Source organism: Ruegeria sp. N8 (assembly GCF_056531325.1).
This window is the reverse complement of record NZ_JBQFLQ010000008.1, coordinates 1-55,641: the sequence shown is the minus strand read 5'-3', so window position 1 is coordinate 55,641 and position 55,641 is coordinate 1. Positions and strand designations below refer to the sequence as shown.

General features: G+C 60.0%; 57 protein-coding genes (1 of these 57 only partly in view). 30 read left to right on the top strand and 27 right to left on the bottom strand.

Annotation, left to right across the window (positions count from 1 at the left end; all coding sequences use genetic code 11):
- The 4 genes in view from fabA to ACR0C5_RS15180 are tightly spaced (at most 59 nt apart) and all read left to right on the top strand, a layout consistent with a single transcriptional unit that may run on beyond the window.
- On the top strand, nt 1-489 hold the 3' portion of the coding sequence (gene fabA, locus ACR0C5_RS15195) for a bifunctional 3-hydroxydecanoyl-ACP dehydratase/trans-2-decenoyl-ACP isomerase (RefSeq protein WP_170326986.1). It extends 21 nt beyond the left edge of the window; the window shows 489 of its 510 coding nt (coding positions 22-510); the start codon falls outside the window, past its left edge; its stop codon occupies nt 487-489.
- Between the two features lie 31 nt (nt 490-520).
- Nucleotides 521-1,750 carry a beta-ketoacyl-ACP synthase I gene (fabB, locus tag ACR0C5_RS15190; RefSeq protein WP_480877670.1) on the top strand — a complete coding sequence of 410 codons (1,230 nt, stop codon included), beginning with the start codon at nt 521-523 and terminating at the stop codon, nt 1,748-1,750.
- A 5-nt stretch (nt 1,751-1,755) separates the two neighbouring features.
- A complete protein-coding gene (locus ACR0C5_RS15185) occupies nt 1,756-2,547 on the top strand; it encodes an enoyl-ACP reductase FabI (protein WP_170782930.1) in 792 nt (263 codons plus the stop codon).
- A gap of 59 nt (nt 2,548-2,606) precedes the next feature.
- Nucleotides 2,607-2,798 carry a hypothetical protein gene (locus ACR0C5_RS15180; RefSeq protein ID WP_170769900.1) on the top strand — a complete coding sequence of 64 codons (192 nt, stop codon included), beginning with the start codon at nt 2,607-2,609 and terminating at the stop codon, nt 2,796-2,798.
- 17 nt (nt 2,799-2,815) lie between these two features.
- Here ACR0C5_RS15180 and ACR0C5_RS15175 read toward each other — a convergent pair whose 3' ends face one another.
- A complete protein-coding gene (locus ACR0C5_RS15175; protein WP_170769899.1) occupies nt 2,816-3,244 on the bottom strand; it encodes an FKBP-type peptidyl-prolyl cis-trans isomerase in 429 nt (142 codons plus the stop codon).
- Nucleotides 3,245-3,352: 108 nt separating this feature from the next.
- Between ACR0C5_RS15175 and ACR0C5_RS15170 the strand changes: the two genes are divergently transcribed.
- From ACR0C5_RS15170 to ACR0C5_RS15130, 9 genes are all read left to right on the top strand, one after another.
- Complete coding sequence (locus ACR0C5_RS15170) at nt 3,353-4,042, top strand: haloacid dehalogenase type II (protein WP_480877667.1); 690 nt, start codon at nt 3,353-3,355, stop codon at nt 4,040-4,042.
- Nucleotides 4,039-4,866: an alpha/beta fold hydrolase gene (locus ACR0C5_RS15165; protein WP_480877665.1), complete on the top strand. Its 828-nt coding sequence runs from the start codon at nt 4,039-4,041 to the stop codon at nt 4,864-4,866. Before ACR0C5_RS15170 ends, ACR0C5_RS15165 begins: the two co-directional genes overlap by 4 nt.
- Nucleotides 4,863-5,837 (top strand): threonine ammonia-lyase, encoded by a 975-nt coding sequence (locus ACR0C5_RS15160; RefSeq protein WP_480877663.1) that lies wholly within the window; start codon nt 4,863-4,865, stop codon nt 5,835-5,837. The genes ACR0C5_RS15165 and ACR0C5_RS15160 overlap by 4 nt, the downstream gene beginning before the upstream one ends.
- 59 nt (nt 5,838-5,896) lie before the next feature.
- The gene (gene pcaD / locus ACR0C5_RS15155; protein ID WP_170782936.1) at nt 5,897-6,685 is read left to right on the top strand and encodes a 3-oxoadipate enol-lactonase; all 789 of its coding nucleotides are present in this window, start codon (nt 5,897-5,899) and stop codon (nt 6,683-6,685) included.
- Between the two features lie 11 nt (nt 6,686-6,696).
- Entirely contained in the window at nt 6,697-7,431 is a 735-nt protein-coding gene (locus ACR0C5_RS15150; RefSeq protein WP_480877661.1) for an alpha/beta fold hydrolase, read from the top strand.
- A gap of 61 nt (nt 7,432-7,492) precedes the next feature.
- Entirely contained in the window at nt 7,493-8,692 is a 1,200-nt protein-coding gene (locus ACR0C5_RS15145) for a TCR/Tet family MFS transporter (RefSeq protein ID WP_480877659.1), read from the top strand.
- Between the two features lie 82 nt (nt 8,693-8,774).
- Nucleotides 8,775-9,869: a Zn-dependent alcohol dehydrogenase gene (locus ACR0C5_RS15140; RefSeq protein ID WP_480877657.1), complete on the top strand. Its 1,095-nt coding sequence runs from the start codon at nt 8,775-8,777 to the stop codon at nt 9,867-9,869.
- A 6-nt stretch (nt 9,870-9,875) separates the two neighbouring features.
- Nucleotides 9,876-11,108 (top strand): mandelate racemase/muconate lactonizing enzyme family protein, encoded by a 1,233-nt coding sequence (locus ACR0C5_RS15135; RefSeq protein WP_480877655.1) that lies wholly within the window; start codon nt 9,876-9,878, stop codon nt 11,106-11,108.
- A 109-nt stretch (nt 11,109-11,217) separates the two neighbouring features.
- Nucleotides 11,218-11,505, top strand: coding sequence for an ArsR/SmtB family transcription factor (locus ACR0C5_RS15130; protein ID WP_170770588.1), 288 nt, complete (start codon nt 11,218-11,220; stop codon nt 11,503-11,505).
- Here the strand turns inward: ACR0C5_RS15130 and ACR0C5_RS15125 are convergent.
- Nucleotides 11,502-14,498, bottom strand: coding sequence for a cyclic nucleotide-binding domain-containing protein (locus ACR0C5_RS15125; RefSeq protein WP_170770586.1), 2,997 nt, complete (start codon nt 14,496-14,498; stop codon nt 11,502-11,504). The two genes, ACR0C5_RS15130 and ACR0C5_RS15125, sit on opposite strands and share 4 nt — an antisense overlap.
- A 244-nt stretch (nt 14,499-14,742) precedes the next feature.
- Here ACR0C5_RS15125 and ACR0C5_RS15120 point away from each other — a divergent pair, with 244 nt between their 5' ends.
- On the top strand, nt 14,743-15,102 hold the full coding sequence (locus tag ACR0C5_RS15120; protein WP_480877814.1) for a DUF3307 domain-containing protein: 360 nt from the start codon (nt 14,743-14,745) through the stop codon (nt 15,100-15,102).
- Here the strand turns inward: ACR0C5_RS15120 and ACR0C5_RS15115 are convergent.
- The 7 genes from ACR0C5_RS15115 to ACR0C5_RS15085 form a co-directional block, all read right to left on the bottom strand.
- Nucleotides 15,099-15,830, bottom strand: coding sequence for a hypothetical protein (locus ACR0C5_RS15115; protein ID WP_480877653.1), 732 nt, complete (start codon nt 15,828-15,830; stop codon nt 15,099-15,101). The two genes, ACR0C5_RS15120 and ACR0C5_RS15115, sit on opposite strands and share 4 nt — an antisense overlap.
- A 54-nt stretch (nt 15,831-15,884) precedes the next feature.
- Nucleotides 15,885-17,189, bottom strand: a complete 1,305-nt coding sequence (locus ACR0C5_RS15110) for an NAD(P)/FAD-dependent oxidoreductase (protein WP_480877651.1) — start codon at nt 17,187-17,189, stop codon at nt 15,885-15,887.
- A complete protein-coding gene (locus ACR0C5_RS15105) occupies nt 17,186-17,860 on the bottom strand; it encodes a TetR/AcrR family transcriptional regulator (protein WP_170782943.1) in 675 nt (224 codons plus the stop codon). Before ACR0C5_RS15105 ends, ACR0C5_RS15110 begins: the two co-directional genes overlap by 4 nt.
- Nucleotides 17,861-19,411 (bottom strand): trimethylamine methyltransferase family protein, encoded by a 1,551-nt coding sequence (locus ACR0C5_RS15100; protein ID WP_480877649.1) that lies wholly within the window; start codon nt 19,409-19,411, stop codon nt 17,861-17,863.
- Between the two features lie 2 nt (nt 19,412-19,413).
- Nucleotides 19,414-21,816 (bottom strand): GcvT family protein, encoded by a 2,403-nt coding sequence (locus tag ACR0C5_RS15095; protein ID WP_480877647.1) that lies wholly within the window; start codon nt 21,814-21,816, stop codon nt 19,414-19,416.
- Between the two features lie 111 nt (nt 21,817-21,927).
- Nucleotides 21,928-22,557, bottom strand: a complete 630-nt coding sequence (locus ACR0C5_RS15090; protein ID WP_170769885.1) for a glutathione S-transferase family protein — start codon at nt 22,555-22,557, stop codon at nt 21,928-21,930.
- Nucleotides 22,558-22,568: 11 nt separating this feature from the next.
- Nucleotides 22,569-23,066: a class I SAM-dependent methyltransferase gene (locus ACR0C5_RS15085; protein ID WP_331252079.1), complete on the bottom strand. Its 498-nt coding sequence runs from the start codon at nt 23,064-23,066 to the stop codon at nt 22,569-22,571.
- Nucleotides 23,067-23,299: 233 nt separating this feature from the next.
- On the opposite strand from ACR0C5_RS15085, the gene ACR0C5_RS15080 reads away from it, so the two are divergent.
- Genes ACR0C5_RS15080 through ACR0C5_RS15060 form a run of 5 tightly spaced genes read left to right on the top strand, consistent with a single transcriptional unit; the run spans nt 23,300 to nt 30,520 of the window.
- Complete coding sequence (locus ACR0C5_RS15080) at nt 23,300-25,072, top strand: ABC transporter ATP-binding protein (protein WP_170769883.1); 1,773 nt, start codon at nt 23,300-23,302, stop codon at nt 25,070-25,072.
- The gene (locus ACR0C5_RS15075; RefSeq protein ID WP_170769882.1) at nt 25,065-26,975 is read left to right on the top strand and encodes an ABC transporter substrate-binding protein; all 1,911 of its coding nucleotides are present in this window, start codon (nt 25,065-25,067) and stop codon (nt 26,973-26,975) included. The genes ACR0C5_RS15080 and ACR0C5_RS15075 overlap by 8 nt, the downstream gene beginning before the upstream one ends.
- 13 nt (nt 26,976-26,988) lie before the next feature.
- Entirely contained in the window at nt 26,989-28,017 is a 1,029-nt protein-coding gene (locus ACR0C5_RS15070; protein ID WP_170769881.1) for an ABC transporter permease, read from the top strand.
- A complete protein-coding gene (locus tag ACR0C5_RS15065; RefSeq protein ID WP_170769880.1) occupies nt 28,014-29,168 on the top strand; it encodes an ABC transporter permease in 1,155 nt (384 codons plus the stop codon). Before ACR0C5_RS15070 ends, ACR0C5_RS15065 begins: the two co-directional genes overlap by 4 nt.
- Nucleotides 29,165-30,520, top strand: a complete 1,356-nt coding sequence (locus ACR0C5_RS15060; protein WP_480877644.1) for a CoA transferase — start codon at nt 29,165-29,167, stop codon at nt 30,518-30,520. Before ACR0C5_RS15065 ends, ACR0C5_RS15060 begins: the two co-directional genes overlap by 4 nt.
- A gap of 88 nt (nt 30,521-30,608) precedes the next feature.
- On the opposite strand, the gene ACR0C5_RS15055 is transcribed toward ACR0C5_RS15060, so the two are convergent.
- Nucleotides 30,609-32,981 (bottom strand): mechanosensitive ion channel domain-containing protein, encoded by a 2,373-nt coding sequence (locus ACR0C5_RS15055; RefSeq protein WP_480877642.1) that lies wholly within the window; start codon nt 32,979-32,981, stop codon nt 30,609-30,611.
- 367 nt (nt 32,982-33,348) lie between these two features.
- On the opposite strand from ACR0C5_RS15055, the gene ACR0C5_RS15050 reads away from it, so the two are divergent.
- Genes ACR0C5_RS15050 through ACR0C5_RS15020 form a run of 7 tightly spaced genes read left to right on the top strand, consistent with a single transcriptional unit; the run spans nt 33,349 to nt 39,840 of the window.
- On the top strand, nt 33,349-34,563 hold the full coding sequence (locus ACR0C5_RS15050; RefSeq protein WP_480877640.1) for a glycosyltransferase family protein: 1,215 nt from the start codon (nt 33,349-33,351) through the stop codon (nt 34,561-34,563).
- Nucleotides 34,560-35,807, top strand: a complete 1,248-nt coding sequence (locus ACR0C5_RS15045) for a glycosyltransferase (RefSeq protein ID WP_480877638.1) — start codon at nt 34,560-34,562, stop codon at nt 35,805-35,807. Before ACR0C5_RS15050 ends, ACR0C5_RS15045 begins: the two co-directional genes overlap by 4 nt.
- On the top strand, nt 35,807-36,883 hold the full coding sequence (locus tag ACR0C5_RS15040) for a glycosyltransferase family 4 protein (RefSeq protein WP_480877636.1): 1,077 nt from the start codon (nt 35,807-35,809) through the stop codon (nt 36,881-36,883). The genes ACR0C5_RS15045 and ACR0C5_RS15040 overlap by 1 nt, the downstream gene beginning before the upstream one ends.
- On the top strand, nt 36,880-37,464 hold the full coding sequence (locus tag ACR0C5_RS15035) for a histidine phosphatase family protein (protein ID WP_480877634.1): 585 nt from the start codon (nt 36,880-36,882) through the stop codon (nt 37,462-37,464). Before ACR0C5_RS15040 ends, ACR0C5_RS15035 begins: the two co-directional genes overlap by 4 nt.
- Nucleotides 37,461-38,603, top strand: a complete 1,143-nt coding sequence (locus ACR0C5_RS15030) for a glycosyltransferase family protein (RefSeq protein WP_480877632.1) — start codon at nt 37,461-37,463, stop codon at nt 38,601-38,603. The genes ACR0C5_RS15035 and ACR0C5_RS15030 overlap by 4 nt, the downstream gene beginning before the upstream one ends.
- Nucleotides 38,600-39,367: a polysaccharide deacetylase family protein gene (locus ACR0C5_RS15025; RefSeq protein WP_480877630.1), complete on the top strand. Its 768-nt coding sequence runs from the start codon at nt 38,600-38,602 to the stop codon at nt 39,365-39,367. Before ACR0C5_RS15030 ends, ACR0C5_RS15025 begins: the two co-directional genes overlap by 4 nt.
- The gene (locus tag ACR0C5_RS15020) at nt 39,364-39,840 is read left to right on the top strand and encodes a class I SAM-dependent methyltransferase (protein ID WP_170782954.1); all 477 of its coding nucleotides are present in this window, start codon (nt 39,364-39,366) and stop codon (nt 39,838-39,840) included. The genes ACR0C5_RS15025 and ACR0C5_RS15020 overlap by 4 nt, the downstream gene beginning before the upstream one ends.
- A gap of 22 nt (nt 39,841-39,862) precedes the next feature.
- Here ACR0C5_RS15020 and ACR0C5_RS15015 read toward each other — a convergent pair whose 3' ends face one another.
- Entirely contained in the window at nt 39,863-41,002 is a 1,140-nt protein-coding gene (locus ACR0C5_RS15015) for an alpha-D-ribose 1-methylphosphonate 5-triphosphate diphosphatase (protein ID WP_170769870.1), read from the bottom strand.
- A gap of 52 nt (nt 41,003-41,054) precedes the next feature.
- Between ACR0C5_RS15015 and ACR0C5_RS15010 the strand changes: the two genes are divergently transcribed.
- Nucleotides 41,055-41,738 carry a DUF1045 domain-containing protein gene (locus ACR0C5_RS15010; protein WP_170782956.1) on the top strand — a complete coding sequence of 228 codons (684 nt, stop codon included), beginning with the start codon at nt 41,055-41,057 and terminating at the stop codon, nt 41,736-41,738.
- Here ACR0C5_RS15010 and phnN read toward each other — a convergent pair.
- From phnN to phnG, 9 genes are read right to left on the bottom strand one after another with little or no spacing between them, the layout of a single operon-like run.
- Nucleotides 41,720-42,268, bottom strand: coding sequence for a phosphonate metabolism protein/1,5-bisphosphokinase (PRPP-forming) PhnN (gene phnN, locus ACR0C5_RS15005; protein ID WP_170790317.1), 549 nt, complete (start codon nt 42,266-42,268; stop codon nt 41,720-41,722). The two genes, ACR0C5_RS15010 and phnN, sit on opposite strands and share 19 nt — an antisense overlap.
- On the bottom strand, nt 42,265-42,948 hold the full coding sequence (phnL, locus tag ACR0C5_RS15000) for a phosphonate C-P lyase system protein PhnL (protein ID WP_480859656.1): 684 nt from the start codon (nt 42,946-42,948) through the stop codon (nt 42,265-42,267). The genes phnN and phnL overlap by 4 nt, the downstream gene beginning before the upstream one ends.
- A 3-nt stretch (nt 42,949-42,951) precedes the next feature.
- Nucleotides 42,952-43,722 (bottom strand): phosphonate C-P lyase system protein PhnK, encoded by a 771-nt coding sequence (phnK, locus tag ACR0C5_RS14995; protein WP_480877626.1) that lies wholly within the window; start codon nt 43,720-43,722, stop codon nt 42,952-42,954.
- A gap of 4 nt (nt 43,723-43,726) precedes the next feature.
- Nucleotides 43,727-44,131, bottom strand: coding sequence for a VOC family protein (locus ACR0C5_RS14990; protein WP_214646777.1), 405 nt, complete (start codon nt 44,129-44,131; stop codon nt 43,727-43,729).
- A complete protein-coding gene (locus ACR0C5_RS14985) occupies nt 44,128-44,988 on the bottom strand; it encodes an alpha-D-ribose 1-methylphosphonate 5-phosphate C-P-lyase PhnJ (RefSeq protein WP_480877624.1) in 861 nt (286 codons plus the stop codon). The genes ACR0C5_RS14990 and ACR0C5_RS14985 overlap by 4 nt, the downstream gene beginning before the upstream one ends.
- Nucleotides 44,985-45,581, bottom strand: a complete 597-nt coding sequence (locus ACR0C5_RS14980) for an HAD family hydrolase (protein WP_480877622.1) — start codon at nt 45,579-45,581, stop codon at nt 44,985-44,987. Before ACR0C5_RS14980 ends, ACR0C5_RS14985 begins: the two co-directional genes overlap by 4 nt.
- The gene (locus tag ACR0C5_RS14975) at nt 45,578-46,669 is read right to left on the bottom strand and encodes a carbon-phosphorus lyase complex subunit (RefSeq protein WP_480877620.1); all 1,092 of its coding nucleotides are present in this window, start codon (nt 46,667-46,669) and stop codon (nt 45,578-45,580) included. The genes ACR0C5_RS14980 and ACR0C5_RS14975 overlap by 4 nt, the downstream gene beginning before the upstream one ends.
- Before the next feature lie 3 nt (nt 46,670-46,672).
- On the bottom strand, nt 46,673-47,248 hold the full coding sequence (gene phnH, locus ACR0C5_RS14970; protein ID WP_170790311.1) for a phosphonate C-P lyase system protein PhnH: 576 nt from the start codon (nt 47,246-47,248) through the stop codon (nt 46,673-46,675).
- A complete protein-coding gene (gene phnG, locus ACR0C5_RS14965; protein ID WP_170790310.1) occupies nt 47,248-47,706 on the bottom strand; it encodes a phosphonate C-P lyase system protein PhnG in 459 nt (152 codons plus the stop codon). The genes phnH and phnG overlap by 1 nt, the downstream gene beginning before the upstream one ends.
- 103 nt (nt 47,707-47,809) lie before the next feature.
- On the opposite strand from phnG, the gene phnF reads away from it, so the two are divergent.
- Nucleotides 47,810-48,520 (top strand): phosphonate metabolism transcriptional regulator PhnF, encoded by a 711-nt coding sequence (phnF, locus tag ACR0C5_RS14960; protein ID WP_170790309.1) that lies wholly within the window; start codon nt 47,810-47,812, stop codon nt 48,518-48,520.
- A gap of 161 nt (nt 48,521-48,681) precedes the next feature.
- On the opposite strand, the gene ACR0C5_RS14955 is transcribed toward phnF, so the two are convergent.
- From ACR0C5_RS14955 to phnC, 5 genes are all read right to left on the bottom strand, one after another.
- Nucleotides 48,682-49,296, bottom strand: coding sequence for an LbetaH domain-containing protein (locus ACR0C5_RS14955; RefSeq protein ID WP_170782966.1), 615 nt, complete (start codon nt 49,294-49,296; stop codon nt 48,682-48,684).
- A gap of 9 nt (nt 49,297-49,305) precedes the next feature.
- Nucleotides 49,306-50,664: a phosphonate ABC transporter, permease protein PhnE gene (gene phnE / locus ACR0C5_RS14950; protein WP_480877617.1), complete on the bottom strand. Its 1,359-nt coding sequence runs from the start codon at nt 50,662-50,664 to the stop codon at nt 49,306-49,308.
- The gene (gene phnE, locus ACR0C5_RS14945) at nt 50,661-51,542 is read right to left on the bottom strand and encodes a phosphonate ABC transporter, permease protein PhnE (protein ID WP_480877615.1); all 882 of its coding nucleotides are present in this window, start codon (nt 51,540-51,542) and stop codon (nt 50,661-50,663) included. The genes phnE (ACR0C5_RS14950) and phnE (ACR0C5_RS14945) overlap by 4 nt, the downstream gene beginning before the upstream one ends.
- A gap of 69 nt (nt 51,543-51,611) precedes the next feature.
- Entirely contained in the window at nt 51,612-52,514 is a 903-nt protein-coding gene (gene phnD / locus ACR0C5_RS14940; protein WP_170790305.1) for a phosphonate ABC transporter substrate-binding protein, read from the bottom strand.
- A 63-nt stretch (nt 52,515-52,577) separates the two neighbouring features.
- Entirely contained in the window at nt 52,578-53,399 is an 822-nt protein-coding gene (phnC, locus tag ACR0C5_RS14935) for a phosphonate ABC transporter ATP-binding protein (RefSeq protein ID WP_170769855.1), read from the bottom strand.
- A gap of 163 nt (nt 53,400-53,562) precedes the next feature.
- On the opposite strand from phnC, the gene rpe reads away from it, so the two are divergent.
- Nucleotides 53,563-54,249 carry a ribulose-phosphate 3-epimerase gene (gene rpe, locus ACR0C5_RS14930; RefSeq protein ID WP_170782970.1) on the top strand — a complete coding sequence of 229 codons (687 nt, stop codon included), beginning with the start codon at nt 53,563-53,565 and terminating at the stop codon, nt 54,247-54,249.
- 114 nt (nt 54,250-54,363) lie between these two features.
- Nucleotides 54,364-54,582 (top strand): hypothetical protein, encoded by a 219-nt coding sequence (locus ACR0C5_RS14925; RefSeq protein ID WP_170769853.1) that lies wholly within the window; start codon nt 54,364-54,366, stop codon nt 54,580-54,582.
- 53 nt (nt 54,583-54,635) lie between these two features.
- Here ACR0C5_RS14925 and ACR0C5_RS14920 read toward each other — a convergent pair whose 3' ends face one another.
- Nucleotides 54,636-55,382: an FkbM family methyltransferase gene (locus ACR0C5_RS14920; RefSeq protein WP_170769852.1), complete on the bottom strand. Its 747-nt coding sequence runs from the start codon at nt 55,380-55,382 to the stop codon at nt 54,636-54,638.
- A gap of 170 nt (nt 55,383-55,552) precedes the next feature.
- Nucleotides 55,553-55,641 (bottom strand): EF-Tu C-terminal domain-related protein (locus tag ACR0C5_RS14915; RefSeq protein WP_370001509.1); only part of this gene is annotated, 89 nt, incomplete at its 5' end.

The following is a 55,641-nucleotide window of genomic DNA, read 5'->3' as shown; positions in this document are numbered from 1 at the left end:
TTTGACAAGGATGATCTGCTGAAATGCGCCCGTGGCGAATTATTCGGCCCCGGTAACGCGCAGTTGCCCGCCCCGCCGATGCTGATGATGGACCGGATTACCGATATCTCAGCCGATGGTGGAGCCCATGGCAAAGGTCATGTTTTGGCGGAATTCGACATTACTCCGGACCTGTGGTTCTTTGACTGCCACTTCCCCGGCAACCCGATTATGCCCGGTTGTCTGGGGCTGGATGGCCTGTGGCAGCTGACCGGCTTTAACCTGGGCTGGCGCGGCTGGCAGGGGCGTGGCATGGCTGTTGGCGTGGGCGAGGTCAAGCTGACCGGCATGGTCCGCCCCGACCGCAAGATGCTGACTTACAAAATTGATTTCAAAAAAGCGATCCAGACGCGCCGCCTGACCATGGGTGTGGCGGATGGTATCGTCGAAGCGGACGGTGAAATGATTTACGACGTCAAGGACATGAAAGTCGTCCTGTCCGAAGCCTGAGCCTGATCGGCCCGAAATAAGGAGCACGCATATGCGTCGAGTAGTTGTCACCGGTTTGGGGATTGTCTCCTCCATCGGGAACAATGCCCAAGAGGTTCTGGCCTCACTCAAAGCTGGCAAATCCGGCATTGAGGCCAACGACCAGATGGTCGAACACGGTTTCCGCAGCCAGATTGCAGGGTCGCTGAAGATCGACGTGACCGAGTATGTGGACAAGCGCACCTTGCGTTTCATGGGTCCCGGCGCGGCTTATGCCCATATCGCGATGAGCCAGGCGATCGCAGATTCCGGTCTGACCGAAGATCAGGTGGTGAACCCGCGCACAGGTCTGGTGGCCGGCTCGGGTGGCCCCTCGACCAGTGCGATGCTGACTGCGCACCAAACCGTACTGAAGAATGGCGCGACCAAGCGGATCGGGCCGTTTGCAGTGCCGAAATGCATGTGTTCAACGATTTCGGCCAACCTTGCGACCGCGTTCAAGATCAAGGGCATTAACTACTCGATCACCTCGGCTTGCTCGACCTCACTGCATTGCATCGGCAACGCGGCGGAACAGATCATGCTGGGCAAGCAGGACGTGATGTTTGCAGGCGGCGGCGAAGAGCTGGACTGGACGCTGTCCTGCCTGTTTGACGCGATGGGCGCGATGTCGTCGAAATACAATGACACGCCGGACAAAGCCTCGCGCGCCTTTGACCAGAATCGCGACGGGTTCGTGATTTCCGGTGGCGGCGGCATTGTCGTGCTGGAGGATCTGGATCACGCGTTGGCACGCGGTGCCAAGATCTATGCCGAAGTGACCGGTTATGCCGCAACCTCGGACGGGCATGACATGGTGGCCCCTTCGGGCGAAGGCGGCGAACGCGCGATGCGTCTGGCCCTGTCCACCCTGCCCGAAGGCCGAAAGATTGGATACATCAACGCCCACGGCACCTCGACCCCGGTCGGCGATGTAGGCGAGGTTGAAGCCGTACGCCGCATCTTTGGTGAAGGCAACGTGCCGCCGATTTCCTCGACCAAGTCGATGACCGGCCACGCGCAAGGTGCCGCAGGCGCGTTAGAGGCGATCTTCTGCTTGCTGATGCTGGACAATGATTTCATTACACCGTCGATCAATGTCGAAACGCTCGCCGAAGGCATCCAGCCCGGTGAAATTGCAACGCAAGTTGTTGAAAATGCGGGACTCGACTCGGTGATGACCAACAGCTTTGGCTTTGGCGGCACCAACGGATCCATGGTTCTTTCAAAGTATAACGGGTGAATGTGATGTCGGATCTTCTTAAAGGCAAACGCGGCCTGATCATGGGCGTGGCGAACGACCGCTCGATCGCGTGGGGTATCGCCAAAGCCATGCACGAGGCCGGAGCCGAACTGGCATTCACCTATCAGGGCGAGGCTTTTGGTAAACGGCTGGAGCCGCTGGCCCAGAGCCTCGGCAGCGACTTCATGGTCGACGCCGATGTCACCGATGACGACTCGCTGGACCGAGCGTTCGGCGAGCTGGGCGAACGCTGGCCCACCATTGATTTCGTGGTTCATGCGATTGCCTATTCGGACAAGTCGGAACTGACCGGCCGTTTCCTGAACACCACGCGGGCGAATTTCAAACACTCGATGGACGTGTCGGCCTATTCCTTCATCGAGGTCGCGCGCCGCGCCTATCCGATGATGAAAGACAATGGTGGCACGCTGCTGACGCTGACATATCAGGGTTCGAACCGCGTGGTTCCGAACTACAACGTGATGGGTGTGGCCAAGGCGGCGCTGGAATCGGCGACGCGCTATCTGGCCAATGATCTTGGCCCCGAAGGCATTCGCGTCAACGCCATCTCGCCCGGTCCGATGAAAACGCTGGCCGGTGCGGCCATCGGTGGCGCACGCAAGACCTACAAGTTCTGCGACCAGAACGCGCCCATGCGTTCGAACGCGACGCTTGAGGCCGTAGGCGGCACCGCTGTTTATTTGGCATCCGAGGCCGGGGCATGCACCTCGGGCGAGATCATCAAGGTAGATGGTGGCTTCCACGTTCTGGGCATGCCGCAGCCTGACTTTATGTGACCCCAATTTTCCCCGCCGGTGCCCAGATTTGACCATCTTTCACCGGCAGGGATACGGGTATGAGCAAAGCTGAACATATCGCGGCAAGCACCGCACGCACGTCCCGATCCCGTCGCAAGTCTGGATTTCTGGGTGCGCGAGGGCGCATCGCCCTGCTGGGCCTGACCACAATGCTGATGCTGTTTGTGTACTTCACCCAGCCGCAGGTCAGAACCGCAGTCGCATCCTGGACCAGCCTGCTGACAGGCTGATCCGCATCGGCGCGGGGTCAGTTGATCGACACCACCTCGATATCAAACACGAGATCCTGACCGGCCAAGGGATGGTTGGCGTCCAGTGTCACCGTCGCCTCATCCGCATCAACCACCGTCACAGGCATGACCTGCCCGTCAGGTGCCTGCATTTGCAGCCGCGAACCGGGCTCCAGCGGGATATCGTCGGGGATGCCTTCGCGCGGGATGCTTTGCCGCATCGCCGGGTTGATCGGCCCGTACGCGTCGACACAGGCAATCTCGACCTTCTTCTTTTCACCCACCGTCAGGCCAGACATGGCGCTGTCGAGCCCCGGAATGATCTGCCCCGATCCCACCACGAATTCCAGCGGATCGCGCCCGTCCGAGCTGTCAAAGACATTCCCGTCCAGCAACGTCCCCGTATAGTGAATGCGAACCGTGTCGCCCTGTTTGATAGCGGTCATTCTGGCCTCCGGCCGTTAAAGAGTTGAACGGCCAACCCTAGAGTGTGACACGCCATTGTAAACCCGTTCCTCTTTTGCCAACCTGCGCCCCAGGGATGGAGGGATCAGATGCCGATCAAAACATGTATCTTCGACGCCTACGGAACGCTGTTTGACGTAGCCGCCGCCGCACGACAGGCCGCAGCCGAGCCGGGGTTTGAAGCACTGGGGCAGAAATGGCCCGAACTGGCCAATTATTGGCGGCTAAAACAGTTGCAATATACTTGGTTGCGCGCAGTCTCGGACGCACATGCGGATTTCTGGGATGTCACGCAGGACGGGTTGGATTGGGCTTTGGAGGCCACCGGTCTGGATGGCGATGCCAAACTTCGGCAACGGCTGCTCGACCTCTATTGGGAATTGCAGGCCTATCCGGAAGTGCCCCAGATGCTGCAAGCGCTCAAGGCCGGAGGATTGCAGACCGCGATTCTGTCGAACGGCTCGCCGCCGATGTTGGACGGTGCGGTGCAATCTGCGGGGATTGGCGATGTGCTGGACGATGTCCTGTCGGTCGAAAGCGTCGGGGTCTTCAAACCCCATGTACGCGTCTACGATCTGGTGCAGGAACGGTTCGGCGGCGAACGGAACGAGATTTTGTTCGTGAGTTCAAACGGCTGGGACGCCGCAGGTGCCAGTGGCTATGGTTTTACCACCGCATGGGTCAACCGCGCAAAGGAACCAATGGACCGCTTGCCCTGGAGACCCGCGCATGTATTGTCCGACCTGACGACGATCCCTCAACTTGCTGGGCTGGAATGACATTTTTTACAACAACTGATGGAAAGAACCTGTATTTCGAAGAAAACGGATCAGGTTCGCCCGTCCTTTGCCTTGCAGGGCTGACACGTAATACCCAGGACTTCTCGTTTCTGACACCGCATATGGCAGATCATCGGATGATTGCGATGGACTACCGAGGGCGCGGCCAGTCGGAGTATGACACCGACCACGGCAACTATAACGTTCTGCGCGAAGCCCATGACGCGATCGAATTGCTGGACCATCTTGGGCTTGAGCGGGTATCGGTGATCGGCACTTCGCGCGGCGGGTTGATAGCCATGGCGCTCGCCGCCAGTCACCCCGAGCGTTTGGCCTCGGTCGTGCTGAACGATATCGGGCCGGTTATCGACACTTCAGGGATTGCCAAAATAATGGGCTATGTCGGCAAAAAGCCGGTTTCCAATACCTATGATGAAGCAGCTCTTGCCCTGCAGCATATGATGGCCGAACAATTCCCCGGAGTTCCGCTGGAGCGATGGCGGAAAATGGCTGAATTCCAGAACCAGGAAACCGAACAGGGCCTTTCTTTGCGCTATGATCTGGGGTTGCGCACCGCCTTGCTGGAACAGGCCGCCGCAGGGGCGATCCCGGATATGTGGCTGTTTTTTGAGGCTTTGCGCGATATTCCAACCGGCGTCATTCGGGGTGCCAATTCCGATGTGCTGGGCAAGGACACTCTGGCCGAGATGCATAGACGTCATCCCAGCCTCGTCTCAGTCGAAGTCCCTGACCGGGGCCACGCGCCCTTTCTGGACGAACCGCAATCCCTGGAGCTAATCCGCAACGTATTGGACGCCGTATGAGCACATTACAAATGATTGAAGCGGCCGCCGACCGGTTGCGGGGCCATGTGCGGGAAACACCGATCCTGACCTCTCCGTTTCTGGACGAGATTGCGGGCCGCCGGGTGCTGGTCAAACCCGAATGCCTGCAACATACCGGCAGCTTCAAGTTTCGCGGAGCTTGGTCGGCGATTTCAGCGCTCAGCGAAGCCGAGCGCAGCCGCGGGGTGATCGCTTTTTCCTCGGGCAATCACGCACAGGGCGTGGCCCACGCCGCCGCCCGTCACGGTATCGCGTCGGTGATCATCATGCCGTCAGACGCGCCCCAGTTGAAAATCAACAACACCCGCGCTCTGGGCGGTGAGGTGGTTCTGTACGACCGCGCCACGGAAAGCCGCGAAGAAATTGGTGAGGCTTTGGCCGCCGAGCGTGGCCTGACCCTGATCCGCCCCTATGACGAACCGCAAGTGATTGCCGGGCAAGGCACCACTGGTCTGGAGATCGCCCGGCAAGCTGCGGATTTGGGCGTGAAACACGCAGATGTGCTGGTGTGCTGCGGTGGCGGCGGGCTGACCTCGGGCATTGCGCTGGCGCTTGAAGAACACGCTCCCGGTCTGCGCCCCCGCCCCTGCGAACCCGAGGGGTTTGACGACGTGAAACGCTCTTTGGAGACGGGGCAAATCCAAAGCAACGCGGCAACCAGCGGCAATATCTGCGACGCTATCCTGACTCCGCAACCGGGGGACATCACCTTCCCCATCCTCAACCGCCTGTGCGGCCCCGGCCTGTCTGTGTCCGAAGATGAAGCCATGCACGCCATGGCGCTGGCCTTCTTGCGCCTCAAGATTGTTCTGGAACCGGGCGGAGCGGTATCGCTGGCCTCGGCCCTGTTTCGGCGCGACGAGATCGAGGGTGATGCGGTGATCGTCGTCGCCTCGGGCGGCAACACAGACCCGGATGTCTTTGTCAAAGCGCTGGAGTTCCTGACCTGACAAATCCTGCGCAATTTGGGTATTAGTCGGCGCCAGATGAGATGAACGGGGAAACAGTAATGCAGATCGCTGATCTTGGGGATGTCCAGCTTCACTACCGGATTGACGGCGATCCCAATGGGGTGCCGGTGGTGTTCGCGAACTCACTGGGCACCGATATGCGCCTGTGGGACGCCGTGCTGCCCCATCTGCCCGCTGGTCTGCGGATCATTCGGTATGACAAACGCGGGCACGGCCTGTCGTCGTGCCCAACGGGTCCCTATTCGATGGGGGCGCTGGTGCGGGATGCCGAAGCGTTGCTAGATCTTCTGAATGTACGCGACTGCGTGTTTGTGGGCCTGTCTATCGGTGGGCTGATTGCGCAAGGCTTGGCCGTTAAACGCATGGATCAGGTGCGCGCACTGGTGCTGTCGAACACGGCGGCCAAGATCGGCACGCCCACCATGTGGCAGGACCGGATCGACGCCATCCGCAAGGATGGGATCGAGGCGCTGGCCGACGCCACGATGGAGCGCTGGTTCTCGCGCGCGTTTCGCACCACGCCTGATATGCTGCTGTGGCGAAACATGATGGAACGCCAGCCTGCCGAAGGATATATTGGGTGTTGTGCGGCCATTTCGGGCACGGATTTTTTCACCCCCACAAGCGGCTTGCGCCTGCCCACGTTGGGCATTGCGGGCAGCGAGGATGGCTCGACCCCGCCCGATCTGGTGCGCGAGACCATCGAGTTGATCCCCGGATCGAAGTTCGAGTTGATGCGCAGGGCCGGTCATTTGCCCTGCGTCGAGCAGCCCGAAGAATATGCAAATCTGCTGCACCGTTTCCTGACCGATATCGGTCATATTTGAAGGAGGGAAACATGGCGGATTTTCTGTTGGTTCACGGCTCCTGCCACGGCGCGTGGTGCTGGCGCGATCTGATCCCGGCGCTTCAGGCTTTGGGGCACACGGCCCGCGCAATCGACATGCCCAGCCATGGCTCGGATCCGACGCCGGTCGCGCAGGTCACATTGGCCGGGTGCCGGGATGCGGTGTTGGCCGCCTCGACCCCCGAAACGATCATCGTCGGACATTCCTGGGGCGGCTACCCGATCAGCGCCGCGGCCGAGGCCGATCCTTCCGCCATGAAGGCGCTGGTCTATCTGTGCGCCTATGTGCCCAAAGATGGCATGTCGATGGTCGAGATGCGCCGCCAATCGCCGCGCCAGACCATCGCTGACGCGGTCGACAAATCCGCGGATGGCCTGTCGTACACCGTAAAGCCCGATTGCGTCCAAGAGCTGTTCTATCACGATTGCCCACCTGCCACCGTGCGAAATGCTCTGGCGCGTCTGTGCCCGCAACCCATCGCGCCGCAGGACACGCCTCTGCCTCTCACCGACAGGTGGGATCAAGTTCCAAAGGCTTATATCCGCGCGACCGACGACCGCACCATTCCCCCAGAATATCAGGCACAAATGAGCCTGTCGGTGCCGCCAGATATGCGCTTTGACATCGACAGTTCGCACTCTCCGTTCTTCTCGCACCCTGACACATTGGCCGGAATTCTGAACGCCATCGCCGAACAAACCTTTCCATCCGGTCGTCCGTGTTGACGCTTTTCGTCCAATCACCGAGGGACCAGCGCCCGCCGGACCACTTGGGTGATTGCTGACGATGCGCCTGCCCTTCCTCTTTGTCCTGCTGACCGTGATGATCGACGCGATGGGCATCGGCCTTGTTCTGCCAATCATGCCCGAGCTCATTGTCGAGGTTCAGGGCGGCACCCTCGCAAGCGCCGCTATCTGGGGCGGCGTGCTCAGCACAACATTCGCGGCCATGCAATTTGTATTCGGCCCGATCCTGGGCAACCTCTCGGACGCGTATGGGCGGCGGGTCGTTTTGCTGGTCTCGCTGTTCGTGATGGCGCTAGACTATGTCGTGATGGCACTGGCAGGCAGCATTTGGCTCTTGCTGATTGGGCGCCTTGTCGGAGGTATCACAGCAGCCACCCATGCCACCGCTGCCGCCTTCATGGCCGATGTCTCGAAACCGAAAGACAAGGCAGCCAATTTCGGCCTGCTGGGCGCGGCTTTTGGCATCGGCTTTGTCCTTGGCCCCGTAATCGGTGGATTGCTCAGCGAATACGGAACCCGCGCGCCCTTTTGGGCTGCCGCTGGGCTTTCAACCCTCGCATTCGCCATCGGTGTCTTTGTCATGCCCGAGACAGTTACCGACAAAACCCGCCGCGTGTTCAGCCTGCGCCGCGCCAATCCGGTCAACTCTTTGCGCGCCATAGCCAGCCTGCCCGGAATTCGCCCGTTGTTGTGGGTTTATTTCCTCTATTCCGTGTCGATCTACGTCTATCCGGCAATCTGGGCTTATTTCACCACCGAGCGCTTTGGCTGGTCGCCGCAGATGATTGGCCTGTCGCTGGGCGTCTACGGCATCGGAATGGCCGCGGTTCAGGGCGGATTGATCCGACCGGCCATGCGGTATTTCGGCGAGCGCAAGACCATCATCTACGGCATGGGCTTCGAGATCGTCAGCTTTATCATACTGGGATTTCTGACCAACGGCTTCATCGCCCTGATGCTGATCCCGATCACCGCCATTGGTGCAATCGTCACCCCGGCGTTGCAAGCGATGACATCCCGCGCCACGCCGGATTCCCAGCAAGGAGAGTTGCAGGGCGTCCTCACCTCACTGCATGCCATGTCGATGGTAATATCGCCTCTGGTGATGACCAGCGTCTTTGCGCAGTTTGCGCGCCCGGATGCCGTGCTCTATCTGCCGGGGGCCCCGTTTTTACTGGCCATGCTGTTGATGGTTGTGGGTTTTGTCCTTTTCTTCCGATCACCTAAGGTCATGACCTGACAACGACGCTTTTGTGACGGTTTCCACCTTGCGTCGCGCGCCCGTCCGCGTCACCGTGACCGGAAAAGGACGAGGGCAAACCATGCAAACCATCAAAGCCGCCGTATGCCGGGCGTTTAGCGAACCTCTGGTCATCGAGGACGTGCAACTGGCACCACCGGGAACGGGCGAGGTCGAAGTGACCCTGGGTGCGGTGGCGATCTGCCACTCGGACATTTCCTACGCCAGTGGCGCGTGGGGCGGGTTCCTGCCTGCGGTCTATGGGCATGAGGCTGCGGGTGTGATCTCCGCCGTGGGCGCTGCAACCGACGGGTTTCAGGTCGGGGATCCAGTCGTTGTCACGCTGATCCGCGCCTGCGGGTCCTGTCCGTCCTGTGCGGGTGGGCAACCGACCATTTGCGAAACGCCCTACGACACAGTGAAAGGTCCACTGCGGACCTCGGACGGCGATCCGCTGGAACAGGCCATGGCCTGCGGTGCCTTTGCCGAAAAGGTCGTCGTCAGCCATAGGCAGATCGTGAAAATCCCCGAAACCATGCCCAAGGACGTTGCCAGCCTGCTGTCCTGCGGTGTGATCACCGGTGTAGGTGCTGCCGTCAACGCCGCTGGTTTGCGGGCCGGTCAGGACGTTGTCGTGATCGGCGCGGGTGGGGTGGGCCTGAACGCAATTCAAGGCGCTCGTATAGCCGGGGCCCGCCGTATCGTGGCTGTCGACATGACCGAAGAGAAGCTTGAGATCGCGAAAGAATTCGGTGCGACCCATGGCGTTCTGGCAACGGCCAAAGCCCCTTGGAAGGAATCCTACAAGGCTTTGGGCGGGCGCGGCGCGGATGCGGTACTGATTACCGTCGGCGCCATCCCGGCCTATGATCAAGCCCCGCGCTATCTGGGACGCGGCGGCAAGGCGATCATGATCGGAATGCCGCATTCCGGGGATATGTCGACCTATGAACCGGTTATGCTGGCCGCTTTGGGCCAAGGCGTGATCGGGTCGAAAATGGGCGATGTGGTCATTCAGCGGGATATCCCATGGATGATCGACCTCTATGAACAAGGGCGGCTGAAACTGGATGAGCTGATTTCGGGCCGCTGGTCGCTGGATCAAATCAACGAGGCCATTGCCGATACCAAGACCGGATCGGCCAAACGCAACGTGATCCTATTTGACCGAGGCTAGCCGCGCATGAAACTGCAAGATCTCGACATTATCGTCACCGCTCCGCCTGCGCCGGGCTGGGGCGGACGTTATTGGATACTGGTGAAGCTCACGACCGATACCGGGATCACCGGTTGGGGGGAATGCTATGCCTCCTCCGTCGGGCCCGAGGCAATGCGCCACGTCATCCGCGACGTGTTCGAGCGGCATATGCTGGGCGAGAACCCCGAGAGCATCGAACTCATGTTCCGCCGCGCCTATTCCAGCGGCTTCACGCAGCGCCCCGACCTGACGGTGATGGGCGCGTTTTCGGGGCTCGAGATCGCTTGCTGGGACATTCTGGGCAAAGATCGCGACCGCCCGGTCTATGCCTTGCTTGGCGGGCTTATGAATGAACGCATTCGCGCTTATACGTATCTCTACCCCCTGCCTCAGCATAATCTGACTGACTTCTGGACTTCACCCGAACAGGCCGGGGAATGCGCGGCCGAGATGGCGCGGCGCGGCTTTACAGCCGTTAAATTCGACCCCGCCGGGCCCTACACGATCCGAGGCGGGCACATGCCCGCGATGTCCGATATCTCAATGTCCGTGGCCTTTTGCAAAGCGATCCGCGAGGCGGTTGGCGACAAGGCCGACCTGTTGTTCGGAACCCACGGCCAGTTCAACACCGCAGGCGCGATCCGTTTGGGACAAGCGCTGGAGCCGTATTCTCCGCTATGGTTCGAAGAACCGACACCGCCCGACATGGTCGAGGACATGGCCCGCGTCGCCCGCAATGTCCGCATCCCGGTGGCAACCGGTGAACGGATGACGACCAAGGCCGAATTCGGCGCGGTTCTGCGCGCAGGCGCGGCTGAGATCCTGCAGCCCGCATTGGGACGTGCTGGCGGGATATGGGAGATGAAAAAGGTCGCCGCCATGGCCGAGGTTTTCAACGCCCAGATGGCACCGCATCTTTATGCCGGGCCGATCGAGTGGGCCGCGAATATCCATCTGGCGGCCTCAATCCCGAACCTACTTCTGCTTGAGACGATCGAAACCCCGTTCCATGACGCGCTGATCAAGGGCAGCCTTCGGGTTGAGGACGGGTTTGTCACCGCGCCCACCGCGCCGGGGTTGGGAATTGAAGTAGACGAGGAATTGGCCCGCGCGCATCCCTTTGACGGAACGGGTCTGCATTTACAGATGCAGGAAGAACCTTGCGACTATGTCAACGGAAATGCGTTTCAGGGCGGCGCGCCTGCAACCGAGGGGTGACAAACCGCAGGGTTTTGCGGCATATTGCATGAACCCCCTAGTTTCAGACAGGCCACCCATGACACTCATGGAAAACGACACGCAAACGGCAGATGGTGCCGTAACAGATATGAAGGAAAGCGCCGCGCAGGCGGCGGCTTTTCTCAAAGCTCTGGCCCATGAAGGCCGACTGATGATCCTATGCCATTTGGGAACGGGCGAAAAATCGGTGGGTGAGTTGGAAAGGCTGCTGGAAATCCGTCAGGCCGCCGTCAGCCAGATGCTGGCGCGTTTGCGGGCCGAGGGGCTGGTTTCAACCCGTCGCGATGGCAAGACGATCTATTACTCGTTGAAAGACGGCAATACCGAGCAGGTGATCGGCCTGCTTTACGATCTGTTCTGCAAGCCGCAGGATTAGTTCGACACGTAGCCCGCAATCACCTGCATCAGCTTAAACGCCGTCGCGGCGTCATTTTCCACAACGGCCAGGAATTCCTCTTCGCCCACGCGCAGACAGGACAGCTCTGTCTCGGCGATCATGCTCAGCGCGCGCGGTTCTTTGCGGATCAGTCCCAGTTCGCCCACCAACGCCCCTGCGCTTACAGTGGTGATCAACTGATCCGGTCCGTCGGGCTGCGGCAAGTACAGCCCAGCCTCGCCTTCCAGAACTACATAGGCCCCGTCGGTAGGCTGGTCATCTTTGAGGAAAACAATCTCGCCCGGTTTGGCGTCGAACCAGCGGGCACCAAATGCCAGCAGGCGAAGTTGGCGACGGTCGAGGCCAGAAAACAGCGGCGTCTGCTCTAACGCGCGCAGTTTGCGCGCGAGGTCGGCCGATGCAGCACTGTCTTCTTCCACGTCCGTAGGTCCTTCGTCTGAAACCACACGACCTTGCCGTATTTCGACAAACATGTCGAATACGCCGGGGTTGTCGAACTGGTCGTTCAGATAGATGACAGTCGTCTCGGGTAGCAGCGATCGCAGGTTCTTATAGACCGCAACCTGCGTGGACATGTCATAGCTGGCGAGCGCACTATCGAGGATCAGGATATCGGGTTTCTTGATCGTCGCACGGGTAAAGGAAAGCGGTTCGGCAAAAACAGCAGGCAGGTTCTGCCCGCCCAACGCCACCGGTACGTCATATATCAGCTCGACCACCAAAGGCCGTGCACCGTTCTGATCCAGCACATCCACGATCAGCTTGCGCACCTCGTCCGAGCGCGCGCCACCGATCTGGCTGACTTTTCCGAACAGCGCATTCTCCATCACCGTCAAACCCGGTGCAAAAGCATCTGCGTTCAGTGGCACAAACACATCGTGCAGCGTTTCCAGCAGCTTTTGCGAGTGACTGTGGCGCAGTTCCAGAATCCGATCTTTCAGCTCATCGGTGAACGCAGGCCCGATCTGCTCGGCCGAGATCACAACAGGCACGGCCAGAAGCGTGGCAAGCTGTTCATCATCCAGACCTGACACGCCTTCGTCCCGCGTGCGTTCCAAAAGTTCGATGGCCTTTTCATAGGTTTGCGCCTCAAGCCCAAGCTTTCGGAACAAAGGGTGATCGGTTCCGTCCAGACCGAAAATCTGGCGCAGCATTTCGATTACGTCGCGGGTCAGATGCACCAGCGTTTCATCCAGCCCCAATTCCCGAAGCTGGCCAAGGAAAACGGTCTGCTGTGCCAACAGGGCCTGCGTCACCGGAACGCGCGGGGTGGCAAACAGCAGGTTCTCGGCCACCGGCAGGGCCGCGTTGTAGCAGCAGCGATCAAAGACCAGCGCCTGTTGCTCCAGCCCGGCATCACGCACGGCCTGCTGCACCACCGGGCGCAGCTCAATCAGTTTTCCCGCCAGATTTTGGTGCGTGTCCGGATCAAACGCCTGTTCCGCCCCGCGCTGGAACAACGCCCCACCCGAGCCCATCCCGTCAATCAGGTGCAACCACCAGTCGCGTAGCGCCTCGGGGCTGTCCAGATCCGCACGCGACGGGTCCAGCCATTGGGCCTGCAACGGGTCATCGCTGTTGCCCGCCCGTCGAGTTTCGGCAAATCCGGGATCGTCTGTGGACGCGCTTAGCGGTTTGAACCGGATCGGCATCATTACGTTGTCGCCCAGCGTGCCCTGAAACATCACCGGGCGAGACGAAGCATAGCCGATACGCGCCGCGACGACCCCCTGATGCAGGCTCGCAATATCCTGTGTCCCTATCGACACTCGCCCGGCACTGGGCAGCATCTCGCGCGTCAGCAGCTCGGCAATGGCGCGGCGATCTTCCTCGCTGGGTGCCGCGATCCCGATAGTCTTACCCGCCGGAAAGCTGAGGTTCAGATCATCCAGCACCTGATTGCCGTCCATATCCCGGACCGAGACATGATCCAGCACGATATCGCCCCGCAGACGCGGTTGTTTTTCGGGCTCACCCTCAAACAGCTTTTCGTCCAGCATGCCCGGTGGGGCAAATCGCTCGACGACCACCTCCCATCTCAGCGACATGTCCTGAGTCTGGTTGTAGTAGGTCAGCAATTCCTTCCAGGGCGAGCTGAGGTCCTTATACGCCGCCAGCGCCGCCACCAGCGCCCCCAGCGAGACCGAACCCTGAAGTACCAGCAAACCACCGACCAGATAGAACATGAACGGGGTCAGTTGCGAGATGAAGTTGTTGATGAACTTCATAAAGAACTTTTTCTGGTAGATCTCGAACCGGATACCGAACAGACGCCCCAACTGATCCGAGACCATCGCCCGCCGATACCGCCATCCGCCATTGGTGCGCAGGGTCGAGGCACCAGCCGCGTTTTCACCGATCTGGGCGGCCAGAACGCGGACTTCCTGAATACGCTTCTTGTTCAGCAGGTTGATCTGGCGTTGAAGCTTGGGGATCAGCCACGCCTGCACCGGGATCAACGCAACAGCGGCCAAGCCGAACCAGACGCTTTGCAAAAACAGGAAGGACAGGATGGTAATCATCTGTCCTGCCTGCAACACCGGCTGACTGATCGCATCGCCCATCAGCCCGCCCATCGGCTCGCTTTCGGCGGTGATCATCGATACCATCTCACCCTGGCTGACCCGCTCGAAATAGGGTTGAGGGAACCGAAGGGCACGGCTGATTAACTGATAACGAAAGCGGCGCAGCATCCGCTCGCTCAGCACACCTTTCATCGTGTTGATCCGCATTTTCATCAGGCCATGAGCCAAAACTGCGGCAAGGAAAGCAAAACACAGGATGATCAGAAATGTGGTTTGCGGCAGTTGGTAGCCAAGCACATTCACCACCGAGCTTCCGGCCCCGATGGCGTCATTGATGATCCGCTTAGGCAACTCCAGCGTGAGATACAGCAAGGGAAACAGCGTCGAAGTCACAGCCAGCAGGATTAACTGGTCGCGCTTCGAATATTTCCAAATAAAGCGGAAGATCGTGCGTTCTATGGAACCTGCCCCTGCTACGGTTCATGGACCCGGCCTGAACAGCATCGCCGCACAACCGTTGCTTTGAATTTACCGCAATCGAGACCAGCGACGCAAACAGTTTCCAATTTGATCAGATTTTTGCCGAATGTGAACAAGTTCATTTGCGCAACCACAAGTTAGCGCCTAGACTTTGCATCAGGACGATGTCGGGAGGATTCATTTGCATGCCAGTTTAGGCGCAGTGTTTTTGATGCTCTGCTTATTGCAGATCAAACATATGTTTGCGGACTACTACCTCCAAACGCCAAAAATGCTGGCGGGACGCGGAGAATATTTTCACATGGGACGGGCACAACATGCAGCGGTGCATGTAGTGGGCTCTGTCTTTGTGTTTTTGCTGTTCGGCGCGCCCTGGGCTTTTATTCTGATCATCGCCGCGTTGGAATGGATCGTTCATTTCAACATTGATTTCGCCAAGGCCAGTTATTCCGACAAAAAGCAACTGGTACCGACGCAATCGGCCTTCTGGCGTGCTGCCGGTCTAGACCAATGCCTGCACAATCTGACGTATGTCGCTATGGTCTGGGCTTGGGTAAAATTTGCGGTTTAGGCCACGTTAACAAGGCCGGATCGACTGTAGATCGACAGCCACATGTCATCCAGCACATCCAGCTTCTCAACGTCAAAATTGTCTGCATGTTCCCAATACCGACCACTCGGAACATAATATCCCAGATCCCGTTCGTACCGCAAAACGTTGTCCATCCCATCCGTCGATGGCAACTGAGGTGGCATCAAAGAGGTCGTGGCAACTGAGGGGTAGACCAACCTGCTGCGCCCTTGCGACAGCCGCACGACCCGGCAGCCCTGCGCAGCCCCGAACAAGCCCAGACGCGCGGACTTGGCCTCGAGCGATCTGAGCGTGACATCATCACGCAAGGGATCGGCGGCCCCGCGACCGTAGAAATGCGTCTTGCCTACTTTCGGGTAAATCATGTCGCAGCCAAAGTAGGCTAGAACCGCCGGGCGCAGCGATGCCAAAGCCCAATACCCAGCCGTCAAGGCCATCGTCCCGCCCGCATAGACGAAACCGCCATAAGCATTTTGCAGCGGAACATACTCCGAGGCCTCGACAATGCGCTGACCCGGATCTGACGCGGCAGGTCTGTTATCGACCGGAAAATCCTCGGGGTGAATCAACACATCCCAATCCGGTCGGACACGCCAGGCATTATTGATGGCGACTATATGGGTAAAGGGCGCGCGGGGCCACTGTCGGGCGGCCACTGCGCTTGGGGCGCTGCCCAGTATCAGAACTCGGTTCCTCGGTTCGGTCATTCTGGGCTCCGTCCCATTCTGCTCCCGGAATTCTAGAGCGATTTAGCCTGACGGCTAGCCCAGAACCGAAAAACTGCTTTCTTCGTTAATGGGGCGCTTGCGAGAATAGAACCCGACGTCGATCATTCGCTTGATATAGGGCAGTTCGAATTGCAGCGGTTGCGTGTCGTGATCTGCACCGCCCTCACAATAGTTGATCAGCGCGGCCATCATCTTGCCGGCAATTGGCGCGTTCTTGTACTGGTTCCCGCTGGTCCCGCAGGCCATGTAGAACCCCGGCAGGCTGGATTTGTCGTAGATCGGAATCCAGTCGGTCGACGCATCATACAAGTCCACCACTCCGCGCGTTTTCGAGGGAATGCCGAGGCTGGGCACCCGTTGTGCATAGCGCATCGCCTGAGTGGTCCACTGATCGGTGAAGTCGCGGTTGTAGTGCACGTCATCCTCGCACCACTGATGCGGATCGCATTCGGGATCTTCCGAGCCAACAAGGATGTGGTTGCCATGTTCCGGCCGGCAGTAAAGCGCGATATCGCTGTCCGACACGATGGTGCCGTCGTTTTCGAAATCAAACCCTTCGGGCGCGGGGACGTGCACCACCTCTTGCCGCAGGGGGCGGGTTTCGATGGTCATGTCATCCAGCACACCCGCCATACCGTTGATGATGGCCGAGCCCGGCCCAGCCACATTCACCACCACCTTGGCACGGATTTCCTCACCCGAGGCCAGCTTGACCCCGGCCACGCGCCCATCCTCGGTCAGAATCTCGACCACTTCGGCCCCGGTGCGTACTTCGGCCCCGTTCAATTTGGCCGCGTCCATCAGGTTCTGCGCCGACAGTGCCGGGTCGGTAACGTAGCCCGCTTGCGGCCAGAACACCCCGCCCTGCATCTTGCCCCCGTTGGGCTGGCCAAATTCCGGATCATCCATGCGTTTGGGCGGCGTGAAACTGTCTAGCGAATAGACAGGCAAGCGCTCGGTGATCTTCTCAGGCGACCATTCCTCGAACGGGCAATCCAGATCAGCGCTGTTTTTCATATGCTTGTCCAGCATCCCGTTGGCATCGGTCTTCATCACCAGACACCCCGTCTCGCGGAACTGCGCCAGATTGGCATCAGCGGGCAGGCCCAGATAGGCAGCCCAGTCGCGCCAATAGTGATACCCCTCCCACGCGAACGCAGTGCCGTCGAAGGTCGAATAGTGCATTCGAATGATGGCGCAGGACCCGGCTGTGGACCCGTGCCCGACCTGAGCGTTGCGGTCCAGTGACAGGGTTTTCCATCCTGCCTTGGCCATCTCGAATGCGACGGCAGCCCCGATCACTCCGGTGCCGATGATGATTGCGTCAGGTTGACTCATGACGTGTTCTTCTCCCAGTAAAACCGCGAATAGGCGCTGAACTCCTCGATCTCTTCGTCGAGCGGTTCCACACCAGTGAAAACAAACAGGTAGTGAGAGACCAACGACAGCCGCAGCGACATCGGCTCATTTAGCTGCGCCAAATCGTACCCGATCTGCATGTAGTAGAGCACGCGCGCGCGCGTCTCGGCCTCGGTCTCATCATAGTCATAGCGGATGAACATTGCCCGCAGCGCCGCCAGCCGCCGTGCATCTGACTGATCCAGCATTCGCCGTACCTTGCCCGACCGCCGCGCCCAGTCGCGCATGGCAAAATCCAGCGCGGTATCGAAGAGTTCAGAGTTCACGACACAACGCTGCACATTGCAAACAGCGGCGGTGATCGTTGCGGCAGGGAGTTCGGATTGGGCGATCAGGGCCGCCGTATTGGTCGCCTGCCATTTGGCGAGCAACGCATCCAACAGCTCCTGCCGGGACTTGAAATACCAATAGAAAGACGACCGCGACACGGCCATACGCTCGGCCAGGTTCATCACCTTGACCTGCTCGACCCCGTCCGAGATCAGCACGTCCATCGCGACATTCAGCCAGTCGTCCCGCGTGACCTTGATATTGCCGACCAAAGGTTCGGCATCCGGATCATCACGGTGAAGAATGGGTTTGGTGTTCATTCAACTCTCCGGCGGCGCGCCGCCCTCGGCGGTCCTGCGCGCGATGAAATCCTGCAAGGCACCCAGCTGGTCGCTGTTGCTGCTGGGGGGCTTGAAATCATTAAGGATACCCTTCCAAACTTCGGTGGCGCGGTGATTGGCATCGACCGAGCCACGCTCGGTCCACGTCCCGAAATTGGCGTAGTCATGGACATGGGGCTGATAGAATTCGGTGTCGTACCGTTCCATAGTCTGGGTTGAGGCAAAGAAATGCCCGCTAGGGTCGACCTCGCTCAGCGCGGTGTCAAAACCGATCTCGGCAGCGCCGGCCTGAGCGCCTGCGCAAAGCTCGGCCACCATGTTCAGCACCTCGGCGTCACAGACAAGCTTTTCGAATGAAACGGACAGCCCGCCCTCCAACCATCCTGCCGCGTGTATGATCACGGTGGCCCCGGCCATTAGACAGCCCCACAGGCCAAACTGGTTCTCATTCGCCGCCTGCACATCGTTAATGTTTGAAGCCGATCCCGCAGCGGATCGCCATGGCAAGCCCAAATGCCGCGCGAGTTGCCCTGCAGCCAGTGACGCTTGAAAATGCGAGGGCGTCCCGAAAGCAGGGGCGCCCGATTTCATGTCCACGTTGCTGGTGAACGTGCCATAGCAAACTGGCGCGCCGGGTTTGGTCAGTTGGGTCAGGGTCAATGCCGCCAGAGCCTCGGCATGGGACAGCGTAATCGCGCCCGCCACGGTGATCGGGGCCATTGCACCCATCAAGGTAAACGGCGTGATAATCGACATCTGCCCATGCCGCGCAAAATCGATCAGCCCCTGTGCCATGGGGATATCCAGCGTGCGCGGGCTGTTGGTATTGATGATCGTATAACAATGCGGGTTTGTACGGAATTCGTCATCGCTTAGCCCCCGCGCGGTCGAGAGCATTTCGAAACAATCCATCACCTGCGGCGTTCCGCGCGAGAAGAAGAAGGGGAACTTGTCTGTCAGTTCCATTTGCGCCTGCGTGGTGAAATAGTGCCGCAAATTGGTCGGCACATCCTGCGGCTCTACCTGGGGTGAGATCATCTGGAACACATCGAAATGATGCGTCAGCTTCAGGAAATCAAGATAATCCTGCCCCGTCGCAGGGCGGCGACCCCTTTCCAGATCGGTGGCGTTTGGCGCCCCTGCCCCTGGCTGAAACACCAATGAGCCCAGCTCCAGCGTGAAATCGCGACCACGTGACCCGGCACGGCAGGCAATCGACTTGGGGGCCGAGGCGACGGCGGCCTCAACCATGTCGCGACCGATAAAAACCATTTCACTGCCTTCATCTACGCGCGCTCCAGCAGCGGCATAGATACGACGTGCCTCCGGCAGCAGGACCTTGACCCCAAGTTCTTGCAGGATGCGCAGCGCAGTGTCGTGCATGTCCGCGATCTGATCTGCAGGGAACACTTCCATCTGCGGAAAGGGATTTCTAAGCTGGCGGTAGTTGACGTCGCGACTGGGCGGTGGCGCGGTGTCCCCACCGCGTCCACGCCGTCTTCGGCCCCGTTCAGACGTTTGCGCGTTCATGTTCAACCCCGCATCGCTTTGCCCTGCGGATCGTAGGGCGAAGCAGAAATGACCCGCGCGGGACGCTCGACGCCAACCACATGCACGGACAACTCGGTCCCCGGCTCGGCCTTGTCGCGGTTAACCAGGGCCATCGCCAGAGATTTGCCGGTGTAGTGCCCGTAGCCGCCCGAGGTCACAAAACCCACCCGCTTATCACTCGACCAGATCGGTTCATACCCGCTGGCATCCGCATCCAGCGCATCGACCTCTAGCGTGACCTGAACCTGCGCTGGTCCGTTGCCGTCGCGTTCGGCCATGGCGGCCTCTTTGCCCACAAAGGATTTGTCCCAGTCGATCCAACGATCCATCCCGGTCATGCCCGGCGTGTACGCCTGAGTAAATTCAGCCGACCAGATCCCAAAGCTTTTCTCAAGTCGCGTAGACAGCATCGCGTTAAAACCGCATTCGCGGATGCCTTCGTCAGCCCCGGCCTCAAGCAAAATTCGGCGCAGTTTGATGTGATCACCATAGCGGCAATTGATCTCATAGCCTTTCTCGCCCGTCACCGACATGCGGGCCACGCGCGCGCGGACCAGACCGATGTCGAAATTCCCACAGCCCATGAAAGGAAGGCCTGCGATATCCTGCTCGGCCAGTTTTTCGACCACCGCCTGCGACTTCGGTCCAACCACACCGAACCCGCAATATTCCTCACCAAGATCGCGGACCGAGACACCGTCAATCATGTGGTCATCGAACCAGCGCATGTGCCAGGCCCGCAGGTAGTAGCTACCCATGATCCACCAGGTGCCATCGCCCCAGTTAAGGACAGTCAGATCACCTTTGAGCCGCCCGTTCTCGCCCAGCATCGGGGCAAGCTTGGCACGCCCCGGCGCAGGCAGTTTCGAAGCCATGACCCTGTCCAGCCAAACCTGCGCATTGGGGCCGCTGACCTCGAAACGGGAAAAGCCGGAAATATCCATCAGGCCAACGCCTTCGCGGATCGCCTTACATTCCCCGGCCACGATATCGTGCGCGTTGGATCGCTTGAGCGTCGGCGTTTCTTCAAACCCTTTGGGCGCGAAATAGAGCGGCACCTCAAGATCCCAACTGACGCCCCACTTGCACCCAGCCTCGGTCATCGCGTCGTGCGCGGGGGCCATTTTCAGCGGGCGGCCTGCGGGCAGTTGCTCGTTCGGATAGGTCATCACGAAGCGGCGCGAATAGAACTGCCCCGTGGTTTCGCGGATATACCGCTTGTTCTGCGCAAAATCCCCGAACCGCGCCACATCCATCGGCCACGCATCGGCCTCGGGCTCACCATGGATCATCCACTCGGCCAGTGTTTTGCCAACGCCGCCGCCCTGTAGGAACCCGGCCATCACCGCACAGGCTGACCAATAGCCGCGCTTGCCCGGCACCGGCCCGACCAGAGGGTTGCCGTCGGGCGCAAAGGTAAACGCGCCGTTCACCCAGGTCTTGATGCCCACATTCTGGATCGACGGATACCGCTCAAAGCCCAGCGTCAGCTCATTTTCGATCCGATCCAGCTGTTCCTGAAACAGTTCCTCGCCGTAATTCCACGGCGCGCCGTCCATGGCCCAGTGTTCGTGCTCGACCTCGTAGATACCGACCAGAACACCCTTCTGGTCCTGCCGCATATAGGTGAAGCCTTCGAGGTCGACGGTCATCGGCATCTCAAAATCCGCCTGCGCGACCTCGGGCACAGTATCGGTGATCAGATAGTGGTGCTTCAGCGGCGAGACCGGCAGTTCAACCCCCGCCATGCGCCCCACCTGTTTGGCCCACAGACCGGCCGCGTTGACCACATGTTCACAGGTAATGGTTCCTTTGTCGGTGACAACTTCCCAACCATCCGCCGTCTGCGTCAGGCTTTCTACCTTGGTTTCCTCATAGTATTCCGCACCGCGTTTTTTCGCCGCCGTGGCGTAGGCCTGCACGGTTCCGGTCGTGTCGATATAGCCTTCGCGATCTGCCCACATCGCACCCAAGACGCCTTCGGTTGACATGATTGGGCAGCGTTTCTGGGCCTCCTCCGGTGTCAACAATTCGCAATCATCAATTCCGATGGACTGGAAGATGCGGTAATTGGCCTGCAACCACTCCCACCGTTCGGGGGTGCCCGCCAAGGTCAGACCACCTGTCATGTGAAGGCCGATATTCTGGCCGGATTCTTTCTCGATCTCACTCAGCAGGTCGATGGTATAGGCCTGCAACGCCGCCATGTTGGGATCGGCGTTCAGCGCGTGGATGCCGCCCGCCGCGTGCCACGATGAGCCCGAGGCCAGACGGCGGCGCTCGAGCATAACAACATCCGACCAGCCGAACTTGGCCAGATGATACAGGACCGAGGCGCCCACGACGCCGCCCCCGATGACCACTACGCGATACTGAGATTTCATCCTGCCCTCCCCTGCGTGACTACTAGGGGACGCTAGACGCACTGTTCACTTCTGTCTAGACATTAATGTACAGTTCACGACGTTGAAATATCTCGAGCGCTTTCTACGTGTTTAAAGTTGAGCGCTGGGACGGGCGGCGATCTTGTCAAACCACGCAAGCGTCGCCGAATTTTCCTGCGGAATCCGCATCTTGATCACCCGAGCGAAATCCACGAAGACGAAGGTTGAAATATCGGCCAGCGTAAACTTTGGCCCTGCAACATAGGCACTGTCTGTCAGCCTGTTTTCGAGCATCGCAAAGAACCGTTCCACCCGCTCGACCCCGCGCTGCGCCAGCTCGGGAATTTGGGCATAGTTTGCAGGGCCGGGAATCGCTCGGCCTTCGAAAGCTGGATGCGCGTTGCGCAGCGCCTCGGCCACAGAGGCACCGCCTTGCTGTTCGACGATGCTGTTCCACATCAAAACCAACCCTTTTTCATCCGGGGTACGCCCCATCAGCGGCGGTTCCGGGAACTGCGCCTCAAGATAGGCCGCGATTCCGAGGTTTTCGGTCAATACCGTCCCTTCATCTGTCACCAGCACGGGCAGCGTGGCATTGGGGTTGATCGCACGGAAGTCCTCAGCCAGCTGTTCCCCCTTTGCGATCGAGATATCGCGGGTCTCAATCTCCAGCCCTTTTTCAGCAATGAACATCCGCGCGCGGCGTGGGTTCGGGGCAGTCGAGCAATCGTAGAATAGCATTAGAGCCCCCTTCAGCGGCGATAAATGAAACAACGCCCTTCAACTGCTCCGTCTGGCAGGGGCAGTTCAGTCAGCCCATCAAAATACATCCGGTCGCTGGAGACCATCAACCCGCCCTCGGCCAGAAGCGGCTCGATCAACGGGGACACGAACCGGGCAAAAGCGTCGTTCTTTTCGCGGTTATGCCCGCCCAAATCGGCATGGATCAAACTGGCCGTAGCGCCGAATCGATCCAGCGATGCGGGCAACGTCTCGCGCACATCGCCCAGAATCACCAGATCTTCCGGCGGGGTCGAATCCGGGTGCGAGGCCACGGCGCGTTCGAACACATATACCGGGCGGTTCCGCACATACTGCACCATGTGGTGATAAGTACGGCCATTACCCAGGCCCAGTTCGAACACCGGCCCGTCCATCCCCTGCGTTTGAGCGATGGCATAGTCCAGACAGGCCCGTTGCGAGACCATGCGGTCAATGAACAGATCGAGGCGGCTTTGGGGATCGGGCACGGGAAAATCTCTCCTTGATAGTTGCCGAAGCTTAATCAGGCATCGACGCCGTCTGTGATGACAAATCCTCAAAGGTTTGTGTAGGCAATTTCGCCTCAGTTTCATATTCCCGCGACATTTCAGCCCAAGAACGGGTTTGACTAATCAGGCCCAACCGCGCGAAACTGCGACAAAAAACACGGGGAGTTGATCAAGCCTATGCCGAGTGACGGCCGAACGGGTGGGAAACCCGCATGACTGCGTTGTTGTCTGTCAGGGACCTCAGCATCGGCTTCGGTGCGGGTGAGGCCGTGGTTCAGGGCGTCAGTTTCGACGTCGAGGCCGGGCAGACTTTGGCGTTGGTGGGCGAGTCCGGGTCTGGAAAAACCATCTCGTGCCGCGCGGCGCTTCGCATCCTGCCGCGCACGGCCCAGATACGCAGCGGCACCATTACTCTGAATGATTCCAAAGGATTGGAAGACCTGACGGCAATCAGTGAGCGCCAGATGCGTGACATTCGCGGCAATCGGGTCTCGATGATTTTTCAGGAACCGATGCGGTCGCTGTCGCCCTTGCACAAGATCGGCAATCAGGTCAGCGAGGTTCTGTGGCTGCATCGCGGCGCGTCCGAGGCGCAGGCCCGCAAAGAGGTTCTGACCCAGTTCGAGCGCGTGGGCTTTCCTGACCCCCAGCGCGCCTATGATTCTTACCCGTTCGAGCTGTCCGGCGGCATGCGCCAACGTGCGATGATTGCCATGGCAATGGTTGCCAAGCCGGAACTGCTGATCGCGGATGAGCCAACCACCGCGCTGGATGTCACCACGCAGGCGCAGGTTTTGGGGTTGATCAAAGAGTTGCAGCGCGAGACGGGCATGGCGCTGATCCTTGTGACCCATGACCTGGGCGTCGTTGCCAATATGGCCGAACAAGTGGTCGTTATGCACAAGGGTAGGGTGATGGAATCCGGGGCGGCCGCGCCTATTTTGACCACACCTGCGCATCCCTACACCCAGCAATTGTTCAACGCCGCGCCCCAGATTCCCGACAAGGAAGCTGTTGGCATTCCGATGCCCGGCGAGGACCTAATCCTGCAAATGAACAGTGTCTCCAAAACCTATACCATGCGCTCCAGCAAAGGGTGGCAAGGTGACCGGCTGATCCATGCCTGTCGCGGTGTCGATCTGAATCTGGCACGTGGCAAGACACTGGCCATTGTCGGCGAAAGCGGATCAGGCAAAACCACGGCCGCCCGCATTGCGCTCGGGGCCGAGCCCCCCGATCCGGGCGGAGAGGTTCTGTTTCGCACCGCGCCCGACGCCGACCCGATCACGGTTCACCACATGACCCGCGCCCAGCGCACTGCGTTTCAGCGCAAGGCGCAAATGGTGTTTCAGGACCCCTACAGCTCGCTCAGCCCGCGGATGCGCATTCAGGACGCGATGACCGAGCCGTTGGAGATCCACAAGATCGGCTCGCCCGCTGAACAACGGGACAAAGCGGCCGAGATGCTGCAACGGGTCGGGCTGAACGCCGACATGCTGAAACGCTATCCTCACGCGTTTTCAGGCGGTCAGCGACAGCGCCTTTCTATCGCACGGGCGATGATGTTGGACCCACAGCTGATTGTCTGTGACGAGCCGACCTCGGCTTTGGATGTCTCGGTGCAGGAACAGATCCTGACGCTGCTGGAAAACCTGCAAGACAGCTTGAAACTGTCCTATTTCTTTATCTCGCACGACCTTGCGGTCGTGGCGCGCATCGCAGACGAAGTTGCAGTGATGCGCCGGGGCCTTGTGGTGGAACAAGCCCCGCCCGAGACACTGTTCTACAACCCGCACCACCCCTACACAAAGGCGCTGATCGCCGCACAACCGGAACCCGACATCAACCGGCCCATCGACCTGAATTTGGTTGCTTTGGGCGCCGGTTCGCCCGACAGTTGGGATGACGCCTTCCGATTTACCGACTCCGTGATACCTTCATTGGTGGAAATGGAGCCCGGCCATAAGGTACGATGCCATGTTTAAGACCACTCGCCCCCTGATTCTGGCAGCCGCAATGTCGGCGCTGTGGTTTCTGCCCGCCACTGCAGAGACCCCCACCCCTCAGGAAAGCGCGTTCTGGGAAGACGAAGTGGCCGCCGGAAACATGCCTCCCGTCGCAGAACGCCTACCGGCTGAGCCGCTGGTGGTCGATCTGGCCGCCAAGGGGCGTGAGTTCGGAACGCCGGGCGGCACGTTGCGCACCATGGTGACGCGATCCAAGGACATTCGGCAGATGGTGGTCTATGGCTATGCCCGCCTGGTCGGTTTTGACGAAGATTACGAAATTGTCCCTGATCTGCTGGAATCCTTCACCAATGAAGACAACCGCAAATTCACCCTGAACCTGCGCGAAGGCCACAAATGGTCCGATGGGTCGCCCTTTACGTCCGAAGATTTTCGATACTGGTGGGAGGACGTAGCCAATAACGAATTGCTCAGCCCGTCGGGGCCGCCGGATTTCCTGATTGTCGAAGGCAAGAGCCCGACCGTCACTTTCCCTGATGAAACGACCATCGTGTTCGAATGGGCCGACCCGAACCCTGATTTCCTGCAATCACTGGCACAGGCACGCCCGCCGTTCATCTACCGCCCATCCGCGTTTCTGAAACAATATCACGAGAGCTTCGCTGACGCCGATGAGCTGGCCTTTCAGGTCGAAGACGCCCGCGTCAAAAGCTGGGCGGCGCTACATAACAAGCTGGATAACCTCTATAAGTTCGACAATCACGAGTTGCCGACGCTGCAACCTTGGCTGAATGCCAGCTCGGGCAAAAAGATCCGGCACAACTTTGTCCGCAACCCCTATTACCACCGCATCGACAGCAAAGGTGTGCAACTACCCTATATCGACGTGGTCGAGATGGAGATCGTGGCACCCGGTCTGGTCGCCGCCAAGACCAATGCGGGCGAGACCGATTTGCAAGGGCGTGGGCTGGCGTTCCGGGACGCCTCGATCCTGAAAAAGGGTGAAGCCGGGGGGAATTACAAAACCCTGCTGTGGAAAACCGGTGTTGCCTCGCAGATTGCGATCTATCCCAACCTGAACTTTGCCGATGACGGATGGCGAGAAGTTCTGCGCGACGTGCGCGTGCGACGCGCGCTGTCGCTGGCCATTGACCGCAAGACGATCAATCAGGCGCTGTACTTCAAACTGGCGCAACCGGGTGCGATGTCGGTTCTGCCTGCCTCGCCCTTCTATGACGAGGAAAACGCCAAGGCCTGGGCGCAATATGACATCGAAACCGCAAACGCTTTGCTGGACGAAGCTGGCCTGAACCAGCGCGACAAGGATGGTATTCGTTTGCTACCCGATGGCCGCCCGATGGAGCTTATCATTGAAACCGCCGGTGAGCGGCAAGAGGTCGAGAACGCCTTGCAGATCGTTACCGACACATGGCGCGAGATAGGCGTCGATCTGGTGATGCGCCCGCTGGACCGGGACATCCTGCGGAACCGGGTGTTTGCGGGTAACACCATGGCCTCGGTCTGGTTTGGCTGGGATGACGGTATCCCGCAGGCCCACACCTCACCCGCCTATCTGGCACCCACCGATCAGGTGTTTCTGGCCTGGCCTAAATGGGGGCAGTATTACCAGACCGGCGGCGATGTCGGCGAAGCGCCCGATATGCCCGAGGCCGAGCGCCTGATGGAACTTGCCCATGACTGGGAAATCGCCACATCAGATGACGAACGCAAGGCCGTCTGGTCCGAGATGCTGAAGATCCACGCCGATCAGCTTTATGCCATCGGCATTCTGAATGGCGCCCCGCAGCCCATCGTTGTGTCCAACCGCCTGCGCAACGTGCCCGAACAGGCCATGTGGGCATGGGAACCCGGCGCGCATTTCGGCATCCATCGCCCTGACGAGTTCTACTTCGCCGACTGACAGGAGCAGCTAAATGGTAATGCTGCGCTACGCGGTGTATCGCTTTTTCACGATGCTGCTGACACTGCTTGTTGTGTCGGTTCTAATCTTCGTGATCATCAACCTGCCGCCTGGCGATTACCTCAGCAACCAAATCGCCGAGCTTCAGGCCTCAGGGCAATCCGCCGGTGTGGCCAAGGCCGAATTCTTGCGGACCGAATACGCGCTGGACCGTCCGATGTGGGAGCAATACCTGATCTGGATGGGCTTCTGGCCCGGCCCCCATGGGTTTGAGGGGCTGATTCAAGGCAATTACGGCTGGTCCTTTGAATTTGACCGCCCGGTGGCCGAGATTGTGGGCGACACACTGTGGCTGACCGTTGTGGTGAACCTTGCCGCAATCCTGTTTGTCTATGCGGTCGCTTTGCCGCTTGGTGTCCTTGCGGCGGCGCGGTCGCGGACGTGGATCGACTATACCTCGGCCTTTGTGGGCTATCTGGGTCTGGCCACGCCGAACTTCCTGCTGGCCCTGATCCTGTTCTACTACGGCCACCAATATTTCAACCTGCCCATCGGCGGGCTCATGGACCCGATTTACGAGGGTGAGCCAATGAGCTGGGACAAGATGAAATCCATCCTTCTCCACCTGATTGTGCCGACCTTTGTAATCGGCACCTCGGGCGCCTCGGCGATGATGCAACGGCTGCGCGCGAATATGTTGGACGAGCTGGGTAAACCCTATGTGGAAACCGCCATCGCAAAAGGCATGGCCCCGTCGCGGATGCTGACCAAATATCCGCTGCGCGTGGCCTTCAACCCCTTTGTCGCCGATATCGGCAACCTGCTGCCCTCAATGGTGTCGGGGTCGGTTCTGGTCTCGGTGGTGCTAGGGCTGCAAACCATCGGCCCGACCTTGCTGACCGCGCTGAAGACGCAGGATCAGTTCCTGTCTGCCTTCATCCTGATGTTCGTCGCACTGCTGACGCTGATCGGGACAATGATTTCGGACATCTTGCTGGTCATGTTGGACCCGCGAATTCGGTATGAGGGGCGTGAAGCATGACCAAACGCTCTGACGGTCGCTATGTCGACGATGCCCCCTTCGATCCAGACGCCGCCCTGCAACAGCTCGAGCGAGCTGATCTGGACGCCCCCAACTGGCTGCTGGTCTGGCGCAAATTCCGCACCCACAAACTGGGCTTGATCTCGGGTATCTTCTTGCTGCTGTGCTACCTGATGCTGCCCTTTGCCGGGTTCATTGCCCCCTATGGTGCGAATGAACGCAATGACGAGCATCTTTATGCCCCACCCCAAAGCGTCAACTGGTTCCACGAAGGCGAATTCGTCGGTCCGTTTGTCTACCCGACGGTGATCGAGGCCGACCTTGAGACCTTCCAGTGGAAAGCCGTGACCGACACCAGCGATCCGCGCCCGCTCCAATTCTTCTGTGAAGGGGCCGAGTACAAGCTGGCGGGGCTGATCAAGTCGGACACGCATTTGTTCTGTGCGCCCGAAGGGGCAACGCTGTTCCTGTGGGGGTCCGACCGTCTGGGTCGGGATGTCTTCAGCCGCATTCTTTATGGCGCGCAACTGTCGCTGACCGTGGGCCTGATCGGCATCTCGGTGTCGTTCTTCCTAGGCATCCTGTTCGGGTCGATGGCGGGTTATTTCGGCGGCAAGATCGACTGGGTCATCAACCGCGTCATCGAGATTCTACGCTCACTGCCCGAACTGCCATTATGGCTGGCCTTGTCTGCAGCGGTGCCCTCGAACTGGAGCCCAGTGGCAGTGTTCTTCATAATCTCGATCATCCTCGGGATACTCGACTGGCCCGGCCTTGCCCGATCTGTGCGCGCCAAGTTCCTGTCGTTGCGCGAGGAAGAATATGTGCGCGCAGCCGAAATGATGGGTGCAAGCTCGGGCCGTGTGATCCGCAAGCACCTGCTGCCGAACTTCATGTCCCACCTTATTGCCTCTGCCACTCTGTCGATCCCGGCGATGATCCTGGGGGAAACGGCGCTGTCTTTCCTAGGCCTCGGCCTGCGGGCTCCAGCGGTTAGTTGGGGCGTGATGCTGAATGACGCGCAGAACCTCGCTTCGATCGAGATCTACCCGTGGACGGCGATCCCGATGCTGCCGATCATCGTGGTTGTGCTGGCTTTCAACTTCCTTGGCGACGGGCTGCGTGACAGTCTCGACCCCTATCAGCAATGACACTGGTTTCGGCGCTTCCTGACCCGGAAAGCTATCGAGTAATCGGAAGCGGAGCGCGGCCCAGCGCCTTTGCCGTATCTGAACTGGCCACCGCCAGCTTTGCCGCGGTGGGGCAAGAGCTGGCGCGCTTGATGGTGTCCCTGAACCTGACGTCCAGCGCGCCCGACGTCACGGTTGATCACCGGCTGGCTTCACTGTGGTACGGGTTTTCCTTCAAGCCCGAAGGGTGGGAGATGCCAAGCCTCTGGGACGCCATCGCCGGGGATTATCAAGCTTCTGACGGGTGGATCAGGCTACATACCAACCTAGCGCGCCACCGACTGGCCGCATTGAAAGTGCTCAAGGTCGATGCGAACCGCGATGCAGTCGCTCAGGCCCTCAAGACATGGGCTATCGCCGATCTGGAAACCGCCATCGCGGCCGAGGGCGGCGCCACCGCCGCAATGCGCAGCAGGGCCGAATGGCTGGAGCATCCCCAAGGCCGGGCGGTGTCGCGTGATCCGTTGATCGGCTGGTACAACCCCCGCCAGATCATGCTGCGCGACCGTCCAGAGGCCACGGCCAAACGGCCGCTTCAGGGCCTGCGCGTTCTGGACCTGACCCGCGTTCTGGCAGGCCCCATTGCCACCCGCACTCTAGCCGGGGTCGGGGCCGAGGTTTTGCGTATTGATCCGCCCGGCTGGGACGAACCCGGCGTGATCCCGGATGTCTCGCTGGGCAAACACTGTGCCTATCTGGATCTAAAGTCGCCCGCCGGAATGGAGACATTACAGGAATTGCTGTCTCAGGCGGATGTGTTCGTGCATGGCTATCGCCCAGGCGCGCTGGATGCGCTGGGGTTGACGCAAGCGAAACGGGACGCGATTGCACCCAACCGGGTCGAAGTCACATTGAACGCCTATGGTTGGCAGGGGCCATGGGCGAACCGGCGCGGATTTGACAGCCTTGTGCAGATGAGCGCAGGCATCGCCGATACTGGCCGCATCTGGGCCAAGGCAGACAAGCCGACGCCCCTGCCGGTGCAGGCGCTGGACCACGCAACTGGCTATCTGATGGCCGCCGCCGTGCTGTCTGCTCTGGTCGAGGCCGCCCAAGGTAACTCAATCATGCAGGCCCGCTTGTCCCTTGCCCGAACTGCTGAATTGCTGGCCATTCTCAGCAAGTCCGAAACGTCTGAGGATATCGAAAATGCCAACCCGACCAACTATGCCCGCACGCCCGAGGAATCCGGCTGGGGTGTCGGCCATCGTCTGAAACCGGCCCTGAGGCTGAGCACAACGGAAATGCACTGGCCTCTGCCTGCATCGAAACTGGGCACGTCCCAACCCGTCTGGCCAACGCTGAAGCCCTAGCGCATCCGCCGCGCGGTACGCGCGGCCCGGCCCAACGCTTTTGGATGCGTTTCGTCAGAAACGCGGCCCAAAGGGGCGGGAGCGCACCCTACCTGTCATCCCCTCCGCCGGGGCCGATATCGTCCAGATAATCTTCGTCTATCGCGGCCTGCACCGCGCCGGTTACCGCCTCGCGCTGTTTCGGTGTCAGGTCTTCGGACGCTTTCTCATCGGCCAGACGCACCGTCACTTCGCGGTGGGCAAAGCGGATGCCTTCACGGGCGAACAGTTCGCGGATTTCCTGATAGACCTTCTTGCGCACCAGCCACTGATCACCCGGCTTGGTCATGAACTTGACGCGGATGATCATCGCGGAATCCTGCATCTCGATCACACCCTGCGACTTGAGCGGCTGGATGAAATTGTCGCCGATGACCGGGTCGCTCAGCAATTGCTGCCCCAGCTTCTTGATCAGTTTGCGCACCTTCTCGACATCAGTGTCATAAGTCACGCGCAAGGGTAGCTTCATGATCACCCAGTCACGGGAATAGTTGGTCAGCACCTTGATCTCACCAAAAGGAATGGTGTTCAGCGCACCCAGATGATGACGCAGCTGGAACGACCGGACCGATATTTTCTCGACAGTGCCTTTCACATCACCAATGTCGATATATTCCCCTTTGCGGAACGCATCATCCATCAGGAAAAACGCCCCCGAGAAAATATCCCGCACCAGCGTCTGCGATCCAAACCCAACGGCCAGACCCACAACACCCGCGCCCGCAAACAGGGGGCTGACATTGATGCCCATTTCCATCAGCGCGATCAGCGCAATGGTTACGACAACCACCGCCAAGATCGCCCCCCGGAACAGCGGCAGCAGAGTGGCTAGACGGCTTTGCCCGCCTTCGCCACCTTCATCGCCCAGCTCGGCCTCGGCCCCGCCATCGTCAATCTCTTCAGCAATCTTGCTGTCAATCCAGATGCGGAAGAAATGGAACAGGACATAGCCAATGAAGATGATCACCATCACGTCCAGGAAACGCTCGATAGGCAGTTCCTCGCTCCAGCTGGCATCCGGGTTCCAGATGACGACCAGCGCGTAAAGCCCAACCACAAAGGCCAGAATACCAGCCACACGGCGCGCCAGATCCTCGTACGTCACGATGGAATGCGCGCGTTTTTCGGCCAGAGGGGTCTCGATTAACTCCTCCTCGGGCGCATCGGCGTCTTCGGCGTTCATCTCCTCCATCTGACGGTTGCGGTCGAAATACCGCTCAAGCAGATAGTTCATCGCACCGTAAGCGATCACCACCGACATAAAGATGGCATAGCTACTGGCCACGATCGGGATCGAGTTCTGGTTTTCAAGCACCAGATCGACAGCCAGTTTGAACCAGCTGAACACGATATAGACGATCAGCACAGGTGCCCAAGCCAGCGAGATGAAACGCAGGATCCACGACACTTGTTCCTTGGTACGTCCTCCCCGGATGGCATGGGAAATGGCACGCCCATTGAACGCGATCATCAGCAAATTGCCCAACGCACCCAACATGGTCAGGCCGCCATAGACCATGGCATAAACGTTATAGTTCAGCCCGAAATCCGCGACCCAGGTCGAAAACATCACGACCGAGATGTCATAGGTCGCAATCGCCGAAGCCCAGATATAAAGCCGTTTGGCGTCCCGGTCCGAAAACGGCGGCAGGCGGTACTGGCTAAGATAGGGCGACAGCACCATACGCCACAGATCGGACACCGTGCGCGACAGGAAGAAGGCCGCGAATATCGCCGTGACCGTGAACTGGATCGAGATATCTTCGGCCTCGCCGAAAAACAGGAACCCGACGATCAGGGCCATCAGCATGGCAAAGATTGTACCCCCGATCCCCATAAGGAAGCGGAACACCAGAAACGGCATTTTTTCGCGGTAGCCCTGCGGATTTTCCTTGGATCGCGCGACCACGATTCCCTTGGCGATGCGCTTGCCGTAGATCTCGGTCGACAGCCACCGCCCCAGTAGCAGGAACAGGATGTTCCAGAACAGCACCTCGACATAGGTCTGGATTCGGCCATCGGGGCTGGTTTGGCGCAGGACGTATTTCACCTCGAAAATCGAATAAGGCAGCGCCTCAAGCCGCGACTGCATCGACTCGCGGAATTTCGAAAACCGCTCCTGCGCTTTCATCAATTGCGACCCATCGGCCATCTGGTCGCCTGCGGCGTCCTGATTGGCCTGTGCCGGTGCACCCGACGATACGATTTTCCCCGCACTGTCGATGACGATTACGCTAGCACCAGCCTCGGTTGCTGAGCGGATCGCAGCAGCCAGATCCCCATCTTCCGAGGCCTCGTCGGTGCTGTCCGCACCCGTTGTGTAGCCGGGAATGAGCGATGTTTGCGCTTCAGCTCCGCCTGCAAAAGTCAACGCGATTGCCCAGGTCAACAGCGCAAAAACGGCAAATAATCTTGTTGTCATCGGGTCTTTCATCCACGTCCGCATTTGCCCCGCAGCCTATAGAAGCACAATCCCGTGTTCAAATGCTCAACAGATGTCGACCCCAGTTCGTCTTTCCACGTGTTCCCACCGCAATAGCGGTGACCGAAGTATTTCCATCGCGATGGAAAGTGAATAAGACCGGGCCGGACAACAATTGAGGTTTTCGACCCGGAACCTGATGTAGAGCAAAGCGACGTTGGGCCATTTCATTGCAACATGTAGCCAAATCGCAATGTTTGTCGGTTTTGACCCGCCGGAACCGCGTTTTTTGCAAGCCGACCGAAAACAAATACGATAGAAGTGCACCCGCGCGGACATGCACCAAGACACGGACACAGGCAAAAGTATGAGCCTTAAAAGAAAACAGAAAATAGCCGGACGTGCGCCCCGTATTCTGTTCTACAGCCACGACACCTTTGGTTTGGGTCATCTGCGCCGCTCGCGTGCTCTGGCCGCTGCAATGACACAGGCGGACCCTTCGGCCTCGGCACTGATCCTGACCGGCTCGCCCGTTGCCGGGCGGTTTACCTTTCCGCGTCGGGTGGATCACGTTCGTCTACCCGGTGTTACCAAACGCGCTGACGGGTCCTATGCCTCACAGACCATGGGCATGGGTATCGAAGAAGTGACCGAACTACGCTCGGGTTTAATCCGAACGTCAGTGCAGCAATTCGATCCGGATGTGCTTATCGTCGACAAGGAACCTACCGGCTTCCGGGGCGAGCTGCTGCCGACCCTTGACTGTCTGATGCAAAGCAGAAGAACCAAAATGGTCCTTGGATTGCGCGACGTTCTGGATGAGCCCGAGGTTCTGGCCGCTGAATGGGATCGTAAAGAGGCGGTCGCTGCAACCGAGGCCTATTATGACGAGATCTGGGTCTATGGGCTACGCTCGATCTACGACCCGACACGTGGCCTACCGCTGAGCCCCGAGGTGCAATCGCGCATCCATTGGACCGGCTATCTGCGCCGTGATCTTGGCCCCGTGGGCGAACCGCCCGAGCAGCCATATATCCTGATCACCCCCGGAGGGGGCGGCGACGGCAAGGCGATGGTGAACCTTGTTCTGTCGGCATACGAAAAAGACCCCACCCTGTCGCCCCGCGCCGTGCTGGTCTATGGTCCGTTCCTGTCGGGCGAGTTGCGGGACGATTTCGAAACGCGCGTTGCGGCGTTGAACGGTCGCGTGACTGCTGTCGGTTTTGAATCCCAGATTGAAACCCTGTTTGCCGGGGCCGCCGGTGTCGTCTGCATGGGCGGCTACAACACGTTCTGCGAAGTGCTGTCCTTTGACAAACGCGCCGTCATTGTTCCTCGCACGACCCCGCGTCTGGAACAGTGGATTCGCGCCTCGCGCGCAGAAGAGCTGGGGCTGGTGCGGATGCTGGACGAAAGCCGCGATGGCCTGACTCCCGAGGCAATGATTGCAGCCATTCGCGCCCTGCCCGATCAGCCCCTGCCGTCCCAAGCCATTGGCGACGGGCTGTTGGACGGGCTGGACTATGTCACGGACCGCGTTGACTCCCTGCAGAACGGAGAACAGGAACGGGCTATCGGATGACATCTGCGCCTCCTAATCTGGCGGTGCTGGTCAAAGGGTGGCCGCGCCTGTCGGAAACGTTCATCGCTCAGGAACTGGTTGCATTGCAGGATGCGGGCCATCGGTTCGACATCTGGTCACTACGCCATCCCACCGACGTCAAACGCCATCCGCTGCATGACCGGTTCAAGGGTCAGGTGCATTATCTGCCCGAATATCTGTATCAGGAACCCCAACGCGTCTGGGCCGCGCGCCGTGCCGCGCAGGCCCTGCCCGGTTATGCCGAGGCCTACCGGATCTGGCGTGCAGATCTGCGCCGCGACCCGACTCACAACCGCATTCGCCGCTTTGGTCAGGCTTGCGTGCTTGCCGCTGAATTGCCGCAGGACACGCGGGTCATGTATGCGCATTTCATGCACACGCCGTCCTCGGTCGCGCGCTATGCCGCCATCATGCGCGGCCTGCCGTGGAGCTTCTCCGCCCACGCCAAGGATATCTGGACTTCTCCTGATTGGGAAAAAGCTGAAAAGCTTCAGGCCAGCACCCATGGTGCTGCCTTTGGTGCAACCTGCACAGCCATCGGCGCCGCACATCTGCGCGACCTGGCCGACGATCCCAAGCGGGTCGATCTGATCTATCACGGGCTGGACCTGAGTCGTTTTCCGGACCCGCCCGAGCGCACGCAGCGCGCGCCTGACGCGCCGTTTCACATGATCTCGGTCGGGCGGCTGGTCGAGAAAAAGGGCTTTGACCGCCTGATCGACGCCTTCGCGCTGTTGTCCGAGGGTCTGGACTGGCACTGGACGCATATCGGCGGCGGCACGCTGGCCGAAACGCTGGCCGGGCGTGCCGAAGATGCCGGGCTTGCAGGGCGGATCACCTGGAAAGGGGCCTGCGACCAGCCCGAAGTTATCGAAGCCATGCGCAAGGCCGATCTCTTCGTCCTGCCCAGCCGCATCGCCGCCGACGGCGACCGGGACGGCCTGCCCAATGTACTAATGGAGGCCGCCTCGCAAAAGCTGCCGATCCTGTCCACACCGGTTTCGGCCATACCAGAATTTATCGACACCGGAATCCATGGCCTGTTATCCGAAGATGCGCCCGCCGCACTGGCCGCAGCGATCACCAGGATGGCGCAAGACCCTGCTGAGGCGATGCAGATGGCCGGTAACGCCTTTGACCGCCTGATCGCCGAATTCCGTATGGATCCCGGTATTGCTTTGCTGTCCAAACGGCTAAGCACATTGGGGGCGGATCGGGGCTGATGGCACGCGTTGCGTTCTACACTCCGATGAAGTCCCCCGACAGTCCGGTGCCGTCCGGCGACCGGGAAATGGCGCGTAACCTTTTGGCAGCGATTGGTGCGCAGGGGGACGCGGTCGATCTGGTCTCGCATCTGCGCGTTTTCGACAAAACCGGCGACGCTCAGGTCCAGGATAAGCTGCGAACCGAGGCTGACGCCGAAGCCAAGCGCCTGATCCATACACTCTCGCCGGATACCGCCCTTTGGGTGACGTATCACAACTATTACAAGGCACCTGACCTGCTGGGCCCGCGTATCAGCCGGGCGCGGAAAATCCCCTATGTGCAACTGGAAAGCACGCGCGCGACCAGCCGTCTATCCGGCCCCTGGGCAGGGTTCGCCCAAGCCGCCCATGAGGCCTGCGATGCGGCACAGGTGATCTTCTACCATACGGCCAACGATCTAATCACACTGGAACGTGAAAGATACGGGTCACAGCAGCTGATCGAATTGCCGCCCTTCCTGCCTCGCGCGGACCTTCCGGGTGCGGCGGTTTGTGAAGGCCCTATGCTGGTCGTCGGGATGATGCGGCACGGGGACAAGCTGGCCTCGTACCAGATTCTGGCACAGGCTCTGGCGTTGCTGGGCGGCGCCTGGTCTCTGGATATCGCGGGCGATGGCCCGGCGCGGGCCGAGGTTGAGGCTTTGATGGCGCCTTTTGGGGCGAAAGTTCGGTTTCTGGGCCAATTGGATCGCGCCGATATGCAGGCGCACTATCAAAAGGCGTCGCTGTTGGTCTGGCCTGGTGTGAACGAAGCCTACGGCATGGTTTATCTTGAGGCGCAATCCTGCGGCCTGCCGGTCGTTGCGCAAGACCGTCCGGGCGTGCGCGACGTTCTGGCCCCGTCGGACTACCCAACGGTCGAGGACGGCCCGGCCGGGTTGGCCCATCGGCTGCAAACCCTTTTGGCCAATCCCTCACTGCGCCGAGACATTGGCGCTGCGGCCCAAGCGCATGTTGCCGCGCGCCATCTTCAACCCGCCGCCACCGAACGCTTCTGGCAAACGGTGCGACCCCTGATCGGAGGGCAGAAATGACCCAGCTTGCCTTGCTCCGCCATGGACATACGACATGGAACCGCGCCGGGCGCATCCAAGGGCGCAGCGATATTCCATTGGATGACGCGGCCCGGTCCGAGCTTGCGACTTACGCATTGCCCGAGCCGTGGGATCAGGCGGCGCTCTGGTCCAGCCCCCTGAAACGCGCGCATGATACGGCGCGTCTGGTGGCCGGGCGCGACCCCATGACGGCAGAGGCGCTGACCGAGATGAATTGGGGCGATTGGGAAGGGTTGCGCGGCGTCGATTTACTGGCTGAGCCCGACAGTGGCTATCGACATATCGAGCATTGGGGATGGGACTTCCGCCCCCCAAACGGAGAAAGTCCGGCCGAAGTTCACGACCGTCTGCGCCCGTGGTTTGGTGGCCTGACAGGCGACACGGTTGCTGTCTGCCATATCGGCATCATGCGGGTCATTCTGGCGCAAGCTTGGTCTTGGGAATTTGATGGACCTGCCCCTTTCAAAATCAAACGCAACCGGCTTTATATCATTGATATGAAGACCATGCGCGCCCAGACCGAACCTCTCCGCCTGATCAAAAGGGATGGCGCGGCATGAAGGTGATGATTGTCGTCACTCATCTGTTGGGCACGGGGCACCTGAGCCGCGCACTGACATTGGGGCGCGCGTTTGTGCAAGACGGCCATCAGGTTCTGGTGGTAACGGGCGGAATGCCTGCGCCGCAGCTGAATGTGACGGGCATGACCTTGCTGAGCCTGCCGCCGCTGCGCTCGGACGGAACAGATTTCACCCGGCTGCTGACCCAGACCGACGAAGTTGCCGATGTAGCATATCTGGCCGGGCGGCAGGCAGCTCTGGTTGAGGCGGTGCGCAGTTTTGCCCCTGATGTGCTGATAACCGAACTATTTCCGTTTGGCCGACGGTCCCTGAGCGCTGAGTTCATCGCCTTGCTCAAGGCCGCCTCTGCACTGCCCAAACGACCGGTGATTTTGGGCTCGATCCGGGACATCCTTGCGCCGCCCTCAAAACCAAGCAAAGCCACGCGCGCAGAAGAGATCGTGCGGACCACATACGATGGGGTTCTGGTGCATTCTGACCCGCAGATGGTTTCGCTGGACGTAAGCTGGCCAGTGTCAGAGCGGTTGCGCCCAAGGCTGTACTACACCGGGTTTGTCGCCCCGGAGGCGGCCCCTCCACACCCCGACGCGTTGGGGCAAGGTGAGGTTCTGGTCAGCGCGGGCGGAGGCTCGGTCGGGCAGCCGATCTTTCGCGCGGCCATCGAGGCCGCCCAAAAGATGACCAACATGCGCTGGCGCCTGCTGGTTGGGGGGCAGGACGCTCAGGTGCGCATTGCTCAACTGTCGGATTTGGTGGGCATCGCCAATATCACCGTGGAACCTGTGCGACCCGATTTTCGCCAGATGCTGCGCCACGCCGCAGCCTCGGTCAGCATGTGCGGCTACAATACAGCACTTGATATTCTTCAGGCCGCGACACCTGCGGTCTTTGTCCCGTTCGATGACGGCAATGAGGTCGAACAGACCTTGCGCGCCCAAAGCCTATCGGATCAGCCGGGGGTCGCATTGGTTGCCAGCCACGATCTGAGCGGTGCATCCCTTGCACAGGCTGTAGACCGCGTTCTGAACGCACCCGCGCGGCCCGTTCCCGACCACGGATTTGACGGCGCGGCCAAATCTGTCGAGATCGCCAAGGCTCTGCTGGAGCGTCGGGGATGAAGGTCGATTGGCACTCTCTGGAAGCAGAACTGGCACTGTGGCGGCAAGAGGGATTGTCACTGCCGCTTTGGTGGCGGGATGACGATGCGATCACCACAACCCCGCAATTGGAGCGTCTGACTCAGCTGTCCGACGCGCTTGGGCTGCCTGTTCATCTCGCCGTGATCCCACGGAATGCCGATCACGCTTTGGCCGACTATGTACAGGCACATTCAGCGCTGGTCCCAGTCGTCCACGGCTGGGCGCATCAGAACCATGCTCCGGCGGCCGAAAAGAAAGCCGAATTCCGGCTGCACCGACCCTTGCCCGAGATCATGAAAGACGCCAAAGCCGGGCTGGATAGGTTGACCACCCTGTTTGGGCACCGGCTACGGCCGCTATTCGTGCCCCCGTGGAACCGTATCGCGCCCGAAGTAGTGCAGAACTTGCCGACGCTGGGTTTCACAACACTTTCGACCGCGACACCGCGCAAAATCGCGCAAACCGCACCGGGGCTGGATCAGGTGAACACCCATCTAGACCCGATTGACTGGCCCGGCACGCGCGGGCTGATCGCGCCGGATCAGCTTGTCGTCCAGACCGTCGATCTGCTTCGCGACAGGCGTTTGGGACGCGCGGACAACGCCGAACCCTTCGGCTACCTGACCCATCATCTGGTTCATGATGACGACATCTGGACCTTCACCCATGACTTCTTGCGGCGGCTTCTGGATGGGCCCACGACCCTCTGGACTGCCCCCGAGACCTTACGGAGACCTCAATGAGCCGATTGGATTCCATGCTGCGCCGCCTGACTGCCCAGCGCGACGGGCTGAACTGGGCGGTCGCGCAGATAGCGGACCACCCCGGAGACGTTCTGGACATGGGTCTTGGTAATGGCCGGACCTATGACCACCTGCGCGAAATCCTACCCGACCGGCGCATCTGGGTGATGGACCGGGTGCTGCAATGCCACCCCTCCAGCACCCCCCCTGCCGAGGATTTCCTGCAAGGCGAAGCTGAACCCATGCTGGAAAAACTGGCCCAAGGCGGGCCGAAGATCGCCATGGCACACTACGATTTCGGGCGCGGCATCAAGGCCGATGACGTGGCCGAAGCCGCCCGCCTCAGTCCCTTGATCGCGCAGGTCATGTTGCCCGGAGGGCTGCTGATCTCGGGGCAACCACTGGTAGGTTTTGACCAAATCACCGGGCCCGAAACCATCGCGCCAGACCGCTACCTGTTCTATCGCGCCTGATCAGACTGATCTGACGCACCAATCAGGCCACACGCCGTCCCCGCGACCAAACACCGTTCAACGCAGGAGCACCCTCGCGCAGACGGAACCGAATGACATCGGCGCGGGCACCTTCACGCAGCTCACCGCGATCCTGTAGACCCACAGCTTGTGCAGGTGTTTGCGTCACAGTGCGCAGACCACGCGCCATATTGCCCCACATATCGCCCAGGCGGGTTGCCGACAGCAGCAGCGCGGCGGGCACATAGTCTGACGACAAAATATCCAGATGGCCCAGATCAGCCAGTTCCTGCGCCGCGACATTGCCGGAATGAGACCCACCCCGGATCACATTGGGCGCCCCCATCATAACCTTGATTCCGTGATCGTGGCAGGCCCGGGCGGCCTCGACCGTGGTAGGGAATTCGGCCAGCGTGATGCCATGCCCCGCCGAAACGGCCACCTGATCCTGCGTCGTGTCATCGTGGCTGGCCAGCATCGCCCCGAACCGTTTGGCGGCCTTGACCGTCTCGACCTCGTGCTGATCGCCGAACCGATCGCGCAACGCCTTCAGTTGTGCCACGTGCTGCAGGAAGTCATCATCGTTCATGCCATGCTTGCCCTTCATGTAGGCCTCAAGCTGGGTCATATCGCGGAACTGCCTCTGGCCGGGCGTGTGATCCATCAGCGACACCAAACCGACGCGATCCTCGGGGCCGAACTCGTCCAGCTCGGCCACGAGGGTTTCCGAGCAGACCTCGGCCCGCAGGTGTAGAAAATGGCTGATCTTCAGCGCATCCTGTTCGCGCAGATCCCACAGTTCGCGCGACAGCTCGCGGGCGTATTTCTTGTAGCGGTTGCCCGATGGGATCGAACCGATGCGCATGGCGTCGAACACAGTGGTGATCCCGGTGCTGGCCAGTTCCGCATCGTGCGCCAAAATCGCCGCCGCGTGGGGCCAGTCGACTTTGGGGCGCGGCTGGATGTGGCGTTCCAGATTGTCCGTGTGCAGTTCGACCAGACCGGGGCAGACATAGTCGCCGCCGCAATCCACTGCGCCGGGCGGCACGGTGCTGCCCGTGGCGATCTCGGCGATGGTTTCACCGGTGACGCGGATGCTGCCTGTGACCGTCTCATCGGGCAGAACCAGCGTGGCATTGGCAAGGATCATTTCTTCTGTCATCTGAACTTCACACGGTCTGAGCTATTGGGTAGGCCACGCATAGGAGGCCAATGTGACATTCACGCGATACGCGATCTATTTTGCGCCACCCGAGGGGGCCGAGTGGACCCGGTTTGGCACAAGCTGGCTGGGCTGGGACGTTGAGACCGGCGCGACGGTCGCGCACCCCGATATCCCCGGCGTGGATGTGGCCGCCGTCACGCAGGTGCCGCGCAAATACGGGCTGCACGCGACGATGAAGCCTCCGTTCCGACTGCGCAACGGGCAGACGGTTGAGGCGCTGCGCGATGCTTGCGCGCAGATGGCCTCTGCGCAGGCTCCGGTCACGTTGGAGGGGCTTGAGATCGCACGACTGGGCCGGTTCCTGGCCCTGCGCCCCGCAGGTGGCGAGGCCGCGCTGAACGCGCTGGCCGCCGCCTGCGTGCGTGATCTGGACAGCTTCCGCGCGCCCGCATCCGAGGCCGAATTGCAGCGTCGTCGTGGCACCGGGCTGTCGCCAGCGCATGAGGCCAATCTGGTGCAATGGGGATACCCTTACGTGATGGACTCGTTCCGCTTTCACATCACCCTCAGCGGCAAGTTGGACAAACCCACGCTGGCCACCGTTCAGGATGCGTTGGACACGCGGCTTGCGCCCCTGCTGCCCACGCCGTTCCACATCACCGATCTGGCGCTGATGGGCGAGACCGAGGACGGGCGGTTTCACCTGATCCATCGCTATGCCCTTTCCGGCTGAAGCTGGGTCAGGATGGCACTGACCGTCTGGTCCAGCGGACCGGAATTGTCGATCTGCACCACCCGGCGCAATCCATCGGGCAGCGTGATCTGCGCGCGTTCAAGCCGACGAGCCTGATCCGTCGCACTTTCGCGCCCACGCGCCGACAGGCGCTGCGCCAGCACCCGCGGGTCGGCAGTCAGCGAGATCACGACCAGATCACCAAACACCTCTTGCGCGCGCAAAAGCACGGATCGGGACAGGTTCACCAAAACTGCATCCGCCTGCCCCCGCAGCTGCTGGATGCTTTGGGGCACCCCATACAGCAACCCATGGGCCGGCCAGTGCAGGGCAAAGGCATCCTCATCCACCATCTGCTGAAATGTGCCTTCGGAGACCCGGTCGAAATCTTCGCCGTCCTCGCCCTCGGGGCGGGTGATCACCCGGCGCATCCGGTGGATACGTGCGGAGCGCGCCTCTAGCGCCTCGATCACGCTGTCCTTGCCAACGCCCGAGGGTCCGACGACCGCAATGACCGGTGCAAGGGTCATGCGGCCATCCCCGGAGTGAAGTCCGAGACGTTGATCTCTCGATCACACACCCGGTCACGCGCGCCGACATCGTGGAAAATGCCGATGATGGCCGCTCCACGCGCTTTGGCCTCTTCGATCAGACTCAGCACGGTTTCGCGGTTTTGAAGGTCAAGCGAGGCGGTGGGCTCATCCAGCAGCATCGCCGGATAGTCATGCGCAAAGCCCCGCGCGATGTTCACGCGCTGCTGCTCACCGCCCGAAAAGGTCGTGGGGCTAAGCGTCCAAAGGCGTTCAGGAATATTCAGCCGCGCCAACAGCCCTGCCGCCTTGTCGAGCGCCGACTGACGGTCGCATCCGACGGCCAGCAGAGGCTCGGCCACCACCTCAAGCGTCGGCACGCGCGGCACCACCCGCAGGAACTGGCTGACATAGCCCAGAGTGTCCCGCCGCAGGGCCAGAATCTCGCGCGGTTCAGCCTGCGCCACATCCACGCCGCCCACCATGACTTGCCCCGAGGCGGCCAGATAGTTGCCATAGATCACCCGCATCAGGGTGGATTTGCCCGCCCCGGACGCTCCGGTCAAAGCCACGCATTCCCCGGGGGCCACGCTGAGTGTCGCGCCCTCCATCACAGGGATCACCGCGCTGCCCTGATTGTGCAGGGTAAAGCTTTTGCTGACGTTGTTCAGTTCAATCATCTCTCACACCTGCAACACGCTTGAGACCAGCAACTGCGTGTACGCATGTTGCGGATCGTCCAGCACCTGATCGGTCAGGCCGGATTCGACCACATGACCGTCTTTCATCACCATCAGCCGGTCCGCCAACAGGCGCACCACAGCCAGATCATGCGTGACGATGATGGCGCTCAACCCCATCTCGCGCACCAACCCGCGCAGCAAATCCAGCAGACGCGCCTGAACCGAAACATCCAGCCCGCCCGTCGGTTCATCCATGAAAACCAGCCGAGGCCCGGTCACCAGATTGCGCGCGATCTGCAACCGCTGCTGCATCCCACCGGAAAAGGCGGTGGGGCGGTCATCGACGCGGTTCGCTTCGATCTCGACCCGGCCCAGCCAGTCGATGGCCTTGTCGCGGATGTCACCATAGTGACGGTCGCCCACGGCCATCAGACGCTCACCAATATTACCGCCCGCGCTGACTGTCATACGCAGCCCGTCGCGGGCGTGCTGGTGGACAAAGGCCCAATCGGTGCGGCCCAGCATCCGGCGCTCGGGTTCCGACATCGTCACCGTATCCACCGGCCCGTCGGTTCGTGTATCGAAAACAACCCGCCCCTCGTCCGGTTCCAGATGACCGGCCAGACAATTCAGCAACGTCGACTTGCCCGAGCCGCTTTCGCCCACAATTCCCATCACCTCACCGGGATAGAGATCAAAGCTGACGTCGGTACAGCCGATCCGGGTGCCATAGGTTTTTCGGATGTTCTGAACGCTTAACAGCGGGGTCATGGCTCTACCTCGGGTCATAGGCAAATTCGATCCGATTGCCGCCAGGCTCTTGGATCATGAAATGGATTTTTGGCCCAGCACCCGAAGGTTCGGGGGCAAATTCCACCTGAACGCCGGGCCAGTCTTTCACAGCGGCAAACACCACATCCAAAGACTCGCGCGACGGGATTTTGAACGCCACATGGTGCAACCCGACATTGGCATGACGATCGAAGCCGTGCTGATCTTCGCCCTTTTGCTGCCACAGCGTCAGAACCGCCGAGCCGTTGCTGATAAAGGCCGAGGGGTATTCGGGCCGTCCACCGACCACATCCCAGCCCAGCGCCTCGACAAAGAACGCCTTGGTCGCCTCAAGGTCCGAAACCGTCAGGCCCAGATGATCAATTCCCAGTACGTGTTCACGCATCATGCTGCATCCTCCTTGGCCAAACGCCCTTCGTGCCCCGCAGCGCGGCGTGAGCGGCAGTAATCGGTGTCGGAGCAGACAAACATTCGGTTGCCCGCATCATCCATGATCAACTCGTCCAGATAGCTGTCTTCGGCCCCGCACAGGTCGCAGGGATGGTCTGCCTTGGTCGCCTCGAACGGATAGTCCTCGAAGTCGAGGCTGACGACCTTGGTGTGCGGCGGCACCGCATAGATGCGCTGCTCGCGCCCCGCGCCGAACAGCTGGATCGCTTCCATTTCCAGCTTGGGGTTGTCGAATTTAGGGATCGGAGACGGATCCATCACATAGCGCCCTGACACTTTTACCGGATAGGCGTATGCGGTCGAAATTGCCCCGTGCTGACTAATATCTTCATACAGCTTCACATGCATCAGTCCGTATTCTTCAAGCGCGTGCATCTTGCGCGTTTCCGTCTCACGCGGTTCCAGAAAGCGCAGAGGCTCGGGGATCGGCACCTGATAGACCAGTATCTGATCCTCGGTCAGCTTGGCCTCGGGGATCCGGTGGCGGGTCTGGATGACAGTGGCCTTTTCGGTTTCTTCGGTGGTCGCGACCCCGGCGGTGTTCTCAAAGAACTTACGGATCGAGACCGCGTTAGTCGTGTCATCCGCGCCCTGATCAATCACCTTGAACGTATCATCCGGCGTCAGCGTCGCGGCCGAGACCTGCACCCCGCCGGTGCCCCAGCCATAAGGCATCGGCATCTCGCGGCTGGCAAAGGGCACCTGATATCCAGGTACCGCCAGTCCTTTGAGGATCGCCCGCCGGATCATCCGCTTGGTTTGCTCGTCGAGATAGGCGAAATTGTACTCACTCATAGTATTCCCCTCTCGGACAATTCAGTTTCCAGTGCTTCGGCGCCGACAAAATGAATAGCGTCCATTCCTACAGCACGCGCGCCTTCGACATTGTGCAAACCATCGTCGATGAACACGCAGTTTTGGGGCTGAACAGCGGCCCGTTCGCACAGAAGTCTAAAAATACGCGGATCAGGCTTCATGACGCCTTCCTGACCCGACACCACCAACGTGCCGAACACCTCACCCAACCGGGGATGCACTTTCAGACCCTCTGGCCAGGTTTCGGCCGACCAATTGGTAATAGCGTGGACGGGGGTTCCATTCGCCTTGAGGCGATCGAGGATATCCCAAGTGCCGTTAACCGCGTTCTGAACAGTAAGGGTATATCGCTCCACGTAGGAGGCGAACAGGTTCTGATCCTCTGGGTTCGCCAACTCTTTGGCCATATCCGCGAACCGCTCGCCATTGTCTCCCCGCGCGTTTTTGGCTTTGAACCCGGTGCGTTCGATAAAGGCATGGGCGGCGTCCTCGGACCCCAGATCGTCAACCCAGGCAAGATGGGGGTGCCAATCAACCAATACGCCACCGATATCGAATACAACGACCTTCATTCCGCAGCCTCCTTGGGCGTGATCCGTTCCTCAGCCTCGCGGCGCAGTTTTCGGACCAATTCCAGTTCGGACTGGAAATCCACGTAGTGCGGCAGCTTGATATGTTCCAAGAAACCGGTGGCCTGAATGTTGTCGGCATGGCTTAGGACAAATTCCTCATCCTGCGCGGGCGCGCCCAGATTGTCTTCGCCCAACTCCTCCCACCGCAAGGCGCGGTCGACCAGAGCCATGGCAATGGATTTACGCTCGGATTGACCAAAGACCAAACCATAACCGCGGGTGAACTGAGGTGGTTCGGTTTTTGAGCCCTTGAACTGGTTGACCGTCTCGCATTCGGTCAACTCGACTTCACCGATTTCGATGGCAAAGCCCAGTTCCGGAATATCCATCTCAACCGCGACGCTGCCAATTCGCAGTTCGCCCACGAACGCATGGTTGCGAGCGTATCCGCGTTGCGTGGAATACGCCATACCCAACACGAACCCTTCATCCCCGCGGGTCAGGGATTGCAGACGCAGGGGACGGGTCGAGGGGAACTCCATCGGTTCACGTGTCAGGTCGCCCGGTGTCTCGTCGCTAGTGAGCTCATCCTGAATGATGTCCTCACCCTTGAGGAATTCGGTGATATGTGGCGTTGGCTCGGTGCGCGGCGCGGCTGCGGGCGCAATCGGGTCGCCGCCTTCTGCGGCCAGTTTGAAATCCAGCAAACGATGGGTGTAGTCGAAGGTCGGCCCCAGCACCTGCCCGCCGGGCGCATCCTTGAACGTGGCCGAAATGCGCCGGTCGCAGGCCATATTGCCTGTCGCAACCGGGTTAGTGTACCCAAAGCGCGGCAGCGTCGTGCGGTAGGCTCGGATCAGGAAAATCGCCTCGATCAGATCTCCGCGCGCCTGTTTGATCGCCAGTGCAGCAAGATCAGGGTCATACAGCGACCCTTCCGCCATCACCCGGTTCACTGCAAGGCTTAGTTGTTCGCGGATTTGGGCGACGCTCAGCTCGGCCACGTCCGGCGCGCCTCGGCGCTCTTCGGCCAGCCAGGCATGGGCGTTCTCGATCGCCTTCTCACCCCCTTTGACAGCGACATACATCGGTTACACCTCCGCGCTGATCTGGGTACTGCGCGGCAAGGCCGCTACGGTTGCACCAGATGTGAAAAAGAAATCGCAGCCCAGCGGATAAAGCGCCGCGTTGGCTTGCAGCGCCGGAATATCAGGCAGCGACAGTCGGGCCGTGTCCCGGATTCCCGGTCCTGACAACTGGGCCCCCTGCGCTCTCAGACCATCACACTCCACGATCAGGGTGGCCGAGCGGTCAGGATATTCTGCCGTCCCAATGCGGTATTGCCCGATCGGCAACAGCGCTTGCCACGTACCGACCACGAAGTCGGCCTGCGCTGCATCCGTAAAGGGTGCGCCGGTGTGGAATGTCAGCCACTGCCGCACGGCATCCGTGTCTAACTCTCCGGCCAGACAAACCTTGGTGTCGGGGTCACACAATGTCAGCAGCAACGTGCCCGCCGCAACCGATAGCGGCGCAGGTGGCTGTGCCCCGGCCAGCGTTCTGATCTCACCCGGCCGCGCCATAACGGTCATCGCGGCGCGAAAGGCGTGAGACGATTGAACCGGAGCATTGTCGAATCCACCCGAAAACTGAGCTTGTGCGGTCATCAATCCTCTCCCCGAACCAGCGTGAAGAACTCAACCTTGGTGGCAGCAGCTTTGGCCGCGCGCCGGGTGCGGTCTGCCTGCACACCCTCTGACAAAGGCGCGATCACCTGCGCACGCACGTCATTCGCCGCTGCCGTTTGCATCAACGCGTCAATCAGCGCGGCAGCCTCGGATTTCGGCTTGGACCGGCCCTGGACATAGCCATGCCCGACCGTGCCATCCTCCAACACCACCGAACACCGGGTAACGGTCATTTCCCCCAGGTTGAATGGGGCACCCGTAGCCCCCGCACGACCCCGCACCATAACGCCGCCGATTTCAGGGCGTCGCAGCCATTCAAAGCGCGGAGGCGTGGCATATTTCTGCCAAAGGGCCATTAATGCGTCTTCGGGCGCGCGGGCCAGAAGACCCATCCACGCCCGACGCGCTTCGGTGTTGATTTCTGACAATTCCGTCATCGGACCCTCTTGGATGGGTTGTCTATTTATACTATACAACTAGACAAATATTACACCTCAACGGTACCTTCCGCAATCCACCGGTGCATGAAGATTTGATGACATGAGTAAAACACCCATCTGGAAAAGCATCGCGTTGGCCCTGATCTCAGATATTGCCGAAGGCCGCTATGACACCGGCGACCGACTGCCGACCGAGGCGCAACTGGCCGCCAAGCATGGTGTGAACCGCCATACGGTGCGACGCGCTCTGGCAGACCTGACCGAGCAAGGGCTAGTTCACCCCCGGCGCGGAGCAGGTGTCTTTGTGGCAGCGCGACCCACCGACTATCCGATCGGAAAACGCGTCAGGTACCACCAAAGCATATCGGCCAGCGGAAAAATTCCGGGCAAGAAAATCCTGAGCCTGACAACGCGAACGTCCGATGCGGCCGAGGCCGAGGCCCTGAGTCTGACCCCCGGCGATCCGGTGCACGTCTATGACGGCTTGTCTTTAGCGGATGGTCAGCCGATCGCTCTGTTTCAAAGCGTCTTTCCGGCCAAGCGCCTGCCCAAAATACTGACCGCCTTGTCCGAGACGCAATCCGTGACCAAAGCATTGCAACGCTGTGGGATCGACGACTACACCCGCCACTCCACCCGCCTGACCGCACGCGCCGCGAGCGCAACCCAGGCTTTGCACCTGCGCTTGCCCGAGGGTGCCCCTGTCCTGCATTCGATCGGTATCAACATAGCGCCCGATGGCACACCCATCGAATATGGCCGCACCACATTTGCCGGTGAGCGCGTTACTCTGACACTTGGGGATGATTGAGCCCAAAATGCTCCCGCCCGTCTTCAACCTCCTGCCGGAGGTCTCATCCTGTTGGGCATAGCGCCGCGCAAAGCGCGGCGCCGGGCCCAAGGCCGCCAGCGGGTATCGGCGTAGCCGATGCGTGCGCGGGCGCGGGAGGACCACGCCCACACATGTTGCGGCTACTCGTATTTCTCGAGGAACGCTTCCGCCTGCAGCGACCGGAAATCCGGAAGCGCAGCCCGCAGGCGCGCATTGTCCCAATCCCACCAGGCCAAGGCCAGCATTCGTTCCGCGACGCCAGCGGGGTATCTCGGCCGGATCGGAGCAGCCGTCACACCACCTACAATGGTGTATGGTGTGACATCCTTGGTCACGACCGCACCTGAGGCCACAATCGCACCGTGACCAATTGTGACTTCGGGTTTGATGATCGCAGCATGGCCGACCCATGTGTCATGACCAATCACGGTCATCCGACTGGCGCGATGTTCGAACCAAGCTGCATCATCTTCTACGTCATCCCAATAATCCGCCGAACGATACAGGAAGTGATGCAACGAGGCTTTCTCCATCGGGTGATCCGTTGCACCGACCCGGGTAAAACTGGCGATGTTGGCAAACTTGCCGATCTGTGCGTTCGCGATATCACAGGTCCTGTCACAATATGAATAGTCCCCAAGCTCCACATTGGCCAATCGCGTCCCGGCACCAATTTCGACATACGCGCCGAATGTGCTGTTGGTGATCGCACAATCTGGGTGGATAAACGGTTGATCGGAACTCAGTCGTGCCATGTGATTTCCTTAGCTCGCGGATAACGCGATCTTTGCCTTTTTCCGTTGCGGCTTCGTTTCGCCCTGGATCAATCGGCGGCGCAACCAGCCCGAGAACCAATCCATCAGCATCACCATCAGGATGATCAGAACGATGTAGTAGGCAACCTCTTCCCAGTCTTTCTGGGTGATGATGGCCTGCGTCAGCAACAAGCCGATCCCACCGCCCGTAATCGCACCAATCACAGTGGCGCTGCGCGTGTTGGATTCGAGGAAATAGAGCAACTGGCTGAGCAGCACCGGCGTCACCTGCGGGATCACCCCGAACCGATAACGTTGCGGCGCATTGGCTCCGGTCGATTGGACGCCTTCGATCTGTTTTTGATCCACATTCTCCAGCGCTTCCGAGAAAATCTTGCCGAACGTCCCAGTATCCGTCACCAGAATGGCCAGCGCACCTGTCAGCGGACCGGGGCCGAATGCCCGCGCCAGAACGACGGTCCAGATCAGAGCGTCCACACCGCGCACAAAATCAAACACCCGGCGCGTGAGAAACCGAACCGAACGCAGCGGGTTGAAATTGCGGGTCGCAAGGAAAGCCAGCGGCAGGGCCATTATGCCTGCCCCCAAGGTTCCGAGGAAGGCCATCAGGATCGTCTCGAAAATGGCCCAGGCCACGTCCTGATGGCGCCACATCTTGTTGGTCCAGAAATCTTTCAGGATCGCGCCCGCCTCACCATTTGCGGCCAGCCCTATGAGTTGCGGGAACGACTTGCCATAGTAGGGGCTATCGAGGGTGAAGAAGAACAGCTCCCACCCGTTGAAATAGCGGAACACTTCGGACCGGTTGCGCGTCACGGTCAGTCGACCCGCATCCGTGGTGATCGCCATCCGGTTCTTTGAGACATTGATCCAGTCGGGCACGTCGCCTGCGGGCAGCTCGGCCTGAACGCCCGCCGAACGGGTCGGCGTTGCACGTACTGTACCATATCCGGGGATGTCATATTCCACCGTCTCGGGGCCGAAACGCACAATATGGCCGTCTTCCAAATCAATCACCGTGGTCTCGCCCAGGGCGACCCAATCCGGCGCCTGGCCTTCGGGATATGCCCCCTTGCGCTCACCCTCGATTGCGGCAGAGACTTCGCCAGTGCGATTGTCTCGCTCGATGTGGGTTTTGTAACTGTAGCTGTCAGCCACAAGCGTCTTGCCGTTTTCCCAGTTGGCGCGTCCGGCCAATCCGGGCACGTCGAAAGCGAAAAATACATAGGTCAGATAGACCAGCACCAACGCAGGCAATCCAAAATTGATCAGGCGCTTTCGGCTGAACAGACGATCAGCCTCGGCCTTCAACTCATCAAGGGTGAGGTCAGTGGCCAAGGTGCTCATGTCCGCGCTCCTTTCTCGGATCCGTGGGTCAGGCGATCACGCAGATGGCCCGAGATTTGGTCGACCACAACGATGGTGACGAACAACAGCAAGAAAATCGCGGCAGCCTGATCGTACTTGCCCTGCCCCCAGGACATCGAGTTGCGCAGCTCGTACCCCAGACCGCCTGCGCCGACGAAACCCAGAATGGCCGAGGCGCGAATGTTGATCTCGAACCGCAGCAGCGCGTAGCTGACATAGTTCGGCCCAACCTGCGGGATCACGCCCAGATACATGCGCTGCGACCAGTTCGCGCCGACCGAAGCCAGCCCTTCAACCGGTTTCAGTGAGGCGTTCTCATTCACCTCAGAAAACAACTTGCCCAGCGCGCCGGCCGTATGGATTGCGATGGCGATCATCGCCGGAACCGGGCCGCCACCCAAAATAAAGATCAGGACCAGAGCGATCACGATCTCAGGGATTGCGCGGCAGATATCGGCGATGCGGCGGAACAGAGGGATCAACGCAGGCCAGAGAGCCATTCCACGTGTGGACATCAGCGCCAGGAATGTTCCCGCGATAGTGCCAATCAGTGTGGAAGCTGCGGCGATGTTGATCGTCTCAACCAGCGCCGGGAAGAACTTGACCAGATTGGCAGGCAACGCGTCGATCTTTTCCCAAGCTTCGGACAGCACCTCTGCCGGATAGTCAAAGATACGGTGCCAACCATCTGCGAAACTGCCCGCGTTGCGGTCATCCGCTTTGCGGAACCCGGCGGCCATCAAGGCCACGAAAACGATCAGAAGAATACCACCATAGACCCGCTTGCGTCGTGTCATCTCGGTATAGTCGGCCCGGATCTGGTCGACGGTCAGGGACCCTGCGGTCAGGTCTGTCATGGAATGCTCCTGAGTGGAAAACGGGGCCCGGCTTGGAACACCGGACCCCGGTCTTAGGGGTGTGCAGGCTTAGTTGGACTTCAGCTTGCGTGCTTCGATGATGATCTCATACGCGTCATGCGTGATCGGCTCGAACGCGCGGGCTTCACCGGCGGCAACGCCGTAGAAGCACTCACGGTCTTTCTCAGCCAGACCAGCCATCAGAGCGGTCATTTTCTCTTTTACATCTGCAGGCAGCGCGGTGCGCAGAACAACCGGACCTTCGGGGATCGGCTTGGATTTCCAAATCTGGACCATGTCGTTCATGTCGACCAGACCGGCATCAACAGCGCGACGCAGCGCGCCCGACTGATACCCATCTTCCCAATCGCCCAGGCCGTCAGCCCAAGTTACGCCACCATCGACGTCACCGTTGTTCACGGCAACGATGGTCTGCTCGTGGCCACCGGTGAATTTCACCTCACCGAAATAGTCGCCCGATTCCATGGTGGAACCCGTTGCCGCTGGGATTTCGATCGACGGGATCAGGTAGCCCGAGGTCGAGTTCGGATCGCCAAAACCAAAGGTCTTGCCCTTCATGTCCTCCAGCGAGGTGATGCCGCTGTCTTTGCGCGCAAAACCGATCGAGAAATAGCCATAACCGCCATCGGTGTTGACCTTGACCAGAACCGGCTCGACCGCTTCGGGATCAGACAAGTAGGTTTTCGCATAACCCGAAGCACCCAGCCACGCCATGTCGATGGTGCCGCCCAGTAGGCCCTGGATCACGCCGTCATAGTCAGCCGGTGCAAACAGTTTGGTTTCAACACCCAGTGTTTCCTCGGTGTATTCGCGCAGGCATTCGTTGTTGTTCAGACGGTCCTGAGCGTTTTCACCGCCCAGAATGCCGATGCGGAATTCGTTGATATCCGCGGCTAGGGCCGGCGCGGCCATTGCAGTTGTGGCCACCAGGGCTGCCATCAGTTTTTTCATCTGTCTCTCTCCGGTTTGATATGCCGGCCTTTCATCGGCCGGTCGATGAAAGGGGTGGTTGGCTTAGATGGTTGCTTCCGCTTCCATCAGGGCCTTCTGAGTCGCATCCAGCGTCTCAATCTCGGTCGATGTCGCCTCTTCCGAGAAGCTGGCATCAGCGCCATAGATCTCGCGGGCGACGCCGGTTGTCAGTTGCTCAGGCAGGCCGTCGAACACGATGCGACCGTCACGCATACCGACAACGCGGTCGCAATAGCGACGAGCCGTATCCAGCGTGTGTAGGTTGGCGATTACTGTGCGGCCGTCTTCTTCATGGATGCGGCGCAGCGCCTGCATGACGACCTGCGCATTCATCGGGTCCAGCGAGGCAATGGGTTCGTCCGCCAGAATGATGCTTGGATCCTGCATCAGCGCGCGCGCAATGGCGACCCGCTGTTGCTGCCCACCTGAAAGTGCCTCGGCCCGTTTGGGTGCGTGCTCTGCAATGCCCAGACGGTCAAGAATGTCGATGGCGCGGTGAATTTCCTCCATCGGAAACAGGTTGAACATGGTCGCCAATGTCGAATGGCGGTTCAGCGTACCATGCAGCACGTTCGACACCACATCCATGCGCGGCACCAGATTGAACTGTTGGAAGATCATCGCGCAATCGGCCTGCCAGGCACGCTTGTCGCGGCCCTTCAGCTTGGTGACATCACGTCCTTGGAAAGTGATCTCGCCTTCGCTGGCGTCCGTCAGGCGGTTGATCATCCGCAGCAAGGTCGATTTCCCTGCACCAGAACGACCGATGATCCCGATCATGCAAGGTTTGTCCACGTCCAGCGTGGCCCGGTCCACGGCGATATTGTCGCCAAAGCGCTTGGTCAGTTTTTCGATACGCAGCACGTGCCACCCCCAATACATGTTGGCGGTCAGCTACAGATCCTGCTCAACGAATATGTGTCAGGGCAGTGAAAGTTTTGTAACGGCGCAAAATGCGCGGGGGCTACCCTTTGTAGGACGTCGGCGGTATATGCGACGATGACTCTACTGATGACATGAGGCCGCCATGAGCTTTGACCGCACCATCAAGATCGCACCGTCGATCCTCTCCGCCGATTTCGCCAATTTCGGGGCCGAGATTCAGGCCATCGAAGCCCAGGGCGCCGATTGGGTCCATGTGGATGTGATGGACGGTCATTTCGTACCTAACCTGACCTTCGGCCCTCCGGCGGTCAAAGCGTTCCGACCGCATGTGAAAACGGTGATGGATGTCCATCTGATGATCACTCCGGTCGATCCTTACATTCAGGCCTATGCCGATGCCGGAGCCGACATCCTGACCGCGCACATTGAGGCAGGGCCGCACACTCACCGAACCCTGCAAGCGATCCGCGCTGCTGGCATGAAGGCTGGTGTTGCCCTGAACCCCGGCACCCCGGCCGAGGCGGTCGAACACCTGTTAGACCTGACTGATCTGGTTTGTGTGATGACCGTGAACCCCGGTTTTGGCGGGCAGAAATTCATCGACATGACCGACAAGGTCCGCCGTCTGCGCCAGATGATCGGCGACCGCCCCATCCATATTGAGATCGACGGCGGCGTCGATCCAAACACCGCCCCACTGGTCGCGGCGGCCGGTGCAGACGTTCTGGTCGCAGGGTCGGCTGTGTTCAAAGGCGGATCAGTCTCGACCCCCGAAGTATATGGCGAGAACATCCGCACCGTGCGCGCCGCCGCAGAAACAGCACTTTAACGCCTTCGGGCCATGCACCTGCTGCACTGCGGCTATGTCTGATCTCAGCTACCTAATCGCATAAGCTGCGGTTAGGATTCGGACCATATGAATTCAAACCTATGGCGTGTTTCCATGTCCAAACCCTCCTCACCCCGCCCGTACAGCTTTAACCCCGTTGGCCTGACCGGGCGCTTGCCGCATAGACTGCGCACGGCACTGCTCAAGCTGTCCAAGGCCCGTTCTTCGGTTCGGCGCATCCGGGCCTATTGGGTCATGAGCGATCAGGACCTGCGCGCACGCAGCTTGAAACGCGAAGACATCATCCGACTGGTTCTGGCGGACGTGATCTAAACGCAGCCCCATTAAAGGTGGTTTGAGGCGCAGGGCTCAGGAGCATCCCTGCGCTATTTGGCTTTGCTTGTCATCCGGGACAGCTTTGCGTCCCGATAGTCAAATTTCGCGCTGCGATAGGGCGCAAAGATCGCGTCGCAATCCGTGGCATCTGGTGATGGAGGCCGAGTGAAATCGTGCAGTTCGAAGCCCTGCTCGGCCATCACCGCCACGAAGTCACTGAACCTATAACCACCCTGGTATCGCCGCCGAACCGAGACCTCGGCCAGAACAAAGGCGCAGTTTTCAAGCATTTCGCTCGCGCCCTTGATCACCTCAATCTCGAACCCTTCAGTATCGATCTTCAGGCCAAAAGGCCCATCGTAAGAACGCGCAATCTCATCCAAAGTGCGGACGGGCACCTGTCTTTCCTCTATGCCCGACGTATGCGCACTGGCGGCTTCGTCAAAGGCCATCATCGTGGCGCGCGTTCCCAACACTCGGCCAGCAACTGTCGGTATATGAAGGGTCGTCTGCCCGTTTTCCGCGCCAACGCCGCAGGCATGGAAGTCGAAATCAATTTTGTCGCCCCAATTCTTGCGCAGCTTAATTTCATAGTCCGCGATCGGCTCGACCAGAACAAATTTCGCCTTTGGAAAGGCCTCATACAGATGAGAGGTGCCCGACGCGACGCCAACATCGAAAATAGTGGCGGCCTCAAAGCCCAGGCTTGCGATATAGTCCCCGCTCTCTCTATTGACCGATACTTGATAGCCCCGACGTTTCAGACGCCGAGCCAATCGAATTTCGATGTCATCCATAGGTGAATTCTCCGTTGGCGCGCCTAACACAGTCGGCGAAGCAGTCGAGCTAAAGAAACATCGCTTTGCCACAAGCACAACGAAAAAGGCCGCCCCCTGTGGAACGGCCTTCTTTAATTCAACATTTAGGCCCGAGATTATTCGACGAATAATCTCAGCACCTTTACCGATTACTCAGTGATTTTCGACACAACGCCGGCGCCGACGGTGCGGCCGCCTTCGCGGATCGCGAAGCGCAGGCCCTGCTCCATCGCGATCG

What these genes read in the sequence shown, in the direction of transcription:
- fabB (WP_480877670.1), top strand. Translation starts at nt 521, where the DNA reads ATGCGTCGAGTAGTTGTCACCGGTTTGGGGATTGTCTCCTCCATCGGG.
- ACR0C5_RS15185 (WP_170782930.1), top strand. Translation starts at nt 1,756, where the DNA reads ATGTCGGATCTTCTTAAAGGCAAACGCGGCCTGATCATGGGCGTGGCG.
- ACR0C5_RS15180 (WP_170769900.1), top strand. Translation starts at nt 2,607, where the DNA reads ATGAGCAAAGCTGAACATATCGCGGCAAGCACCGCACGCACGTCCCGA.
- ACR0C5_RS15175 (WP_170769899.1), bottom strand. Translation starts at nt 3,244, where the DNA reads ATGACCGCTATCAAACAGGGCGACACGGTTCGCATTCACTATACGGGG.
- ACR0C5_RS15170 (WP_480877667.1), top strand. Translation starts at nt 3,353, where the DNA reads ATGCCGATCAAAACATGTATCTTCGACGCCTACGGAACGCTGTTTGAC.
- ACR0C5_RS15165 (WP_480877665.1), top strand. Translation starts at nt 4,039, where the DNA reads ATGACATTTTTTACAACAACTGATGGAAAGAACCTGTATTTCGAAGAA.
- ACR0C5_RS15160 (WP_480877663.1), top strand. Translation starts at nt 4,863, where the DNA reads ATGAGCACATTACAAATGATTGAAGCGGCCGCCGACCGGTTGCGGGGC.
- pcaD (WP_170782936.1), top strand. Translation starts at nt 5,897, where the DNA reads ATGCAGATCGCTGATCTTGGGGATGTCCAGCTTCACTACCGGATTGAC.
- ACR0C5_RS15150 (WP_480877661.1), top strand. Translation starts at nt 6,697, where the DNA reads ATGGCGGATTTTCTGTTGGTTCACGGCTCCTGCCACGGCGCGTGGTGC.
- ACR0C5_RS15145 (WP_480877659.1), top strand. Translation starts at nt 7,493, where the DNA reads ATGCGCCTGCCCTTCCTCTTTGTCCTGCTGACCGTGATGATCGACGCG.
- ACR0C5_RS15140 (WP_480877657.1), top strand. Translation starts at nt 8,775, where the DNA reads ATGCAAACCATCAAAGCCGCCGTATGCCGGGCGTTTAGCGAACCTCTG.
- ACR0C5_RS15135 (WP_480877655.1), top strand. Translation starts at nt 9,876, where the DNA reads ATGAAACTGCAAGATCTCGACATTATCGTCACCGCTCCGCCTGCGCCG.
- ACR0C5_RS15130 (WP_170770588.1), top strand. Translation starts at nt 11,218, where the DNA reads ATGAAGGAAAGCGCCGCGCAGGCGGCGGCTTTTCTCAAAGCTCTGGCC.
- ACR0C5_RS15120 (WP_480877814.1), top strand. Translation starts at nt 14,743, where the DNA reads ATGCTCTGCTTATTGCAGATCAAACATATGTTTGCGGACTACTACCTC.
- ACR0C5_RS15115 (WP_480877653.1), bottom strand. Translation starts at nt 15,830, where the DNA reads ATGACCGAACCGAGGAACCGAGTTCTGATACTGGGCAGCGCCCCAAGC.
- ACR0C5_RS15110 (WP_480877651.1), bottom strand. Translation starts at nt 17,189, where the DNA reads ATGAGTCAACCTGACGCAATCATCATCGGCACCGGAGTGATCGGGGCT.
- ACR0C5_RS15105 (WP_170782943.1), bottom strand. Translation starts at nt 17,860, where the DNA reads ATGAACACCAAACCCATTCTTCACCGTGATGATCCGGATGCCGAACCT.
- ACR0C5_RS15100 (WP_480877649.1), bottom strand. Translation starts at nt 19,411, where the DNA reads ATGAACGCGCAAACGTCTGAACGGGGCCGAAGACGGCGTGGACGCGGT.
- ACR0C5_RS15095 (WP_480877647.1), bottom strand. Translation starts at nt 21,816, where the DNA reads ATGAAATCTCAGTATCGCGTAGTGGTCATCGGGGGCGGCGTCGTGGGC.
- ACR0C5_RS15090 (WP_170769885.1), bottom strand. Translation starts at nt 22,557, where the DNA reads ATGCTATTCTACGATTGCTCGACTGCCCCGAACCCACGCCGCGCGCGG.
- ACR0C5_RS15080 (WP_170769883.1), top strand. Translation starts at nt 23,300, where the DNA reads ATGACTGCGTTGTTGTCTGTCAGGGACCTCAGCATCGGCTTCGGTGCG.
- ACR0C5_RS15075 (WP_170769882.1), top strand. Translation starts at nt 25,065, where the DNA reads ATGTTTAAGACCACTCGCCCCCTGATTCTGGCAGCCGCAATGTCGGCG.
- ACR0C5_RS15070 (WP_170769881.1), top strand. Translation starts at nt 26,989, where the DNA reads ATGGTAATGCTGCGCTACGCGGTGTATCGCTTTTTCACGATGCTGCTG.
- ACR0C5_RS15065 (WP_170769880.1), top strand. Translation starts at nt 28,014, where the DNA reads ATGACCAAACGCTCTGACGGTCGCTATGTCGACGATGCCCCCTTCGAT.
- ACR0C5_RS15060 (WP_480877644.1), top strand. Translation starts at nt 29,165, where the DNA reads ATGACACTGGTTTCGGCGCTTCCTGACCCGGAAAGCTATCGAGTAATC.
- ACR0C5_RS15055 (WP_480877642.1), bottom strand. Translation starts at nt 32,981, where the DNA reads ATGACAACAAGATTATTTGCCGTTTTTGCGCTGTTGACCTGGGCAATC.
- ACR0C5_RS15050 (WP_480877640.1), top strand. Translation starts at nt 33,349, where the DNA reads ATGAGCCTTAAAAGAAAACAGAAAATAGCCGGACGTGCGCCCCGTATT.
- ACR0C5_RS15045 (WP_480877638.1), top strand. Translation starts at nt 34,560, where the DNA reads ATGACATCTGCGCCTCCTAATCTGGCGGTGCTGGTCAAAGGGTGGCCG.
- ACR0C5_RS15040 (WP_480877636.1), top strand. Translation starts at nt 35,807, where the DNA reads ATGGCACGCGTTGCGTTCTACACTCCGATGAAGTCCCCCGACAGTCCG.
- ACR0C5_RS15035 (WP_480877634.1), top strand. Translation starts at nt 36,880, where the DNA reads ATGACCCAGCTTGCCTTGCTCCGCCATGGACATACGACATGGAACCGC.
- ACR0C5_RS15030 (WP_480877632.1), top strand. Translation starts at nt 37,461, where the DNA reads ATGAAGGTGATGATTGTCGTCACTCATCTGTTGGGCACGGGGCACCTG.
- ACR0C5_RS15025 (WP_480877630.1), top strand. Translation starts at nt 38,600, where the DNA reads ATGAAGGTCGATTGGCACTCTCTGGAAGCAGAACTGGCACTGTGGCGG.
- ACR0C5_RS15020 (WP_170782954.1), top strand. Translation starts at nt 39,364, where the DNA reads ATGAGCCGATTGGATTCCATGCTGCGCCGCCTGACTGCCCAGCGCGAC.
- ACR0C5_RS15015 (WP_170769870.1), bottom strand. Translation starts at nt 41,002, where the DNA reads ATGACAGAAGAAATGATCCTTGCCAATGCCACGCTGGTTCTGCCCGAT.
- phnN (WP_170790317.1), bottom strand. Translation starts at nt 42,268, where the DNA reads ATGACCCTTGCACCGGTCATTGCGGTCGTCGGACCCTCGGGCGTTGGC.
- phnL (WP_480859656.1), bottom strand. Translation starts at nt 42,948, where the DNA reads ATGATTGAACTGAACAACGTCAGCAAAAGCTTTACCCTGCACAATCAG.
- phnK (WP_480877626.1), bottom strand. Translation starts at nt 43,722, where the DNA reads ATGACCCCGCTGTTAAGCGTTCAGAACATCCGAAAAACCTATGGCACC.
- ACR0C5_RS14990 (WP_214646777.1), bottom strand. Translation starts at nt 44,131, where the DNA reads ATGATGCGTGAACACGTACTGGGAATTGATCATCTGGGCCTGACGGTT.
- ACR0C5_RS14985 (WP_480877624.1), bottom strand. Translation starts at nt 44,988, where the DNA reads ATGAGTGAGTACAATTTCGCCTATCTCGACGAGCAAACCAAGCGGATG.
- ACR0C5_RS14980 (WP_480877622.1), bottom strand. Translation starts at nt 45,581, where the DNA reads ATGAAGGTCGTTGTATTCGATATCGGTGGCGTATTGGTTGATTGGCAC.
- ACR0C5_RS14975 (WP_480877620.1), bottom strand. Translation starts at nt 46,669, where the DNA reads ATGTATGTCGCTGTCAAAGGGGGTGAGAAGGCGATCGAGAACGCCCAT.
- phnH (WP_170790311.1), bottom strand. Translation starts at nt 47,248, where the DNA reads ATGACCGCACAAGCTCAGTTTTCGGGTGGATTCGACAATGCTCCGGTT.
- phnG (WP_170790310.1), bottom strand. Translation starts at nt 47,706, where the DNA reads ATGACGGAATTGTCAGAAATCAACACCGAAGCGCGTCGGGCGTGGATG.
- phnF (WP_170790309.1), top strand. Translation starts at nt 47,810, where the DNA reads ATGAGTAAAACACCCATCTGGAAAAGCATCGCGTTGGCCCTGATCTCA.
- ACR0C5_RS14955 (WP_170782966.1), bottom strand. Translation starts at nt 49,296, where the DNA reads ATGGCACGACTGAGTTCCGATCAACCGTTTATCCACCCAGATTGTGCG.
- phnE (WP_480877617.1), bottom strand. Translation starts at nt 50,664, where the DNA reads ATGAGCACCTTGGCCACTGACCTCACCCTTGATGAGTTGAAGGCCGAG.
- phnE (WP_480877615.1), bottom strand. Translation starts at nt 51,542, where the DNA reads ATGACAGACCTGACCGCAGGGTCCCTGACCGTCGACCAGATCCGGGCC.
- phnD (WP_170790305.1), bottom strand. Translation starts at nt 52,514, where the DNA reads ATGAAAAAACTGATGGCAGCCCTGGTGGCCACAACTGCAATGGCCGCG.
- rpe (WP_170782970.1), top strand. Translation starts at nt 53,563, where the DNA reads ATGAGCTTTGACCGCACCATCAAGATCGCACCGTCGATCCTCTCCGCC.
- ACR0C5_RS14925 (WP_170769853.1), top strand. Translation starts at nt 54,364, where the DNA reads ATGTCCAAACCCTCCTCACCCCGCCCGTACAGCTTTAACCCCGTTGGC.
- ACR0C5_RS14920 (WP_170769852.1), bottom strand. Translation starts at nt 55,382, where the DNA reads ATGGATGACATCGAAATTCGATTGGCTCGGCGTCTGAAACGTCGGGGC.